Annotated in this window: 52 protein-coding genes (1 of these 52 cut by a window edge); 21 read left to right on the top strand and 31 right to left on the bottom strand. The window is 58.7% G+C overall.

What is annotated here, in order from left to right:
- The 3 genes in view from ACQR35_RS13350 to ACQR35_RS13340 are tightly spaced (at most 10 nt apart) and all read right to left on the bottom strand, a layout consistent with a single transcriptional unit that may run on beyond the window.
- A protein-coding gene (locus ACQR35_RS13350) for a FecCD family ABC transporter permease (RefSeq protein WP_430270332.1) crosses the window boundary here: on the bottom strand, positions 1–567 show its 5' portion. 471 nt of this gene lie to the left of the window's left edge; 567 of the gene's 1038 nt are visible here — the first part of the coding sequence; the start codon lies at positions 565–567; the stop codon falls past the left edge of the window.
- Positions 564–1649: a FecCD family ABC transporter permease gene (locus ACQR35_RS13345; RefSeq protein ID WP_430270331.1), complete on the bottom strand. Its 1086-nt coding sequence runs from the start codon at positions 1647–1649 to the stop codon at positions 564–566. Before ACQR35_RS13345 ends, ACQR35_RS13350 begins: the two co-directional genes overlap by 4 nt.
- Positions 1650–1659: 10 nt before the next feature.
- Positions 1660–2736 carry an iron-siderophore ABC transporter substrate-binding protein gene (locus ACQR35_RS13340; protein WP_430270330.1) on the bottom strand — a complete coding sequence of 359 codons (1077 nt, stop codon included), beginning with the start codon at positions 2734–2736 and terminating at the stop codon, positions 1660–1662.
- A gap of 379 nt (positions 2737–3115) precedes the next feature.
- Here ACQR35_RS13340 and ACQR35_RS13335 point away from each other — a divergent pair, with 379 nt between their 5' ends.
- Entirely contained in the window at positions 3116–3610 is a 495-nt protein-coding gene (locus ACQR35_RS13335) for an FBP domain-containing protein (protein WP_430268649.1), read from the top strand.
- A 9-nt stretch (positions 3611–3619) separates the two neighbouring features.
- On the opposite strand, the gene ACQR35_RS13330 is transcribed toward ACQR35_RS13335, so the two are convergent.
- From ACQR35_RS13330 to ACQR35_RS13320, 3 genes are read right to left on the bottom strand one after another with little or no spacing between them, the layout of a single operon-like run.
- Positions 3620–7057, bottom strand: a complete 3438-nt coding sequence (locus tag ACQR35_RS13330) for an ATP-binding protein (RefSeq protein ID WP_430270329.1) — start codon at positions 7055–7057, stop codon at positions 3620–3622.
- Positions 7054–7935, bottom strand: coding sequence for a DUF4194 domain-containing protein (locus tag ACQR35_RS13325; protein WP_430268651.1), 882 nt, complete (start codon positions 7933–7935; stop codon positions 7054–7056). Before ACQR35_RS13325 ends, ACQR35_RS13330 begins: the two co-directional genes overlap by 4 nt.
- The gene (locus tag ACQR35_RS13320) at positions 7928–9412 is read right to left on the bottom strand and encodes a DUF3375 family protein (protein WP_430268652.1); all 1485 of its coding nucleotides are present in this window, start codon (positions 9410–9412) and stop codon (positions 7928–7930) included. The genes ACQR35_RS13325 and ACQR35_RS13320 overlap by 8 nt, the downstream gene beginning before the upstream one ends.
- Before the next feature lie 256 nt (positions 9413–9668).
- Between ACQR35_RS13320 and ACQR35_RS13315 the strand changes: the two genes are divergently transcribed.
- A complete protein-coding gene (locus ACQR35_RS13315; protein ID WP_430270328.1) occupies positions 9669–10361 on the top strand; it encodes a hypothetical protein in 693 nt (230 codons plus the stop codon).
- A complete protein-coding gene (locus ACQR35_RS13310; RefSeq protein ID WP_430268654.1) occupies positions 10358–10735 on the top strand; it encodes an RNA-binding S4 domain-containing protein in 378 nt (125 codons plus the stop codon). The genes ACQR35_RS13315 and ACQR35_RS13310 overlap by 4 nt, the downstream gene beginning before the upstream one ends.
- Before the next feature lie 259 nt (positions 10736–10994).
- On the opposite strand, the gene ACQR35_RS13305 is transcribed toward ACQR35_RS13310, so the two are convergent.
- Genes ACQR35_RS13305 through ACQR35_RS13295 form a run of 3 tightly spaced genes read right to left on the bottom strand, consistent with a single transcriptional unit; the run spans position 10995 to position 13778 of the window.
- Positions 10995–11942 (bottom strand): hypothetical protein, encoded by a 948-nt coding sequence (locus ACQR35_RS13305; RefSeq protein ID WP_430270327.1) that lies wholly within the window; start codon positions 11940–11942, stop codon positions 10995–10997.
- 42 nt (positions 11943–11984) lie between these two features.
- Positions 11985–12485 carry a DUF456 domain-containing protein gene (locus ACQR35_RS13300; RefSeq protein WP_430270326.1) on the bottom strand — a complete coding sequence of 167 codons (501 nt, stop codon included), beginning with the start codon at positions 12483–12485 and terminating at the stop codon, positions 11985–11987.
- Between the two features lie 24 nt (positions 12486–12509).
- On the bottom strand, positions 12510–13778 hold the full coding sequence (locus tag ACQR35_RS13295) for an MFS transporter (RefSeq protein WP_430270325.1): 1269 nt from the start codon (positions 13776–13778) through the stop codon (positions 12510–12512).
- 167 nt (positions 13779–13945) lie between these two features.
- On the opposite strand from ACQR35_RS13295, the gene rraA reads away from it, so the two are divergent.
- The 3 genes from rraA (at position 13946) to ACQR35_RS13280 (ending at position 17952) form a co-directional block, all read left to right on the top strand.
- Complete coding sequence (gene rraA / locus ACQR35_RS13290) at positions 13946–14434, top strand: ribonuclease E activity regulator RraA (protein WP_430268658.1); 489 nt, start codon at positions 13946–13948, stop codon at positions 14432–14434.
- Between the two features lie 169 nt (positions 14435–14603).
- Positions 14604–16280, top strand: a complete 1677-nt coding sequence (locus tag ACQR35_RS13285; RefSeq protein WP_430270324.1) for an MDR family MFS transporter — start codon at positions 14604–14606, stop codon at positions 16278–16280.
- 205 nt (positions 16281–16485) lie between these two features.
- Complete coding sequence (locus ACQR35_RS13280; protein ID WP_430268660.1) at positions 16486–17952, top strand: sugar porter family MFS transporter; 1467 nt, start codon at positions 16486–16488, stop codon at positions 17950–17952.
- Between the two features lie 67 nt (positions 17953–18019).
- On the opposite strand, the gene ACQR35_RS13275 is transcribed toward ACQR35_RS13280, so the two are convergent.
- The 5 genes from ACQR35_RS13275 to ACQR35_RS13255 all read right to left on the bottom strand — a co-directional run bounded on the left by ACQR35_RS13275 (position 18020) and on the right by ACQR35_RS13255 (position 23877).
- Positions 18020–19246 carry an MFS transporter gene (locus tag ACQR35_RS13275; RefSeq protein WP_430268661.1) on the bottom strand — a complete coding sequence of 409 codons (1227 nt, stop codon included), beginning with the start codon at positions 19244–19246 and terminating at the stop codon, positions 18020–18022.
- A 42-nt stretch (positions 19247–19288) separates the two neighbouring features.
- Entirely contained in the window at positions 19289–19741 is a 453-nt protein-coding gene (locus tag ACQR35_RS13270; protein WP_430268662.1) for a MarR family winged helix-turn-helix transcriptional regulator, read from the bottom strand.
- Between the two features lie 130 nt (positions 19742–19871).
- Positions 19872–21035 carry a mannitol-1-phosphate 5-dehydrogenase gene (locus ACQR35_RS13265; protein ID WP_430270323.1) on the bottom strand — a complete coding sequence of 388 codons (1164 nt, stop codon included), beginning with the start codon at positions 21033–21035 and terminating at the stop codon, positions 19872–19874.
- A complete protein-coding gene (locus tag ACQR35_RS13260; protein ID WP_430270322.1) occupies positions 21035–23092 on the bottom strand; it encodes a PTS mannitol transporter subunit IICBA in 2058 nt (685 codons plus the stop codon). The genes ACQR35_RS13265 and ACQR35_RS13260 overlap by 1 nt, the downstream gene beginning before the upstream one ends.
- A gap of 62 nt (positions 23093–23154) precedes the next feature.
- On the bottom strand, positions 23155–23877 hold the full coding sequence (locus tag ACQR35_RS13255) for a TetR family transcriptional regulator (RefSeq protein WP_430270321.1): 723 nt from the start codon (positions 23875–23877) through the stop codon (positions 23155–23157).
- A gap of 114 nt (positions 23878–23991) precedes the next feature.
- Between ACQR35_RS13255 and ptsP the strand changes: the two genes are divergently transcribed.
- The 4 genes from ptsP to ACQR35_RS13235 all read left to right on the top strand — a co-directional run bounded on the left by ptsP (position 23992) and on the right by ACQR35_RS13235 (position 26707).
- Entirely contained in the window at positions 23992–25677 is a 1686-nt protein-coding gene (gene ptsP / locus ACQR35_RS13250) for a phosphoenolpyruvate--protein phosphotransferase (RefSeq protein WP_430270334.1), read from the top strand.
- A 63-nt stretch (positions 25678–25740) separates the two neighbouring features.
- Positions 25741–26019 (top strand): HPr family phosphocarrier protein, encoded by a 279-nt coding sequence (locus tag ACQR35_RS13245; protein ID WP_430268666.1) that lies wholly within the window; start codon positions 25741–25743, stop codon positions 26017–26019.
- Between the two features lie 4 nt (positions 26020–26023).
- Complete coding sequence (locus ACQR35_RS13240) at positions 26024–26422, top strand: helix-turn-helix domain-containing protein (protein WP_430270320.1); 399 nt, start codon at positions 26024–26026, stop codon at positions 26420–26422.
- 9 nt (positions 26423–26431) lie between these two features.
- Positions 26432–26707, top strand: a complete 276-nt coding sequence (locus ACQR35_RS13235) for a hypothetical protein (RefSeq protein WP_430270319.1) — start codon at positions 26432–26434, stop codon at positions 26705–26707.
- A 14-nt stretch (positions 26708–26721) separates the two neighbouring features.
- Here the strand turns inward: ACQR35_RS13235 and ACQR35_RS13230 are convergent, their stop codons facing one another.
- The gene (locus tag ACQR35_RS13230) at positions 26722–27969 is read right to left on the bottom strand and encodes a PucR family transcriptional regulator (protein WP_430268699.1); all 1248 of its coding nucleotides are present in this window, start codon (positions 27967–27969) and stop codon (positions 26722–26724) included.
- Between the two features lie 205 nt (positions 27970–28174).
- Between ACQR35_RS13230 and ald the strand changes: the two genes are divergently transcribed.
- On the top strand, positions 28175–29293 hold the full coding sequence (gene ald / locus ACQR35_RS13225) for an alanine dehydrogenase (RefSeq protein WP_430268669.1): 1119 nt from the start codon (positions 28175–28177) through the stop codon (positions 29291–29293).
- Between the two features lie 57 nt (positions 29294–29350).
- Here the strand turns inward: ald and ACQR35_RS13220 are convergent, their stop codons facing one another.
- From ACQR35_RS13220 to ACQR35_RS13195, 6 genes are all read right to left on the bottom strand, one after another.
- The gene (locus ACQR35_RS13220) at positions 29351–30451 is read right to left on the bottom strand and encodes a Gfo/Idh/MocA family oxidoreductase (RefSeq protein WP_430268670.1); all 1101 of its coding nucleotides are present in this window, start codon (positions 30449–30451) and stop codon (positions 29351–29353) included.
- 138 nt (positions 30452–30589) lie between these two features.
- Complete coding sequence (locus ACQR35_RS13215) at positions 30590–32302, bottom strand: ABC transporter family substrate-binding protein (protein WP_430268671.1); 1713 nt, start codon at positions 32300–32302, stop codon at positions 30590–30592.
- A 42-nt stretch (positions 32303–32344) separates the two neighbouring features.
- A complete protein-coding gene (locus tag ACQR35_RS13210) occupies positions 32345–34534 on the bottom strand; it encodes a dipeptide ABC transporter ATP-binding protein (RefSeq protein ID WP_430270318.1) in 2190 nt (729 codons plus the stop codon).
- Positions 34531–35490 carry an ABC transporter permease gene (locus tag ACQR35_RS13205; RefSeq protein WP_430270317.1) on the bottom strand — a complete coding sequence of 320 codons (960 nt, stop codon included), beginning with the start codon at positions 35488–35490 and terminating at the stop codon, positions 34531–34533. The genes ACQR35_RS13210 and ACQR35_RS13205 overlap by 4 nt, the downstream gene beginning before the upstream one ends.
- A 2-nt stretch (positions 35491–35492) precedes the next feature.
- Positions 35493–36476, bottom strand: a complete 984-nt coding sequence (locus ACQR35_RS13200) for an ABC transporter permease (protein ID WP_430268674.1) — start codon at positions 36474–36476, stop codon at positions 35493–35495.
- Between the two features lie 288 nt (positions 36477–36764).
- On the bottom strand, positions 36765–37373 hold the full coding sequence (locus ACQR35_RS13195; RefSeq protein ID WP_430268675.1) for a TetR/AcrR family transcriptional regulator: 609 nt from the start codon (positions 37371–37373) through the stop codon (positions 36765–36767).
- A gap of 113 nt (positions 37374–37486) precedes the next feature.
- Here ACQR35_RS13195 and ACQR35_RS13190 point away from each other — a divergent pair, with 113 nt between their 5' ends.
- From ACQR35_RS13190 to ACQR35_RS13180, 3 genes are all read left to right on the top strand, one after another.
- Positions 37487–38059, top strand: coding sequence for an NAD(P)H-dependent oxidoreductase (locus tag ACQR35_RS13190; protein WP_430268676.1), 573 nt, complete (start codon positions 37487–37489; stop codon positions 38057–38059).
- Between the two features lie 148 nt (positions 38060–38207).
- Positions 38208–39500, top strand: a complete 1293-nt coding sequence (locus ACQR35_RS13185) for a PLP-dependent aminotransferase family protein (protein ID WP_430270316.1) — start codon at positions 38208–38210, stop codon at positions 39498–39500.
- A 75-nt stretch (positions 39501–39575) separates the two neighbouring features.
- Positions 39576–40004 (top strand): universal stress protein, encoded by a 429-nt coding sequence (locus tag ACQR35_RS13180; RefSeq protein ID WP_430268678.1) that lies wholly within the window; start codon positions 39576–39578, stop codon positions 40002–40004.
- Positions 40005–40113: 109 nt separating this feature from the next.
- On the opposite strand, the gene ACQR35_RS13175 is transcribed toward ACQR35_RS13180, so the two are convergent.
- From ACQR35_RS13175 to hisC, 4 genes are all read right to left on the bottom strand, one after another.
- Positions 40114–41622, bottom strand: a complete 1509-nt coding sequence (locus ACQR35_RS13175) for a dihydrolipoamide acetyltransferase family protein (protein WP_430268679.1) — start codon at positions 41620–41622, stop codon at positions 40114–40116.
- A gap of 67 nt (positions 41623–41689) precedes the next feature.
- The gene (locus ACQR35_RS13170; RefSeq protein ID WP_430268680.1) at positions 41690–42670 is read right to left on the bottom strand and encodes an alpha-ketoacid dehydrogenase subunit beta; all 981 of its coding nucleotides are present in this window, start codon (positions 42668–42670) and stop codon (positions 41690–41692) included.
- The gene (gene pdhA, locus ACQR35_RS13165; RefSeq protein WP_430268681.1) at positions 42667–43896 is read right to left on the bottom strand and encodes a pyruvate dehydrogenase (acetyl-transferring) E1 component subunit alpha; all 1230 of its coding nucleotides are present in this window, start codon (positions 43894–43896) and stop codon (positions 42667–42669) included. Before pdhA ends, ACQR35_RS13170 begins: the two co-directional genes overlap by 4 nt.
- A 141-nt stretch (positions 43897–44037) precedes the next feature.
- Entirely contained in the window at positions 44038–45174 is a 1137-nt protein-coding gene (hisC, locus tag ACQR35_RS13160) for a histidinol-phosphate transaminase (RefSeq protein ID WP_430270315.1), read from the bottom strand.
- Positions 45175–45246: 72 nt separating this feature from the next.
- On the opposite strand from hisC, the gene ACQR35_RS13155 reads away from it, so the two are divergent.
- Positions 45247–45681 (top strand): phage holin family protein, encoded by a 435-nt coding sequence (locus ACQR35_RS13155; protein WP_430268683.1) that lies wholly within the window; start codon positions 45247–45249, stop codon positions 45679–45681.
- Between the two features lie 3 nt (positions 45682–45684).
- Here ACQR35_RS13155 and map read toward each other — a convergent pair whose 3' ends face one another.
- From map to ACQR35_RS13140, 3 genes are all read right to left on the bottom strand, one after another.
- Complete coding sequence (gene map / locus ACQR35_RS13150; protein WP_430270314.1) at positions 45685–46455, bottom strand: type I methionyl aminopeptidase; 771 nt, start codon at positions 46453–46455, stop codon at positions 45685–45687.
- A gap of 73 nt (positions 46456–46528) precedes the next feature.
- Entirely contained in the window at positions 46529–48094 is a 1566-nt protein-coding gene (locus ACQR35_RS13145; RefSeq protein WP_430270313.1) for a hypothetical protein, read from the bottom strand.
- Complete coding sequence (locus ACQR35_RS13140) at positions 48091–48423, bottom strand: hypothetical protein (RefSeq protein ID WP_430270312.1); 333 nt, start codon at positions 48421–48423, stop codon at positions 48091–48093. The genes ACQR35_RS13145 and ACQR35_RS13140 overlap by 4 nt, the downstream gene beginning before the upstream one ends.
- A gap of 190 nt (positions 48424–48613) precedes the next feature.
- On the opposite strand from ACQR35_RS13140, the gene purB reads away from it, so the two are divergent.
- Together purB and ACQR35_RS13130 are read left to right on the top strand one after the other, a co-directional pair.
- Complete coding sequence (gene purB, locus ACQR35_RS13135) at positions 48614–50056, top strand: adenylosuccinate lyase (protein ID WP_430270311.1); 1443 nt, start codon at positions 48614–48616, stop codon at positions 50054–50056.
- Between the two features lie 99 nt (positions 50057–50155).
- Positions 50156–50977, top strand: a complete 822-nt coding sequence (locus ACQR35_RS13130) for an amino acid-binding protein (RefSeq protein WP_430270310.1) — start codon at positions 50156–50158, stop codon at positions 50975–50977.
- A gap of 60 nt (positions 50978–51037) precedes the next feature.
- Here the strand turns inward: ACQR35_RS13130 and ACQR35_RS13125 are convergent, their stop codons facing one another.
- A complete protein-coding gene (locus ACQR35_RS13125; protein WP_430270309.1) occupies positions 51038–51958 on the bottom strand; it encodes a diacylglycerol/lipid kinase family protein in 921 nt (306 codons plus the stop codon).
- Positions 51959–52153: 195 nt separating this feature from the next.
- Between ACQR35_RS13125 and ACQR35_RS13120 the strand changes: the two genes are divergently transcribed.
- Positions 52154–52390 (top strand): hypothetical protein, encoded by a 237-nt coding sequence (locus ACQR35_RS13120; protein ID WP_430268689.1) that lies wholly within the window; start codon positions 52154–52156, stop codon positions 52388–52390.
- 20 nt (positions 52391–52410) lie between these two features.
- Here the strand turns inward: ACQR35_RS13120 and ACQR35_RS13115 are convergent, their stop codons facing one another.
- Positions 52411–52725, bottom strand: coding sequence for a MoaD/ThiS family protein (locus ACQR35_RS13115; protein ID WP_430268690.1), 315 nt, complete (start codon positions 52723–52725; stop codon positions 52411–52413).
- Positions 52722–53876 (bottom strand): WD40/YVTN/BNR-like repeat-containing protein, encoded by a 1155-nt coding sequence (locus ACQR35_RS13110; protein WP_430270308.1) that lies wholly within the window; start codon positions 53874–53876, stop codon positions 52722–52724. Before ACQR35_RS13110 ends, ACQR35_RS13115 begins: the two co-directional genes overlap by 4 nt.
- Before the next feature lie 262 nt (positions 53877–54138).
- On the opposite strand from ACQR35_RS13110, the gene ACQR35_RS13105 reads away from it, so the two are divergent.
- The 3 genes from ACQR35_RS13105 to ACQR35_RS13095 all read left to right on the top strand — a co-directional run bounded on the left by ACQR35_RS13105 (position 54139) and on the right by ACQR35_RS13095 (position 57061).
- Positions 54139–54456 (top strand): metal-sensitive transcriptional regulator, encoded by a 318-nt coding sequence (locus tag ACQR35_RS13105; RefSeq protein WP_430270307.1) that lies wholly within the window; start codon positions 54139–54141, stop codon positions 54454–54456.
- Positions 54457–54493: 37 nt separating this feature from the next.
- The gene (locus tag ACQR35_RS13100) at positions 54494–54733 is read left to right on the top strand and encodes a heavy-metal-associated domain-containing protein (RefSeq protein ID WP_430268693.1); all 240 of its coding nucleotides are present in this window, start codon (positions 54494–54496) and stop codon (positions 54731–54733) included.
- 63 nt (positions 54734–54796) lie between these two features.
- Positions 54797–57061 (top strand): heavy metal translocating P-type ATPase, encoded by a 2265-nt coding sequence (locus ACQR35_RS13095; RefSeq protein WP_430270306.1) that lies wholly within the window; start codon positions 54797–54799, stop codon positions 57059–57061.
- The last annotated feature ends 246 nt before the right edge of the window (positions 57062–57307 follow it).

Genomic DNA, 57307 nt, shown 5'->3' with positions numbered 1-57307 from the left:
AATCAGTACTTCGGAGGCGGTGCGGACGTCAGCTCTGGTCATCAGGAAATTGACCACAGCTTGCATTGCCGCCGCCACACCCACACCGCCCAGAATGAACTTGGTGCTCACGCCGCTGGCACTGCTGCTTCCACTGCGCTTGCCGCGCTTGCCGCCGGCGATCGAGTAAATCAAAACCGCGACGGCTAGGGCACCCAGCAGAGCGAAGAGAGCAACCCCGGCGCCGGAGAGCCCAAAGATCACGATTGCCACCACTGCCGCAGCGCTTGCACCGCTGCTGATGCCTATAACGTCGGGGCTCGCGAGCGGGTTGCGGAGCATGGTTTGGAAGAGCGCGCCGGAGAGTCCGAATGCCAAACCAACCATGGTGCCCAGCACGGCGCGCGGGAGTTTGTTTTCCATCACGATGAAGCTTGCGCCCGGGATGGGGTCTCCTCCGGTGAGCCGTGCTGCAACAATTTTGACGAAGTCTGGGATGGTCACGGTGTAGCTTCCCAGCAGGACGTACACGGCAAAAAGAACCAGCAACAGCCCCGCGAGAACAGCTACCGAGGCACGGGTTTTCACAGCCCGGTTCCTTTACTCCGGCGAACCAGGGCCACAAACACTGGCGCCCCGATGATCGCCGTGAGAATACCGGCCGGAACTTCTGCGGGCAATAAAACCACCCGGCCAATAATGTCCGCACCCACCAAAAGCACCGGCGCCAAAACCATAGAAAACGGCAGAATCCAGCGGTAATCCGGGCCGGTAACGCTCCGGACAGCATGCGGAATCACCAAACCCACAAAACCAATAGGGCCAGCAATCGCCGTGGCTCCACCGCACAAAAGGACAACACCCAAGGCGGCCACCCCGCGAACTAGACCAACACGCTGACCCAAACCACGGGAAACATCATCCCCGAGGGCCAGGCTGTTGAGAATCCGGCCGGTGCACAGAAGAATCACGGCACCCAAAATAAGGAAGGGGACGGCAGGCAAAATCACTGCCCAGTCACGCCCCGCAACGCTACCCACTTGCCAGAAGCGGAAGCGGTCCAAAGTGTCTTGACTTGAGACCAATATGACATTCATCAACGAATACAGCCCTGCACTGAGAGCAGCACCAGCCAGCGCGAGTTTGACCGGCGTTGGACCGTCTTGCCCGATTGATGCCACGAGATACACCACGGTGGCGGCCACTGCAGCGCCGATGAACGCGAACCAGATGTACCCATTCAGCGCCGTGATCCCGAACAGATAAATGCCACTCACCACGGCGATCGCAGCGCCAGCATTGACCCCCATGATGCCCGGATCAGCCAAGGGGTTCCGTGCCACACCTTGCATCGCAGCACCAGACAGGCCCAGCGCCGCACCGGCCAGCAGCCCCAGAACTGTCCGTGGAATGCGGGCAATAACCACCGCGTGATCACCATTGGAAGGGTCAAAACGCGTCAGCGCCGCAACAACTGTCTCAAAACTCAGAGCACGGGCGCCCACTGCAAGTGAGGCGAGGGAAATCAGAAAAAGCAGTACGACGGCGGTAGCCAGCCACGCGGGCCGGTTACCAAAAGCGCGAGAACCTGAAGCACGCGTCTCTGGCACCCCAATGGCGGGTGCACTGAGCTGCGTATTCGCGAGTACCGCCGTCGTACTGTTTTTCACTGTGGCGAATCTACTTTACTGCGTCGGCTGCCTTGCCCAACTGCGGCAAGAAAGTATCCAGGGCCCACGGCAGGCTCAGAGGTGAGGAGGCAGAGATTGCCAAGGTGAGCGTGTTGGACGTGTCTGCAACGAGCGCGCCGCTGGCTACGGCCGGGATCTGGCTCAAAAGGGGATCTTTTGTGATGGCCTCAGCAGTGGTGGTGTCCGGAACCCAGGTCACAAAGACGTCTGAGTCGAGCTCATTGGCTTTTTCAGCGGACCAGGGGAAAAAGAACTCCTTGGAACCCTTGGATTTCTGAGCCACCACGGGGGCGAGCGTCATTCCGATTGAACTGAGGAAGCGCGGGCGGTTGTCATTAGCGCTGTAGACGTTGACGCCGTCGCCCTTGGCTGGCTCGAGGTTGCCGTAGATGAAGGTTTTGTCCTTGATCTGGGGGTACTTGGCGGCCTTTTCAGCCACAAGTGCTTCGGTTTCTTTGACCAGTTGGGTGGCTTCAGCGTCCTTACCAAGGGCCTTGCCGATCATGGCCGTAGCGTCTTGCCACGGGGTGCCGTAGGCGATCTCCGGGTAAGCAACTACGGGGGCGATCTGGCTGAGCTTGGTGTAGTCCTCTTTGCTCAGGCCCGAGTAGGCGGCGAGGATAACGTCCGGGGTGAGCTTGGCAATCTCGGTGAAGTTGATGCCGTCCGCTTCGGAGTACTGAACGGGCGCCTTGTCAGTGCCAAGGGCCGCGCCGGCTTTTTCGAGGGCAGCGTCCTTCCACGGGGTGGAGCCCTTGGCATTGTTGCCCCACTCGTTTTTGGGCATACCCACGGGGATCACACCGAGCGCTATGGCGATGTCGTCATTAACCCAGGACACCGTGGCGACGCGTGTGGGCTGAGCTTTGATGGTGGTCTCGCCAAAAGCGTGCTTGATGGTCACCGGGAAGGCAGCTGATTTTTCGGTTGTTCCGGCAGTGGCTGAGGCTGCGGGTCCGGTTGAGCAGGCGCTCAGAGAAAGGACGACGGCGGCAAGGGCTGCGGTTGCTCCGCCAGCGGATTTGAGGACTGACCTGCGAGAAGGCTCTGAAATGCGGGAAGCCACGGGACTCCTTGAGAGTGATCGATGGGAACTTAGGTAAGGCTACGCTATGTTCCCATAAATTACGCAATGTTTTACTTGCGTAATGCATTTGGGGCGGGTGAGAGGAGTGTCACCCGGGTGAGAATGCCTGCAGAGGTAGACACTTGAAGAAGATCTTTGACACCATAGAGGGTGGCCTGACTTCAACAGGACCATCAACAAACAGGCTTTGGATAAGACGGAAGAAACGAGGCGAGCATGACGCGCAAGGCGCAGCTCTTGGCCTCCGCAGGAAGCGGGGCGGCCATTGCGGCCTGCCCGGCGAACGGCTGAAACACCGTTCCATCGCACTAAAAGCCTCCGGCAACAGTGCATTTTCTTCTGTCAAAGGTCCATTGTTATGCAGCCACTAACGGCACCCCAAATACGCTCATCCCTGCTCAACGCGAGCCGCTCAGAAGCGAGCAAACTCAACCTGCCCAAGAATCTGGAAACCCTCGACTGGGAAAACATGGACTTCCTGGGCTGGCGCGATCCAAAAATGCCCCTGCGAGGGTACTTGATCCTGCCAAGCCCCAAAGGCCTACACGGAATTATGCTCCGTGCCCCCGAAGGTGGAGCCAAGAAAAACCGGCGCGTGCTGTGCGAACTCTGCCGCGACGTTGCCTCCAAGGAAGAAGTCCTTCTCTGGGTAGCCAAGCGTGCAGGTCAATCCGGGCGCAACGGTAATACGATCGGCACACTCATTTGCGCCGACTTCCAGTGCAGCTCAAACGTCCGCAAACCACCGGCCGTGAGCGCGATCAATCCGGACCCGGACGCTGTGGTACTGGAAAGAACCGCTGCGCTGATCCAACGCACCGAACTGTTTTTGGAACGCGTCCAAAACCGGTAACTTGGACCGCTAGCGCAGCACAATGTCCACCGGGTTGGCCTCACTTTGAGGCTGACCCGGTGCGGCACGGCCGCCAGCAGGCAAGGTCAAGACGCCTGAACGGTTGGTGCGCTTATCCCGCAAAATCTCCGTCACCGAACCCAAATGGCGGGACAAATCGATCACGTTCTCCGGGGCGGCTAGCAACAGCTGGAACCCAAACTCGTGCAGGGCCTTGATACCGGCGCCGGCGAATTCCTCCGAGGCCAACACAAACGCCTCATCCATCATCACAGTGCCGTAGCTAGTGAATCCTTGATCGGCAATGCCCAATTGGTAGCTCAGAGCCGCGGCCATAATAAAAGCCGTGAACCGTTGACGCTCACCACCTGACATGGAGCCGGTGTCAGCGTGAACGTAGACTTCATCTCGCACACCACCATCCGGGCCGGTGACACTACGGTGTTCTTTGCACTGAATAAACAAGTGCCCGCGGACATCTAGCACTTCGGCCCGCCAGCGCCGGTCCTCGGGGGCAGCAGAACCCAGACGCTTAACAATCGCCTCAAGGGACTTGTACCGCGCAGTTAGTTCCGCTTCTTCAGGCTCCGCATTTTCAGTACTAGCGGCCCGCGCATGGCGAGGCTTCAGCGCATTGGTGATGGCTTCTTTAAACTGCCGTGCAGCTACCGGCAGGGTTGGTTTAATGTCCAGCTCAAGATGGCTTCCCTCATGGAAATTCACTTCGGAGAGGATGCCGTTGAGCGGCAAAATGCGGCTGCTGATACTGCGTCGTTCCTCATCTAGAAGGTGCAACAGGGTGCTGAAAGACTCGTGAGTGCGCTGATTAAAGAATTCGCGGAACTCGGCCTCTTGCGCTGGCAGCCCATCCCGAACAATCGAGTGGTAGCGGGCCTCAAAATCCGCTGCCGCCCCAATCGAGGTACCGTAGTCCGCCGAGATTCCACTGCCCCACTCGCGGACAAAAGACTCAAAAATGCGGGTCAGCGAGTCAGCCGTGGCTTGGGCGCGCGCTTGCACTTCGTAAAGTTCGTTGAGCAGCCGGGTTTTGACCTTGTTAGCCAAGTTATCCAGTTCGTGAATCTCGGTGACGTCGCCGAAGTCGGTGAAGTACGGTTCCAAGGCGGCAACCGTAACTTCCGACGGCGGAGCTTGGTTCAGGCGCTGACGTGCAGCTTCCAGGAGGGAATCGGTTGCGCTGAGCTGGTGGTCCAGCGTTTTGTACTCGCTCTGCAGAACTGCCGCAGCCTCGGTGCTGGCCTGGTGCTTGGTGCGGAATTGTTCGATGGCCGTCCGCAATGGTTCAAGGTTTTCTTGGGCAGCCAGAGCGTCCGTGAGCCGTTGTTGAATCCTGGCGAGTTCGCTTTGGGCAGCCTCTGTGGAAACTTGTTCCCAGGGCCGGGAGTCTTGCGCGATCTTTTTGAGCGCATCGAGCTGACGGGCCATACCTTGATGCGAATCTTCGCGGCTTTGGGCCAGTGTTGCTGCAGCGGCGAGCTCGGTTTCAAGTTCCTTGACCCGTTCTTCAAGTAGTTGCACCTTAATGCTGTTATCAAAGCCCAGAACGTAGTCCTGGCGGGAGGCGAAACGGTCGTCTTTCTCTACAGTGTGGCGGTTGCGTTTGACCACACCTCCTAGGGAAAGTCCCTTGTCCAGCTGCGCTAGTTCTTTAGGGTCCTCCACGCAGGGGTAGGCGAAGTCCACAGCAATACGTTCCCGCAGCCACCTTCCGGCCTCCTCCGGGTGCACGCCGCCTTCAACAATGTCCAGCTTCGCCAGCAGATCATTCTCGCGGACGTCCTCCAATGCCAAGGCAGCGCCGGCGAGTGGCTTTGAGGTGTCAACCGCGCGGAGAGCCCCACGAATGGTGTGGTTGTTCAGGAAGGTGGTAACGGCGTCAAACTTGTCACCGGGCACCAGCAAGGTGGTGGCGAGCGAACGCAAGGCCCGCTCCGCGGCGGGGCGCCATTTCTCCTCCCCAGGCGCCAAGTCCATCAGCTCACCGCCAAAGGGCAAGTCATTGGCGTCAATGTCTAGGGCTTCGGCTAGTGCTGCACGGTTTTGCAGGCTGGCCGTGGGGAGCAGTGATTTGGCCCCACGGAGGGTGGCAAGTTCTTGTTGCGCCTCAGCGAGTTCACGCTTTTTGGTGGCGTGCGAATCGAAGGCCTCAAAACGCAGCTCGCGCAACGACTCCGAGTTGCCTTCAAGCTGGGCAGCCGTCTCCGCAGCCTCGCGGTGAGCCTGTGCCCAAGCTTCGGCGTTCCACTCCAGCTCAAGGCCAGCGTCGCGCAAGGATTGCTGTGCGGACTGCTCCACTTGCTCGCGAAGGCGCAGACCAACGCGAGCATTTTCTACCGATGCTTCAATTGCCGAGATCGCGTTACCGCCCCGGTTGTTGTAGTCCGATTCCTGTTCGCGCAACTCCTTGGCGAGGGCGTCGCGGCGCTGACGCTCCGCGCTCAACTCCTTGGCCTTGGCTGCAGCCAGGTCCTTGAACTTTGCGAGGGTACCTTCGTGGACTTTCACCGCAAGAGACTGCTTATAAGCATCAAATTCGGTGTCTGAAAGTTCACGGAGCCGGTGAGCATCCAGCAAAAGTTTGGCGTATTCAACGTTCAGCTCAGGCACCGGAGCCAACTGATCGCGCTGCTGACGTACGTCCTCAAGCCGTTGCCGGATGGACATCAAGTTGCTGAACTCTTCCACCACGTCATCGGCAGCTGTCAGTGTGGCCGGGGCGTCCAGCACCTGATCGCGGAAAAAGGTATTAACGCTTCCACCCAAGCCCTTTCCGGCCTGGATCACCCGCAGCAAAGGCAAAGCTTGATCTGAGCTGATACCCAAGAGGCGCCGGAAGCGCTCCGCGAAGGTTTTGTGGACGTCAAAAACCTGCGCGTTGGGGAAAATCTGCTCCAATGCAGAGCGGGTAAAGCGCTTCTCGGCGATGGATTCGATCGCGTCCAGATCCAGCGGGTGGTTATCAATCAGATAAAAACGTCCGACGGCGGATTCAGTACCGTTTTTGGGTAGGTCAAAGAGTGCCGAGATGGTCACACTCGTTCCCGCGGCGTTGTCGAAACTCAGCCCGATCGCAGACCATGTGGCCCCCGGCCGCTGATAAGCACTCGCCGAGCCCTCCCCCACAGCACGGTCGCCCACCTTGCCACGCATGTACGTGAATGTGGTGCGCTTGTCTTCAACCACGCCGCCGGAGCGTTGCGCTGCCGCCTCGTTTGAGCGGGGACGGGCATCAAAAACGCGGAGCATAGCGTCAAAAAGCGTGGACTTACCCACACCGGAGTTGCCGGTCAGCAGGGTTCCGTTGCGGTCCACGTGCATGGTGTGGGCACCGTGGAACGTGCCCCAGTTGACCACCTGAACCAGAGCCAAACGCATCTGGCCGGGATTCGTCAGGTCGCCGAGGGGCAACATGGTGGCGATGCTCATGACTCGTCCTCTGCTGTCGCGTCTTCGGTTACTGCGGTACCGGCCACATGCTCTGCATGCTCGCTCGTTTCTCGCTTAGACGCAGGCTGTCGCATGTCCCCGGTTCCGCTTCTCGGTTCCGCTTCGCCGTCGTCAGAGTCGTCGTCGCTGGCCCCTTCCCCGTCGAGGTCCAGGAGCGGTTCGGTGCCGGTGGGGTCGGCGGTGGCGTTGGCCAGGGATTGGATTTGTGCGGGGATGTCGCCGATGTTCTCGAAAGGCAGGGCCAGCGGGAGCGCGTTGCTGATGGCGTAGACGCCGTCGATCGCCGTGGGAAGCAGTAGCTGACGGGCTTGCAATTTGGTGATGGCGCGGTTCACAGCATCGTGATCGCGGAGTGCGTCTTGTTGGCCGGCAGGTTGGAAGTGCGCCACGATCTCAGCAATTTCCTCGAGCGTGATGGTGGGTTCCGTCTGGGCCTGAACATGCCGGTCCAACAGGAGACGAAGGCGCAAAAGCACAATGGTTTCCACTCGGCTAAGGGCACGTTGTTGGCGCAGAATACTTGACCGACTGCTGCCACCAATGAGTTCCGGATCAACCGGGCGCAGCACTGCAATCTTGCGCTCATGGTCTAACTGCAGGGTCAAGAACAGCTCCGAGAGGCGGCTACGCAAGATGATCTGGTTGTCCAAGAGCGTGGTCCACAGCTTCTCGTCCCGGCCACCGTCAATGTACGGGCCTTTGAGTAGACGGACCAGAGCTTGGCGCACCTTCATTGGCAGAACACCCGTGTCCGCCGGGAACAGGGCAGCCCCGTCCACAAACGTGTCCCGTGGCCGCACCGCAAACGGATCCCGCTGGGTGTGCCCACTGGGGGATGGTGCGTTTTCCTCAGTCATCAACGTCCTCACTCAGGGATACCAGGGGCAAATATGCTTCACGCGTGCTGCCGTCAATCTGTTCAAATTCAATGCGCTCCCATTGACTCCTATCAAAGCCAGCCCCGGAGTGCAGTGCCGCGGACAACAGGGCACGAATCGTGTTGATGTGGCGCTCCCCCGCAGGAAGTTCGGCCCACGCGCCACCAAGTGTCTGCGCCCCCGCCAAAACTGAACGGACGACGTCGTCCTTTGCCTTGGCGGTTCTCGGCGAGCGGGTGCGGTCCCCCTCGCTAAACGAAATCGGCTCAGCGAGGCGTGGCGGCGGAACAAAGTCGTCCGGATCAAAGAGTTTAACCATGGCCAAGGACTCAAAGTCGGGGGTAAAAAGCTCAGGTGCGCGGGTAAAAGCTGGGCTCTCGCGCTCGTAGGGCACCGAACGGATGGCACGCTCGGCTTCACGCAACACTTCACGCAAGCGCACGGACTGCCGGAAGTCCTCGCTCTGCACATAGGTGTTCAGGCTCTCGGAAAGTTTGCCGTAGATCCGCTGGATTTGCCGGTGTTGGTGACGCAGTTCTGCCACAAGGTTTTTGAGAGTCTCGCGGTCTTCAATACTGAGGTCATCGGCAAATTCTCGGCTGAGGACTTCGCCAATGGCTGAGCGGAATCGCAGTTGCTGGTTGGGGTCCTCGAGGAAGGCTGCGAAGGAGCGGAAGGTGCGGCCTTCGGGGCTTTGCCGCAGCCGTTTGTCTGCCTCAAGGACTTGGGCCATGGTGGCGCCCTTGCTCAATGATTCTTCGATGATTTGGTTGCGCAAATCCCCAACGAGCTTTTCGATCCGGTCACGCATTTTTTTGAAGTCGGCGGGCAGACTTGCGGCTAGGTCCAGAATGTTTCCGGCAGCCTCAACTGCCTCGTCCTCATCGAGGAGGCCGTCGAACTCGCCGGAGGTGATGTCGTCGATCAGTTGGCGGCGCTCAAGAATTTCTTCCTCGAGTGCTTCTAGACGCGCGCTTTGATCGGGGTTGGTCTCGTTCGCGAGCTTTTCAACGTCGCCTAGGAGCGTGCCCAAGCGGGAACCGTTGAGGGTGGAGCGCTCGGAGGAGAGGCTGTCCAAAAATGCCAACACACGCGCCGCCGATTCGGTTGCCTCGTAAACAATCTGCCCGGAATGGTTCCGGCGGGTCAGGAAGCGTTTGCGAGTCCACTCATCAGCGAAGGTTTTGCCGGTAGCCGAGCCGCCTAGGCTGGGGTCATCGCGGCGAAGCTGTTCCAAAAACGCGTCAACGTCTGCGTGAAATTGCTCCAGGGGCAGTTGCGGCCGGGTGCGAGTAAATGAAGCTTGAAGCACGGCGATCACCCAGGGCGCCGAACGGGTCAATGCCCAGGCTGGGCCCTTTGTAAGAACTTCAAGCTCGCGCAGCCGGGCACCAATAGCTTCGGACGAAGATTGCGCGGAGGCAAAAACTGGACGCGGGCGTACTGACTCGCTCATCCGGCCCTCCTGTTGTGCCTCGCTATTGTGCCTCGGCGCGGCCGGATACGTATCCGCACCACAATTTCGTCTCAACCAAGGTTAACGCAGTGCCACAAACCAGTTCTGTGGCCGCCGAGTTCTCCCAGCAATTGACAAGGTAATAACGGCTCAGCCACGGTTTCCCACTCGAACGCCGTGGCTGACATTCTTCCATGGCTCATTCGCTAGGGTGGATGGAGATATTGGACTGGCAATGGCGGACAGGAGGCATCGCGTGACGGACGTAACGGCGATACTCAATCTGACCTTTTTTGGGACTCTCGGCGTCGCTCTCCTTCTCTTACTTGGCATCGCTTTGTTCGGATTCTTGGCCATGGTGGTGGTAGGGCTGGGGCGCGGACTTTACAGCGTGGCTACGCTCGGGAAACGTCGCAGAATGCACCGTGACGAATCTTTCACCGAGCCCGCCGAGGCGCCGGACGCTGGCGAAGCCGCACCGTCCACTCTCTGGGTTGAGGAAGAGCCTCCCCGGTTGCATATGCCGGCCATTAGTCTTCCCAAAGCCCTCAAGCTGCCGGCTCGAAAGCCCAAAGAGCCAAAAGAACCCAGAGCTCCAAAGTCGGCATCTGAAAAACCCCAGCTCAACCCGCGTTGGTCCAAAGCCGTGTGGGAAGCTGACGCTCGTGCACTGGCCAAAGCTGTAGATTCAGGTGTAATTCCCCGCTTGGCCCGAGTTGAGAATCCGCGCGCCAAGCTGGGCCCCGAGCCCACCGATGCAATCCAAAAGATTGTTAAGGGAACCGGTACCGCAGCGGCTAAAAATATCTCAGCTTTGGAGACCGGCTCCCGCGTTTCCATTGCCGATTCTTTGCCTAACCTGCCTAACCGGGCCAACAAGCCAGGGATCGCACGCCGTGCAGTGGCCGGATACGTCACGCCAGCCGCAGAACAGGACTCGAAGCCGTGAGTGCTAGCCAGTCAGCGGCGGTCCGAATTGATGCTTGGTTGTGGGGAGTCCGTGCCTATAAAACCCGATCGGCAGCAACCACAGCATGCCGTGCCGGGCACGTGCGTATTAACAACAACCCTGTCAAAGCCTCACAAATTGTGATTGTTGGGGACACTGTGCGAATTCGTCAGTCTGGATTCGAACGCATTTTGGAGGTCCGTCAGCTTATTTCCAAACGCGTAGGTGCTGAGGCGGCTTCGCATTGCTTCACAGATCACACTCCGGCACGTCCGGCTATACCGTCTCTGGGTATCCCCCAGCGCGATCGCGGCACAGGCAGGCCCACAAAGAAGGACCGCCGCGACATGGAACGAGCTCTGCGAAGGGACTAAGAGTTCTTAGACAAACGACGGCGGTCACCTCCACTCCCAAGGGGTGACCGCCGTCGTTTTTCGGATCTGTAGTTCTGGTGGCCGTTCGCACCCCCACACCACAGTGGCTCTGGTCTCTACACCGGAACTAATGCCCCACACTTCACCGTGCATGACATTTGATTCAACCATGTGACAACCTGTGTAAAACTTTAGCGTCCTGCAATGAACCCCGCTAGCGTTTTGTTAATTATTCTTTCGCGCCGCACCAGCCGGGGCTTCACTTGCCGGATTTGTTCCGGTACGCGCGCATCCACTCTTGCTGCTCAGCTTTACCGCCAGGCCGCAGTTTTCGGTCAATGGGACGGGGACGACGGCGGGGCAACGCCTTCCAGCCAGCGTCCAGCACCAGTAGGGCCCGCTCCGTCATGGCAGCGTTCCGAAGCAACAAAGAGGTGCGCTTGCGGCGAAGGATCTCGGCAATTGCGGCTTCAGTGTCCTTCAAACGACCCACTGCGCGCAGGGAACGTGCCCGTAACAACAAGATGGCCGCAGCAAGATCGTCCACATTGCGTAGACCGTCGCTGAGGCCAATCACTAAATCATGCCGTTCTAGGCTCGCAGCGATTTGGCTTATGGCGAGAACCTTCGCTAAGGATGCGGGCAGAGGTTCAAGCACCTCTAGCGCCGCTTCGGGTTCACCAATTTCGTCCAAGCTGTGCGCCAAGGCAAGCATCACGGCTTCTTCGGAGAACAAGACCCGCACACTCACGCCATCGCCTAATTCAACCTGGGTGAGCAGCTGCATCAGGTTCTCTGCGATGTAACGGCCCGCGTCGTCGTCGTTCACCGTATTAATGCCCCGGCGCAATAGCTCCGCTGCCTGCGGAAATTGCCGCATTTGGTAGGCCTGCAGGCCTGCCATCACGTAGCAAAGGCCCGCCCAGCCGGGGTAGGTGCGCGCCAAAGTGATAAGCCGTTCGGGCTCGGCGCCGGAGAAGATTGCGGCATGGATATGTTTCACCGGCCGGGGCGTTAGCGGTTTCAGGCGCGGTGCAACTCCGGGCGATAGCGGACGGATCCGGTAGCGGCGTGAAGCGTTGGCAATCCGCTCGCCCAAGGCGCCCGGCACACTCAGTAAGGGGACATGGATCTGGACTCCACGGAAAGGGGTCAGATCGCGGGGATCGTGGAATGCCGAGGCTTCCCGGCTCTGATCTGAACTCATCTCACGATGCTATCTGGGACGCGGCCGGGCTGAGCAAACACTTCAGTTCAGTGCGTGAATCCACACACCAACCACCCAAGTGCTGGCCGCGAGGGAAGCGCACGCAAACTCCACCAACATGCCTACGCCGGTGGCCTTCAGCGCCGCCCAGCTGGAGCGCCAGGCCACTGCAAAGTCGCGTGTTCTGGCAAGCTCACTCAACAACAACCCCGCCGCGAACCCCACAAAGAGGCCCACCACAGGGATCACAAACATGCCAATAATTCCGGCGACAAGCCCAGCGACTATCGAACGGCTGGGCACTGAGTGTTGTTTGAGTTTCCGCCCTGTGAGCACCGCGCTTGCAGTCATTCCGGCAATCACAAAAAACAGTCCGATCCCAAAAATCACCCAACCCAGGGTTCCTGCCCCGGCGAAGAGTGCCCAAGCCAGCAAGCTCAAACCGATCAGAATGCTTCCCGGCAACACGGGGATAATTACCCCCGCCACTCCAACCAGAATGGCCGCGCCGCACAGGATGGTGGTGATGAGATAAGCGTCCATTTCGTCAGTCTAATCTGGCCGGCGCTACCGGACGCCCTTGATTTTGACCACAAACACGGCGCCCAACAGCCCAATCACTGCGGCGGCAATGTACAGGGAAACGTACCCACCCCAGAAAGTCACAAAGGGCCATGCGAGTGCCGGGGCAATAACCTGCGGCAAGGAGTTGGCAATGTTGATAACGCCTAGGTCCTTTCCCCGAGCTGAAGCGTCCGGGAGGATCTGGGTGATCAGGGCAAAATCCACCGCCAAGTACGCACCGAATCCGATCCCCAAAACGCTCGCACCAATAATCGCGCCAATCCAGGTTGGTGCAAACGCCAAGATCAACGAGGCCAAAGCAATAATGGCCGACGACGCGATTACCAAAGGCTTCCGGCGGCCAAGCCTGTCACTGATCGGCCCGGCAAGCACGCTAGTGATGATCACAAACACCGCGTACAGGCCGGTCAGAACCAGCACCCCAAATTCCGGGGTGAGGCCTGTGTGATCCTGGACTTTGACCCCGTCCTTGAGGAAAAACAGCAAGTATAGGGTGATCATGTGGTTACCGACGTTTACCAGGAGCCGGGTAATCCACGCCCAGGTGAAATCCGCGTGGCGGAATGGCCGCACAAATCCCGCAAAAAAAGCACCCCAATCCTGCGGTTCCAGAGCAGCGGGATCTAGAGCGGCGTCGTCGCTCTTAAAGAGGTAAAGAACCACGCCGGCGAGCAGCGCAATGGCACAGAAAATGTAACCCATAGCGATGTTTCCACTAACGACGGCGGCAATCACCGCGCCGAGCAGGATACCTACCGTCTGACCCATCGCCGCAAGACCGCCGACTTTGCCTCGTTGCGGCACGGGGACGCGATCCGGGATGGCGGCGGTGATGGCCGCATACATTGCGTTGCACCCGGCTTGGACCAGGCACCACAGGATGGTCATCACTGCAACATTGGGAGCTCCGGCGAGCGCAAACAACGCGGCAGCTCCAAGAACAGCACCGAGCACAACCCACGGGACTCGCCTGCCAAACCGGGATGTAGTGCGGTCAGAAAAGGCACCAAAAATGGGGTTTGCCACCAGTGAAACCGCTGCACCACAACCGGTGACCAGGGCGAGGATGGCTTCCTTCTGGCCGGGGTCAAAATGCTCAGCCTGAAGGCCCATGAGGACCTGAAGCGGCCCATAGAACGCTGCATTAATTCCAAGATTGACTAGGATCACGCCAGTGATCCACGCCGGGCGTACCCTGATCTGAGGCTCTTCGAAAGCGGCGCCTGCGCTGGGCAGGTTGGGCTGCATCATGGGGTCCACTGTTCCTTTGCGGCGCTACTGGCTGGTCTGGGGCACAGCATACCTTTCACCGCCGTGGATGGCTTGTCATGCGGAGCCGTGAGGCAACCGCATGCTCGCAAACAGCTATTCTGGCTCCAGGCGCACAGCCAGCCAGAAGTTCGGATCAAAGGAGACCCATGAGCGAGACCACCGCAGAGAACCGCATCAACACAGCCGACCTCTTTGACGAGCGCGGTGACGAACTGGACTCTGTTGCCTTGCAGTTCCAGTCCATCGGCGGCCATTCTCATTTCAGCGGGCCCGTTCGCACGGTTCGCTGCTTCGAGGACAACGCCTTAGTGAAGTCCGTTTTGGCTAGCCCCGGGCGCGGAGCCGTACTGGTGGTGGACGGCGGCGGTTCGCTACGCACGGCTTTGATGGGGGACATGATCGCGGCGAGCGCCGTGGAGAACGGGTGGGCCGGCGTCGTTATTAACGGTGCGGTCCGTGACCGTGAAGCGATTGGCGAGTTGCCACTGGGCGTTAAGGCGCTGGGCAGCAATCCGCGTAAGAGCAGCAAAACCGGCGCTGGCGAGGCTGATGTCGAGATAGAGATCGACGGCGTGACCTTCCGTCCCGGAGCCATGATCTTCTGCGACCCCGACGGCATCCTCACCGACCTCTAACTTCCTCCCCTTTCGCCGAGTGGGTAGATAACGTCGCTTTGAGGCCCTTCAAAGGGACGTTATCTACCCACTCGGCGAAAATATTTAACACTCCGGGAACAAAGTCCGAGATAAGATAGTTACTGAAAGCAACTATCAATGCTTAGCCCCCACTTCCTGGAGAAATTCCATGTCTACCACCCTGCCCAAACGCCGCGGCACCGTCGCGGCCGGCGAGACTCTGAGCCAGCGGCAAACCGTACTGGTCATGATCGGCCTGATGCTCGGAATGTTCTTGTCCTCCTTGGACCAGACCATCGTCTCGACCTCGATTTACACCATCGCCAACGACCTTGACGGCCTTTCATTGCAGGCATGGGCCACCACGGCGTACCTCATTACCTCCACGGTCAGCACCCCGTTGTACGGCAAGCTCAGCGACATCTTCGGACGCCGCCCGCTCTACCTGATCGCCATCATCATCTTCTTGGCCGGCTCCCTCTACGCGGGTTCTGTGCACTCGATGACGGAACTCGCTATCGCCCGCGGCATCCAAGGCCTCGGTGCAGGTGGTCTGATGGCCTTGGCCCTGACCATCATCGGCGACATCGTTGCTCTGAAGGACCGCGCCAAATTCCAGGGCTACTTTATGTCCGTCTTTGGCATCTCCTCCGTACTGGGCCCCGTGATCGGTGGCGCCTTCGCCGGAAGCTCGAACATTCTTGGCTTTGACGGCTGGCGCTGGGTGTTTTTTGTGAACCTCCCCATCGGTCTCGCAGCGCTGACTGTTGTGTTTATGTTCTTGCACTTGCCCACACGGCACGTCAAACAAAAGATCGACTACTGGGGCGCCGCGGCCATCACCTTGGCGATCGTCCCCTTGCTCCTCGTCGCCGAACAGGGCCGCTCATGGGGTTGGACTTCAGGGAACTCGTGGCTCTGCTACGGCCTCGGAGTCATCGGTATCATCGCGTTCCTATTCGCCGAACGTCGTGCCGGTGACTATGCGCTGATCCCCCTGCGACTCTTCAGCAACATCACCTTTGGCTTGTCCTCACTACTGAACTTCATCATCGGTGTGGGTATGTTCGGTGCCATCGCCATGCTGCCAATGTATCTCCAGCTGGTTAAGGGGCTCACCCCCACAGAAGCTGGCCTGATGATGATCACTTTCACCGTGGGTATCCTGTTTGGCTCGATCACGGCAGGCCGGACCATCTCCGCCTCCGGCACGTACCGCGTTTTCCCGATCGTTGGAACGGCCATTCTCACGGCCGCGGCGCTTGTGATGAGCTTCTCGCTGCACTGGGACACGGAGCTGTGGGTCCCCGGCCTCATCGCCGTATTCTTTGGTGTTGGACTGGGCTTCTGCATGCAGCCGCTGACCTTGGCTATGCAGGTATCCGTACCGGCCAAGGACATGGGCGTTGGAACCTCCACCGCCGCGTTCTTCCGTTCTATGGGTGGCGCAGTGGGCACCGCAGTGTTCATCTCAATGCTCTTTAGCCTCGCGGCAGACAAAGTTGCCAGCGGCCTCAAAAATGCCATGGCCAATCCGGATTACCTCAAGCTCCTCAAGGATCCGGCGATCGCCTCTGACCCGGCCAATGCCAAGCTCTTTGAGTTCGTCAAAAAGGGCGCTTCCAACGATTCGCTCAACGACACAAGTTGGCTGCATGGCGCTAACGCGCAGCTGACCCAGCCCATCACGGATGGCTTCGCCCAAGCGATCGACGGCGTGATGCTCACCGCAGCAATTCTCACCGGCATTGCGTTCTTGATCAGCTTCGCTTTGCCCAACCGCAAACTCACTGATCCGAGTAGCGGAGCCGCACCAGCAGACGCGGACGCCCTGCCTGTCCACTAGAAGAGCCCCCGCATAAGCGGAGCCAAGCAACCAAGCCGGGAACGCGCCGTCGTAATGTCGCCTTAAGCACATTTAGGGCCCAGAACGACGGCGCGTTCCCTGTTTAACTGGCACCGCACCGGTCCCGGTGCAAGACTGGATGGAAATGTGCCGGGAAGCCAAGGATGCCAACTCGACGCCCTTAATAATCCGAGTAGGAGCAAAGATGTCCACGGAAAAACAGCACCAAGGCCCGGGTAGCGATGCCCCGCAGGCCAACACTAAGATCCCACCGAGGGTCATTTGGCTTGCAGTAGCAGGAGCCGTGGGAGGATTCCTCTTCGGTTTCGATTCTTCCGTGGTTAATGGCGCGGTTGACGCCATCAAGGATCAGTTCGCGCTCTCCGAGGCCGTCACCGGGTTCGCTGTGGCTGTGGCTCTCTTAGGTTGCGCCGTGGGTGCGTACTTGGCCGGTCGAATCGCTGACAAGTACGGCCGAATTCCTGCGATGAAGCTTGGCGCAGCACTATTTTTGATCAGCGCCCTCGGTGCTGGTTTTGCCTTCGGTGTGTGGGATCTGATTATCTGGCGCTTGGTGGGTGGCTTGGGTATTGGCTTGGCTTCGGTGATTGCCCCCGCGTATATTTCCGAGATTTCCCCGCGCCAGGTGCGCGGCCGTTTGGCCTCCCTGCAGCAGTTGGCCATCACCACCGGTATTTTCGCAGCGCTGCTCTCCGATGCACTTTTTGCCACCTCTGCTGGTGGTGCTCACAATCCGCTCTGGTTCGGCATTGAAGCGTGGCGTTGGATGTTCATTGCTGGCGCGGTTCCCGCGGTGGTTTACGGCTGGATCGCCTTTACGCTGCCTGAATCTCCGCGTTTCCTGGTTTTCCAGGGGAAGGAAGACAAGGCCCGTGAGGTCTTTGAATCCATTGCTCCTAACGAGGATACGGACCGCCACATCCGCGAAATCAAAGCGGCCATTTCCGAGGACAAACTTTCGGAGAAGAAGGGTGCTCTGCGCGGTTCCGCATGGGGTTTGCAGCCTGTGGTGTGGATCGGCATCATCCTCTCAGTCCTCCAGCAATTTGTGGGCATCAACGTGATTTTCTACTACTCCACCACGTTGTGGAAGGCAGTTGGCTTCCAAGAAAAGGATTCGCTCACCATCTCCGTGGTCACGGCAATTGTGAACATTTTGGTGACCCTCGTGGCGATCGCCTTGGTGGACCGGGTTGGCCGCCGCCCGATTTTGCTGACCGGTTCGATTGGTATGGCAGTTTCCTTGGCAACCATGGCGATAGCTTTTTCCTCAGCCGTGGGCACGTCCCCGGACATTACTTTGCCGGGTGCGTGGGGGCCAGTAGCGTTGGTTGCCGCGAACGTTTTTGTGGTGAGTTTCGGCGCTTCGTGGGGCCCGTTGGTGTGGGTGTTGTTGGGCGAAATTTTCCCGTCCAAGATCCGTGCACGCGCTTTGGGCTTAGCCGCCGCAGCCCAGTGGGTGGCTAACTTTGCCATTACGCTCAGCTTCCCCGTGATGGCGGCAGGTTCTCTCCCGCTGACGTACGGAATGTACGCGTTGTTCGCTGCCGCGTCCTTCTTCTTTGTGATGTTCAAGGTGCCGGAGACCAACGGTATGTCTCTTGAGCAAGCCGAGACGTTGTTTGTAAAGAAGGGTTCCGCGAAGGTCTGAACGGCTCATTAAGAACGTGTGGCACCTACCTCGTTGAGGTAGGTGCCACACCTTGTTTGAAGCTGATTTACACGGCTTCTGGTTCGTGTTCTTTCAGGTAACGGCGTCCGCCAATAACTACCAAGGCTGAGATGGCCAGGGTGAGGGCAGCAACAAAGAACGGAACTTGAGCGCCAAAGTTTTCGCCCAATTTTGCGGCGAAGAACGGAGCCAGGGCACCACCTGCCCACCGAACAAAGTTGTAGCCGGCTGAGGCTACCGGGCGCGGGGAGTCAGAAACGCCCATGGCAAGCTCGGTGTAGATGGTGTTGTTGATACCCAGCAGTGCGCCAGCCACAATCACCAGTACGACGACGGCGGTCACCGAGTGCCCAGCGGCCAGTCCCAGTCCCACTAGGTCCAGCATCAGCAGTCCCAGCGTAAAGGCCAGCACCGTCACTGAGCCGAATCGACGCTGGAGGACCGGAGCTGCGAACACGGAAAACACCGCCAGGGCGACTCCCCAGCCAAAAAACACAGCTCCAATGCCGTAGGCGTCCATACCCAGGATGAAGGGGGTGAAAGCCAAAATGGTGAAGAAGCCGTAGTTGTAGAAGAGCCCGGACGCCGCAGTGGTCCGCAGTCCCTTGTGCCCCAGTGCAAGGAGGGGATCACGCAAGCGAACCTTTTTAGCTGGCAGCGCCGTTTTGGGGAGCATCACGAGGAGGGCGATAAACGCAGCGGCCATCAGTACTGCAGTCCCAAAGAATGGTGCGCGCCACTGCCAGCCGCCCAACAGTGCTCCAAGGAGTGGACCGAGCGAGATTCCTAAGCCAAGTGCGGCCTCATAAAGGATGATGGCGGTAGCTGCGCCGCCGCTTGCCACACCAACAATCACGGCGAGCGCCGTGGCCACAAACAGGGCGTTTCCTAGGCCCCAACCGGCACGGAATCCAACGAGTTCACCAACGCTTCCGGAAGTTCCAGAGAGGGATGCGAACACCACAATGATGGCTAGGCCAGTGAGCAGTGTTTTTTTGCCGCCGATCCGGGAGGAGACAAAACCGCTGATCAGCATGGCGACTGCCGTGACGGCAAAGTAGCTGGTGAAGAGCAAGGAAACCTGGCTGGGGCTGGCCTGCAGGTTTTTGGCGATTGCGGGCAGGATGGGGTCAACCAATCCGATGCCCATAAATGCAAAGACGGCTGCGAGCGCGGTGGCCCACACGGCCTTGGGTTGTTTGAGAAACGAGGCTTTTTCAGCTTCGAGCGTTTCTTCGCTTGCCTGCAGGGTTTCTGCGAGCTGGCCTTCCATCGAGGATTCTCCTAGTGCTTGGATGGCCAGGGCTGAGGCGGTTCAGTCCTGGTGGATGTTGTTATTGATTTTCGAGATCACCGGCAGTGCTTTGCTGAGCGCTTCCCGGTCTTGGGCGGTGAGGGCCGCTAAGACGCCGGCCATGGAGTGGTTGCGGCGTTCGTTGGAGCTAGCTGCTGTCTGTTTGCCGGCCTCAGTGAGCGCTACGCGCACGGCCCGGGAGTCCTCGGGATCGGGTTGGCGTAGGACGAGGCCGGCTTTTTCGAGCCGGATGATTTGCTCGGTGGCACTGGGAACTTTAACTCCGAGGTTGCGTGCAATTTCGCCCACGCGGACGGGGCCGCTGGCTACCATGTTGAGCATGCTCAGTTGTGCGACGCTGAGTTCCCCGTCGGAGTCAAAACGCCGGGCGAAAAACACACTATGCCTGAGGGCTTCCCGAAATTCCGCGCTAAGGGCGAGCAGCTCGGGGCTGTGCTTCTGTTCAACGTTCATAGTTAGGTATCCTAACAGTTAGGGCACCTAACAACAAGTATTGCTGGATCTGGTTAACACGGAACCCCCTCTCAGCCTTCTATTCAAAGGTGAGAGGGGGTTCGTTAGAAACGGTGTTTAGCTCAGGGCCTTAGGCTTTTGCCGCGTCCCGTTCCTTGATTGCAGCGTCAATGAGTTCAACCACTGCACCAAAAAGCGGGTGATCCGCCTCCAGCCCCGTGATCTTCTCGGCAGCTTCCGCCGCTGAGCTCGAAGCCAAGATTCCACCAAGCTCAACGGCTTCAGCGTCAGCTGGATCGTCAAAGCGCAGTGCCGCACCCATCGCCTCAAGCAAGGCCGACGGCGTGGTCCCACGTTCGGCTAGTTCAGCCGCCGGGGAGATAAACCGTTCGTTGCGGCTGAGTTTACGCATCGGCGCACGGCCCACACGGTTCACAGTGTCCGGCAAGTACGGGTTGGTGAAACGGCCAAGAATCTTTTGAACGTAGGCCTCTTGTGCCGCCTCATCAAAACCATGTTTTGCCACCAACAATGCCTTAGTTTCCTCAAGCACTGCCCGCACCTTGGCACCAACAGTCGGATCTGCCATGGCATCGGATATTTTCTCGATCCCAGCTGCATAACCAAAGTAGGCGGCCGAGGCGTGCCCGGTGTTCACCGTAAAGAGTTTGCGCTCGATGTACGGGCCCAGCGCGTCCACAAAAGTGGCTCCCGGAATGACCGGCGGAGCGCCCTTAAACGGGGTGGCGTCAATAACCCACTCGTAAAAGGTTTCCACCGTCACGTCCATCCCCTGCCCTGCGGCCTGGTTGGGAACAATCCGGTCCACAGCGGTATTGGCAAAGACTGCCACCGAATCCAAAGAACCGGCTGCGTCATCCCAGTTAGCCACAATGGCGTCGCGGAGGATGTCCGTTGCGTTAATGGCGTTCTCACAAGCCATCACGTGCAGCGGCGCAAGTCCGGCGGGCCGGGCTGCCAGGCCGCGGGCGATGACAGGTGCCACGAACTTGAGGATGTGCGGCCCCACAGCTGTGGTGACCACATCCGCCGTCGCAATTTCTTCCACAACGGCGGCCTCTTGGCTGCCAGAGTTCAGCGCACGAAAGCCCGTGACAGTTTTGTCTGCCGGGTTCTCCCCCACTTCGTGAACCGTGTAGGAATCAGCTGCGGCAAGTTGGCTAATCAGCGCGTCTGCAACATCAGCGAACACCACCTCGTACCCGGCTTCGTGGAGCAAGAGCCCCACAAAACCGCGTCCGATGTTTCCAGCACCAAAATGAACTGCTTTCACTATGAATTCACCTTTTCAAAGAGGTCCAAGATCTCTTCAACGCTGGTGGCTGATTCAAGCTGAGCCACCTGCGCCTTGTTAGTGAAGATCTTGGCGATGGAGGAGAGGATGTGCAGGTGCTCGTTGTTGACACCGGCAACACCCACCACAAACTTCACTTCCTTGCCGTTCCAGTCGATGCCCTCCGGGTAACGGATGAAGGACACGGCCGAGTGCAGGATGTGATCCTTGGCGTCGTTGGTGCCGTGCGGAATTGCGAGGAAACTGCCCATGTAAGTGGAGACGGATTCTTCGCGCTCATGCATGGCCTGAACGTAGCCCACATCCACAGCACCACGGTCCAGCAAGAGCTTTCCGGCCTCGTCAATGGCGCCATCACGGTCACGCGCAGCGCCATTAAGGATCACACTGGAGGACCGGAGGATGTCCTTGGACGCGGCACTTTGAGCCGCTTCCTCAGATACTGCCCCGGCAGAAGGTGCGACGTCGGCGCTAGCCACAGCGGCACCGCCACCTACCGCAGTAACCGCCGCAGCTGGTGCTGTTGTAGCCGTATCGGCGGGAGCAGTCTGGGAGCTGCGCACCAAATCAACAATCTCGTCGTAGCGCGGGCTGCCCATAAAGTTATCCACCGAGAAGTGCTGTGCGCTCTCGGTCCGGGGCCTAGCGCGTTCGGTGAGGTCCTGGTGAGTGACCACAACGTCGTACGTGTCAGTCAGGTTGGCGATCGCCGCATTGGTGACCTTGACGTCGGTCAAGCCGGCCGCCTTGATCTTGTTGCGCAGTACCGAGGCGCCCATGGCGCTCGAGCCCATACCGGCGTCGCACGCAAAAACTATGTTCTTGATAGGACCAGCCAAAACAGCCGTTCCAACACCTGCACCAGTTGCGCCACCGTTGAGAGTGGAAGCAACCGAACTCTTTTTGCCCTTCATGGCTTCCATCTTGGACGTAGCGGCACCCAAGTCGTCCTCGCCCTTGTCCTTAGAGGTACGAAGAATGACCGAAGCCACCAAGAAAGAAACGGCAGTAGCGAGGAGTACCGAGAGGATCACGCCAAAGTAACTATCGCGTGAGGTCTGCGCCAGGACCGCAATGATCGAGCCGGGTGCTGCCGGAGCCACAAGGCCCGAGTGAGTAATAGCAAGGGTTGCAATGCCCGTCATACCGCCAGCAATGGTGGCCAGGATCAGGAGCGGACGCATCAATACGTAGGGGAAGTAGATCTCGTGAATACCACCGAGGAAGTGGATGATCGCAGCGCCAGGAGCGGAAGCCTTGGCAGCTCCGCGGCCAAAGAAGCTAAACGCCAGCAGGATTCCCAAGCCCGGGCCAGGGTTGGCTTCGAGGAGGAAGAGGATCGATTTGCCCTGATCCAAGGACTGCTGGACACCCAGCGGGGTCAGTACGCCGTGGTTGATGGCGTTGTTGAGGAAGAGCACCTTGGCGGGCTCGATGAAAATGCTGGTCAGTGGCAAGAGGCCATTGTTGACCAAGAACTGCACCACCTGGCCCGCACCGGCACTGAATCCGGAGACCACCGGTGCAACACCAAAGAACCCGAGCATGGCCAGAACGGCGCCCCAGATGCCGGCTGAGAAGTTGTTGATCAGCATCTCGAAGCCGGGGCGGATTTTGCCATCCCACAAGCGGTCAAGCTGCTTCATGGTCCAGCCGCCAAGCGGGCCCATAATCATGGCACCGATGAACATCGGGATACCAGCGCCCACAATCACGCCCATGGTGCCAATGGCGCCCACCACACCACCGCGGACGTCGTAGACCATCTTGCCGCCGGTGTAAGCAATAAGGAGTGGCAACAAGTAGGTGATCATCGGGCCAACGAGACCAATGTTGGCCACGCCGGCAGAGTTTTCTCCGAATCCACCAAGGGCAGGTACCGGAATCCAGCCCTTCTCAATAAACAGGGCTGTAATTAGTCCCCAGGCTATGAACGCACCAATGTTGGGCATGATCATTCCGGAGAGGAACGTCCCAAATTTCTGTACGCCAACCCGCAGGCTGGTCCGGGGCTTATCCACGGCTTGTGTAGCCATCAGTCTTCCTCACGTCCGTCCCGCAACTCTGCGGAATCAGGTTGATAAATAACGTTGCAGTCCTAAGAACTGCCGGAAATTCGGTGCAGCCACTCTAAGAAGAGTTTTAGCTCCGAACTAGACAATTGATCCGAACGCGAAGCCTGCAGGGCCGCGTTTAGTGCTATTGCCGCAACCACCACGGGGGACTTCCCGGGATCCTCTGCTACGGCGTCACGGGCTTTCTCCGTGGAGATGGCGAAGATCATCGAATCCCGGGTCATCGTTGAGAGTTCCAGGTTTCGCTCCTCCGCCGGCTCGGCGATCAACATCAGGGTTGTCCCAACATTGGCCGCCAGCATGCTTCGAGCCGCCTCGCGTGGAGGCACGTTGATTAGTCCGGCGATTGCCGCTTTGCTGAGCATCTCTTCGAGGAGCGATTCCGCGTCTGAGACGATCGAGGGGCGGCTTTCAGGACGAATATTTCCAAACATCACCAAGTAGAGGTGTGGCTGCGTGAGCCCGAATTGAACGTGGTTGTCCCACATCCGGCGGACGTCCACAAGGGGTTCGCCGGAGGGTTCAAAGTCCCGCTCGCCCGCAACATATTCTTCAAAGCCGGCCGTAACAACTGCGTCAAAAAGGCCTTCTTTGTCCCCGAAGTGGTGGTACAGCGTGGGTGCAGTTACGCCTGCAAGTTTGGTGATTTGGCGCGTAGAAATGGATGAACCTTCCGAATTTGCCAGCAATTCGGCCGCTGCACGAAGCAGCCGAATCTTCGGCGGAAGCTGGTCATCCAAACTCATAAGCGCTACCCTATCACCTATAGCATTGCTATATGAAGTAGCTCACAAGCGATGAACCAGAGCCGTTTCCGTACCGAGCAGCACCACAAGCACCGAGCAGGAACAGAGGATTCAGTGTTGAACTTCCAAGGCGTAGGCGTCAGTCCGGGACGCATCGTGGCAGCCATTCGTCAGATGCCCAAACCCGTCAGCGAACCTCCCGTCGGCGAACAACTATCCGCCGGAACAACACCGGAAGAAGCCACTGCGGCTCTCAAGGCGGCAGCGCAAAACGTTCATGACCGGCTCAGGGATCGCTCCGAGAAAGCTACCGGAGACGGTAAGGCAGTCCTCGAAGCCACCGCCTTGATGGCCAAAGACACCATGCTCATCAAGGGTGCGGCCAAGCTCATCAACAACGGAACTTCGCCTGAACGCGCCGTGTGGGAAGCCGCCGCGTCCGTCTCCGAGATGCTCCACAACCTAGGCGGCTACATGGCCGAGCGAGCTACCGACGTGTTGGACGTTCGCGCCCGCATTGTGGCTGAACTTCGGGGAGTTCCCGCGCCTGGCATTCCCGCTTCAGATACCCCGTTTATTTTGCTCGCCGAGGATCTGGCCCCGGCGGACACGGCAACCTTGGACCCGGCGCTTGTCCTAGCGCTGGTGACTTCTGGCGGCGGCCCGCAGTCCCACACCGCCATCATCGCCCGCTCCCTAGGTCTGCCCGCTGTTGTGGCAGCACACGGTGTTGAAGCCCTCGCAGACGGCACCGAGGTTTATGTTGACGGCGCCGCGGGAACGCTCAATGACCAGCCCAGCGACGAAAACCGCGCCGCCGCTCAAGCGTGGACAACCACTGCGGCCACGCTGAGCGAATTCGATTCAAACGGAACGACGGCGGACGGCCACTTGGTCCCGCTGCTCGCCAATGTGGGTGGAGCCAAGGACGCCGTGGCCGCCGCGGCTATGGGTGCCCAAGGTGTGGGACTGTTCCGCACCGAATTCTGCTTTTTGGAACGCGATTCTGAGCCCACCGTTGAAGAGCAAGCTGCAGCCTACAAGGCCGTCTTTGATGCTTTCCCGGGCAAAAAAGTTGTTTTGCGTACCCTTGACGCTGGCGCCGATAAGCCGTTGCCGTTCCTCACGGACGCCACCGAGCCCAATCCGGCACTTGGTGTCCGCGGTTACCGCACGGACTTCACCAGCCCTGGTGTTCTAGACCGTCAGCTGCAGGCGATTGCTATTGCCGCACAGGACTCAGAAGCAGACGTGTGGGTCATGGCACCGATGATCTCAACAGCTGCTGAGGCCGCGCACTTTGCCTCCATGTGTGCCACTGCTGGCATCAAAACCCCAGGCGTGATGGTTGAGGTTCCCTCAGCTGCTCTCACCTCAGCGAGTGTTCTCAGCGAGGTCAATTTCGCTTCCCTGGGCACCAATGACCTCACCCAGTACGCCATGGCAGCAGACCGCCAGCTGGCCCCACTAGCCGAGCTCAACACACCTTGGCAACCGGCCGTTCTACGGTTGGTCAAACTGACGGTTGATGGCGCCACAGAAGAAGGCAACGGCAAAACTGTTGGAGTCTGTGGTGAGGCTGCCGCTGACCCAGCCCTCGCCGTCGTACTCACCGGGCTGGGTGTTAACACCCTGTCCATGACGGCCCGAGCATTGGCGTCCGTGGGTGCCGTACTAAAAACCGTGACGTTGGCCCAGGCGCAAGAATTGGCTCAACTGGCTTTGCAGGCGCGGACAGCCACTGAGGCTCGTGAAGCAGTCCGCGCTAAACTGCCGGTACTTGCCGAACTGGGACTCTAGGTTTTATAGCCCCGTCAAGCAACACATAAGCTGAATGCAAAAGCTGATTTCAAGGAGAACGTTATGTCCGAACGCACAGCCACCATCGCCAGCCGCTCCGGCCTCCACGCACGCCCGGCGGCCATCTTCGCCGAGGCTGCAGGTGAGCAGCCCGTTGAGGTGACCATCGCCAAGCAAGGTGACCCGGTTGAGGACGCCATGGACGCCTCGAGCATCCTGTCCTTGATGACTCTGGGCGCAGCCAACGGTGACGTTGTGGTTCTCCGTGCCGAAGGTGACGGCGCTGACGCCGCCCTCGATGCACTCGTAACCTTGCTCGAAACGGACCTCGACGCCGAGTAATTTCGTGGCATTGATCACTCCGCGCGTCAGCGCCCCACTGCCGCTCGAGGACGCAGCGAAACTTCGCCGCGTCCTCGACGGCGGCACTGACATCACTGTCTTCGTTGACGGCACTGTGCACCGCCTCCCCACAGCCGCGCGCGACTCGGTGGTGGACCTTTTAGGCCGCCTGAGCCGCGGAGAATCAGTGACTGTCAGCAGTGTTGCGGAATTACTGACCACTTCTCAGGCCGCTGAGTTGGCCGGAATTTCCCACACCTATTTGCGCAATATGACTGACCGCGGTGAGATCCCGGTGGAGTACCGCGGCACTCATCGCCGCATCCGGAGTGAGCACATTATGGCGTGGCTGGCTGCGCAAAAAACCAATGAGGCACCGGAAGCCACACCGCCCGCGGGTTAAGATAAATCCGTGGCGAATATTCTGGGATGGCATACGGTGGCGGGCATTCTTGCTGCGATCGTTGCCGCCGTTCTGGGAACGGTTATGGGATTCGAAGGTCCCGCTCAAGCCATGTTTGTGGCAGTTGCCTACGTGGGGGTCACAATGTTTGTTGACCACCGCCGCCGCAAAAACCGTGCCGCAGTGGATGCACAATTGCGCGAACTTCAGGCTAAAGCCGAAGACTCTGAGCCGCGCTTCCCCCAAATGCTAGACACGCGCCAACTTCAACGGCCCAAACTCTAAGGTTTCCCCGACTTTTATAGACGTGGCCGCCCACTCCACCGGAGTGACTTGATCCCCGCGTGAAGTTCCAGCCGTAAAGCCCCCGAGAGCGGGTCTGCACCCAGAATCTGCCGGACTCTAGATAAGCGGTTGTAGATGCTACTGCGGTGCAAGTGCAGCGCAGAGGCCACCTCCTGAACCGAGCCGTTGCTGTCATACAGAAGCTCCAAAACCGGCAGCAGCTCTTTATTCCTGTCCTCCACTTGCAGCTTGCGAAGGTTAGAGGTGCCCTCCTCGGGCCAATGAGCAGCCCCGTGCGCGTGAGCAAAAAATTGGTAAATGCCGGTGCTGCGGCTATCTACGAGCTCACCCAGTTGAGGGTCGACGGCGGCAGCTTGAGCTGCTGCTTTTGACTCCCGGTACGCTGCGGGCAACTCCCGGATAGTGCCAAAAGGTTCGCTGATTCCCAAAATCACCCGGGCCACCGGTATCCCAGCCCGCTTGGCCAGTTCAAGTTGATAGTGGACCATCACTTGAGCGTGATCGGCCCGTCCTGGGGACGCTTTAAAGAGCACTACGGCATGGCTTTGAGTTCCTGCGGAGAAGAGTGCCGCATCCACACCAATCGTCGCTTGCAGGGCCGCGTTGCGGTGGATCAGGGTTGCCGCATGTGGGTCAGCGTCGCCCGGGCTAGCTGCGCCAGAAGGATCTTGCGCGTGTTCATGGGCGCGGCCCAGTACCGTGACTATCTGCCAGGGTCCCCTGCCGTGGACTTCGCGCCAACCACTAACAGTCCCCAGAGCGTTTACGTCCCCTTCACACGAGGCGAGGAACTCTTTTTCACGTAGCCGGCGAGTCTGGGATTCTGCAGTGTTGGAGTCCAATAACAGCGTGGCCAGCAACTCTAGTTCCCGGTGAACGGCCGGTAGCTCCGTCAGGATGCCGGTGGCGCTAGCCTCTTGAACATCCTGCTGGACCCACAAGTACCCCACTCGGAAACCACGGACCAGCAGTGGCACACAAACACGGCCCAACATACCCAATTCCTCGTTGGCTGGAACCACCACGGGCCGCACGGCTGTGGCAATTCCGTGGGATAACTGCCACGCATTAACGTCCATAGGAACGCGCTTGCTCAGTAGGAAGTTCACCCGTACCCGGTCTGCGTGGGACTGGTTGGCACTGTAGGCGAGGAGCACGCCGTCGAGGTCTTCAAGGGACAGTCCGCGGCCCAAGCGGTCTGCAAGTTGTTCCACGATTTGTTCAACGTCGGGTTGGGGCATAAAAACCATAGATTCAGAGTACGTTCCACTCACAACACTAGGCGACAATTGACGCTACTCAGTTCAACAAATGTCGAGTGATTGATTTCAAAAATCCCTAGAAATCAAGGATGTTATTTCGCCTCCTTTGCGGACCCCTGTCTGGTAGCTCACAAACGGTCATAAGCTGAAACCGCAACAGTCGCACACCATAACGGAGCAAAAAATGATCATCGGTGTCCCCAAGGAAATCAAAAACAACGAATTCCGCGTCGCCATTACCGCCGCTGGTGTGCACGAGTTCCGCACTCACGGCCACAGTGTGCTGGTGGAGCGTGGCGCAGGCCTAGGCTCTGGCATCACCGATGAGGAATACTCCATTGCCGGCGCAGAGATCGTCGCCGAGGCTGATGATGTGTGGGCCCGCGCCGACATGGTTATGAAGGTCAAGGAGCCCATCAAGTCCGAGTACCACCGATTCCGCAAGGGCCTAATCCTCTTCACCTACCTGCACCTCGCAGCAGAGCCTGAGCTGACCCAGGAACTGATCAACTCCGGCGTGACGGCTATTGCCTATGAGACAGTCCAGGACGGTCGTGCCTTGCCGCTCCTGGCCCCGATGTCCGAGGTTGCTGGCCGCTTGTCCGTTCAGGTGGGCGCTACCTCTTTGATGGCTCCGGCCGGTGGCAAGGGTGTTCTGCTAGGCGGCGTTCCGGGTGTTCGCCCGGCCAAGGTGGTTGTTCTGGGTGCCGGTGTGGCCGGCACCAACGCCGCAGCCATGGCTTTGGGCCTAGGCGCCGACGTGACCATCCTGGACATCAACATCAACCGCTTGCGTGAACTGGATGCGCAGTACCAAGGCCGACTGAAGACCGTGGCATCCAACGCGTACGAGATTGAAAAGTCAGTGGTCGATGCGGACTTGGTAATCGGCTCCGTGCTAATCCCCGGGGCCAAGGCCCCCAAGCTGGTGACCAATGATCTGGTGGCCCGCATGAAGGCCGGTTCGGTCCTTGTAGACATCGCCGTGGACCAAGGCGGTTGCTTCGAGGACACCCACCCCACCACACATCAGGAACCCACCTACAAAGTGCACAACACCATCTTCTACTGCGTGGCCAACATGCCTGGTGCCGTGCCGAACACCTCCACCTACGCGCTGACCAACGTCACGCTTCGCTACGGCGTAGCCCTGGCGAACTTCGGCGTGCGGACCGCTTTTGAGAAGGACGCAGCCCTGGCTGCTGGCCTGAACATCGCCGCTGGCCGGGTGGCTCACCACTCGGTGTCCGAGGCACACAACCTCCCGCTCGCCGCCGATTGGCACGAACTGGTCACCGTATAAGCGAAACGCTCCACGTGGTTGTGGCTTAGCTGGTTTTCTGACTAGCCGGTTTCCTGACTAGCTGAGTTCCTGCTCGGCGATTCGCCGCGCAGCCTCCATGAGTCGCAGCACCTCAATGGGCCCTTCCGGATCTACCGGGACGGGCCCATTGGCGTTAATGGCCTTCGCGAGCAGGCGGTAAAACTCGGGGTAGTTCCCGCGTTCGGTTTGGACGCGGCCCAACGACCCCGGAAAACCCAACCAGCCGTGCGCTTGGGCCGGTTCAATCCCATAGCCTGGGTCGCTTGGCAGCATTCCACCCTGCAACTGGGCCTCTTGAGGGTCAATGCCACTCTTGAGATACGTGCCCTGAGTGCCCAAGACACGGAAGCCCGGGCCCGGCTGTCCGGAGAGCTGATTCATGGTCAAGTGGCTCATCACCGGGGCAGCATCCCCCACTGGGTTGTGCCGAAGAACCACAAAAACGTCATCATCGGCGTGCTCTTGTGGCCGCCGAACTTGGATCTCTGCGTGCACCACGGCGGCCGGGCCAAAGAGCTGTACGGCGATGTCTAGGAGGTGGGTGCCCAGGTCATAAAACACTCCCCCACCATCGGCCACTGTGGCTGCAGCCTTCCACGATTTTGTGATCTCCGGCTGCCAGCGTTCCATGCCCGATTCGAACCGAGTCACAGTCCCTAGCTCGCCGCGTTCAAGCAGGCCTTTGACCGTGAGGAAGCCGTTGTCCCAGCGCCGGTTTTGGTAGACGGTCAGTTTCCGGCCCAGGCGCTGGGCGAGTGCCACGAGTTCCTCACCCTGCGCACTCGTGACCACAAACGGTTTATCCACCACCACATCTAGGCCCGCCTCCAGTGCTGCTTTCGCGAGCGGATAGTGGGTGGCTGGCGGTGTGCCGAGCACCACCAAATCCAACTCGTCAGCCTTTTCCAGTACCTCAGCGGCCCCACGCACGACGACGGTGCCCGGGTAACGCCGTCGGGCATCAGCTGCGCGCTGTACGTCCGAGGTTGCGATGATGTCCAGCGAAAAGTCTGGGTTAGCAGCGATGAGTGGGGCGTGAAAAACGCTCCCGGAGAGCCCAAACCCAATCACCGCTGTCCTGATGTGGCCTGTATGAAATTGCTCTGCGGGCGTGGAAGCTTCGCTGCTGCGTGTCATGTTCCCAGCCTATTGGCACACAAAACTTGTGGGCACACAAAAGGCCGGCATATCCCCGAAGGAACATGCCGGCCTTTTAGTTCATCAAACTAGATCAGTTCAAGCTAGCGGCTCACACCTGACCAGCTCAAGGTCGATCTACTTGTGGGTAGAACCCTTTTCCCAACCAACTGTTGACCAGTCGGTGGTCTTGAAGAGGTCTGCGCCGTAGTTGGCGAGCCCCTTGTGTACAAAGAAGATCTCCGGACCGTTCATCACAACGCCCATGGAGTAGTACTTAGCCATGTGCTTCTTTTCAACCTCCATGGCTGCCTTGTTGCGCTCAGTGTTGTCAGCGATGGAAGCAACCTTTGCAATCTCGGCATCCAGCTCAGCGTCGCCAAGCTTGTTGTCGTTGATAGCAGAGGAGTAGAACTGCTTGACACCATCAGTAGCGTCAGCACCCACGGTGTAACCAGAGATGGTCAGATCGAACTCACGCTCGCCGACAACCTTGCCGAAGTCAGCGTCACCGCGCTGGTCAATTCCAACATCCATACCGGCGGCCTGGAGCTGCTTCTGCAGGGTCTGAACCGTTGCCAAACCAGTGGGGTCATCACCGAAGTTGGTGATCTTGAAGGAGACAGTCTTGCCGTCCTTAGCCATTACGCCCTTGTCGTTGGCTTTGTAGCCAGCGTCTTCAAGAACCTTCTTGGCCTGATCAGCACCGAATTCCGTTACCGGGTAGTTGTCCTGGTAGTACGGGGAGAACGGCATCAACATCATGGAGCCGGAGCTCTTCTCTTCCCAGTTCAATCCGTTGAAGCGAACCTTGCGGAGAGCTTCGCGGTCAACAGCTGTGAAGATTGCCTTGCGAACTGCAACGTCCTTGAGAGCGGGGCGGAGTGCGTTGATGTTCAAACCACCGGCGAAGAGGCGCTGACCGCGACGAATGTCAGCGTCCTTTGCACCTTCAAGAGCCTTGTACTTGGTCAACGTACGGCCATCAGCCATATCAACTTCGCCGTTCTTGAACGCAGCGGAGGTTGCAGCGGCCTCAAGCTGGCGGAAGATCACACGATCCAGTACCGGCTTGGCACCCCACCACTTGTCGTTAGGCACCATGGTGACGGTCTTTGCAGCGGAGTCGTACTTCTCGAGCTTGAACGGGCCAGCCATCCACTCGGGGTGCAGTTCACCGGTGAAGCCGTCATTGAAGACTGCCGGGGTGTTGACCTTGGGGTTAACAAAGCCGGTGAAGAGAGCGTCCAGGGGGTACACGGGCTGCGTGGTGGTGACAACAACTTCCTTGTCACTGGCTCCAGCCTTGACCGAGTCAACAAACTCGTAGGCACCCGGGGTCACAATGAGGACGTCCTTATTTTTGCCGTTGAGCATGTTCCAGGTGTTCTGGAAAGTCTTTACATCGATCGGAGTTCCGTCGTTGTAAGCGGCTTTGTCATTGATCTTGATGGTGATGGTCTGCTTGCCATCTTTGACCTCTGACTTGAAATCGGTGCAGAAGTCCTTGTTCAAGGTCACGGTGCCGTCGTAGTCCGAGGACCAGCAACCGGTGTTGCCGGCAACGTCCATCGGGCTGTGCAGCGTGGTGTTGTCTGCGTTGTTGCCTTCATCGGAGAAGCCGTTGAAAGCCGGACCGATGTTACCCAAGGGCAGAGTTACGGTGCCGCCCTGATCCAGCTTGTCAACGGGCTGCGCGTTGACGCTGACGAGTTTGCCGAGGTCGCCAGTAGCGTCGGCGCCCTTACCAGCTTCGGGGCCGGAATTGCCACCGTTGCCTCCGCCACAGCCCGTGAGGGCAAGCGCTGTGGCAATAACTACCGCACCGCCAATGCTTAGGTTCTTCTTCATGGTGTTCCCTTCAAGTGGAGCGAGTTGTAGAGCCCTTGCTCGTTAGTTGGTACTGCTTGTTTCGACGTCATGGACCACGATCATCTCGGAATCCAATTCGCCATCGGGGTAGAAGCATGCAAACTCTTGGTCCGCCCCCGCGCTTTCTAGGACCGGCTCCACCTCTAGGCACTTTTTGCGCTTAGCCTCGGGAAGTGCCGCGAAAATCGGGCATCTCGAGGAGAAGTTGCATCCCTTTGGTGCATCCAGCGGGGTGGGGAGATCTCCCTGCAGGATGATGCGTTCCCTGGTGCGCTCTACCTCGGGGTCCGGAACCGGAATGGCCGATAGTAGGGCGCGGGTGTAGGGGTGGCGTGGATTGTCGAAGACGCTGTCCACGTCACCGATTTCCACGATTTTCCCTAGATACATCACAGCTACGCGGTTGGAGATGTGACGGACCACTGATAGATCGTGAGCCACCATCAGGTAGCTCAGACCAAGTTCTGCACGCAGTTTGTCCAAGAGGTTAATAACCCCAGCTTGGACAGAGACGTCCAGTGCGGACACTGGCTCGTCGAGGACCACCAGCTTGGGGTTCACCGCGAGCGCACGGGCAATACCCACGCGCTGCCGCTGGCCGCCGGAGAACTGGTTGGGGAATCGGTTCACGTGATCAGGCTGCAACCCAACCAAGCGCATTAGTTCCATAATGCGGGTACGGATTTCAGCCTTAGGGGTTCCGAGGTTCTCCAGCGGTTCCGCGAGGACCTCGTACACGGTAAAGCGCGGGTCAAGGGCGCCGGTGGGATCCTGGAAAACCATCTGGAGTTCCTTGCGCATGGCGGTACGTGCCTTGCCGGTGGAATCTTCTTTGTTGCTGATGCCGGAGATAACTACTTCGCCGTCACCGTCCTTGTTGAACTCCATAATTTCCAGCAAGGTGGTGGTTTTTCCGCAACCGGATTCTCCAACTATGGAGAAGCACTCGCCCTCACGGATATCAAAGGTCAGCCCGTCAACGGCTTTGACGGTACCGATCCGCTTTTTGAGCAGCGCCCCTTTGAGGAGCGGGAAGTGTTTTTTGACGTCCTTGAGTTCAAGAACCTTTTTGCGTTCGGTGCGTTCGATCAAATCAAAACGTGACTCCGGCACGGGCGGTGCTTTGAAGATCTCGTGAACGTCCACACCGGCACCGAGCTTGTTGCTGCGGATGCAAGCAGCGCGGTGACCATCGCCGTCGTCCACAATCTCCAGCGGCGGTTCAGCGGTGAGGCACTCATCCGTGACCAAGGGACAGCGGGGTGCAAAGGAGCAGCCCATAGGGGCGTTTAGAAGGTTTGGTGGGGTGCCGTTGATGGGCACCAGGGAGGTCTTTTGGGAGACGTCCACGCGGGGAACAGCACCCAACAACCCCATGGTGTAGGGCATCCGAGGGTTGTAGTAGATGTCATCCACGGACCCAGTTTCTACCGGCTTGCCCGCGTACATGACCATGATGTCGTCAGCCATGCCGGCCACCACACCGAGGTCGTGGGTAATCATCACCACTGCGGCCCCGGTCTCTTCTTGAGCCGTGTGGAGGATTTCAAGGACCTGCGCCTGGATGGTGACGTCCAAAGCGGTAGTGGGTTCGTCAGCGATCAAAACCCGCGGGTTGTTGGCAATAGCGATGGCAATCATCACGCGCTGGCGCATACCGCCGGAGAACTCGTGCGGGAAAGACTTGAGCCGGGCCGCCGGGCTGGGGATTCCCACCATGCCCAAAAGTTCGACGGCGCGGGCTTCTTTAGCCTTTTTGCTCACCTTGGGGTTGTGAACGGTAAGTGCCTCAATGATCTGTGTACCCACCGTGTACACCGGCGTTAAGGATGAAAGCGGGTCCTGGAAGACCATGGCAATGTCGCTTCCGCGGTACTTGCACATGGCTTTGTCGCTCAAACCGAGAAGTTCATTGCCGTGCAAGCGGACGGAGCCGGTGATCTGCGCGGTTTCCGGCAGCAGTCCCATAATCGCCATAGACGTGACGGATTTTCCTGATCCGGATTCGCCCACAATGCCCAAAGTTTTGCCAGCACGGAGGTCAAAATCAACGCCACGAACAGCGTGAACAGTTCCGTTCTCAGTGTTAAAGCGGACGTTGAGATCCCGAACCGAAAGAACCGTGTCACTCGGTGCGCTCAGGCCCGCTTGGTGCAAGCGTTCAACGGGGGTGGCCTCTTCGACGGAATTTGGCATGCTGTTGGCGCTCATTTTTTCTTCTTCTTTGCTTTGCCAATTGAGCTAGAGCTCGGGTCGAATGCGTCACGAAGGCCATCATTCATCATGGCCAAGGAACCGGTCAGCAGGAACATCACCAGCAAGGGGAACCAGAACATCCACGGGAAGGTTTGCACTTGCGAGGTGGCCTGACCAATCAGAACGCCGAGGCTGACGTCCGGAACCTTGATGCCAATGCCAATAAAGGAGTAGGCAACCTCCGCCAGAATCGCGTACGTAACACCACGAGTGATTTCTAAAACCAAGAGTGAACCAATGTTGGGAACTAGGTGGTTCCAGACAATCTTCATGGGCGGAACACCCATGAAGCGGGCTGCTTTGACGTAATCGCGTTCCATCAAGGACATGGACAGCGAGCGGATCAAACGAGCCGTTCCCATCCAGCTGAAAACAAGCAACACAATAATCAACAGCAGCCAGCTAGGAAGAGTGTCCTTGAGTGCGCCTGAACCGCCGCCGGTGGCAACAGCCACTACCAGTAGGGCCGGCATCATAATGAGCGCTTCGAGGATAAAGAGCATGACTTTGTCTACTTTGCCGCCAAAGTAGGCCATAGAGGTGCCATAAACGGCCGCGATAAGTACAGATACCAGACCGACGATCAACCCGATCAGGATCGAGATGCGGGTACCTTCTACCAACAAGGCATAGAGGTCAATACCGGCCTGTGAGGTGCCCAAGTAGTGCTCGCTGGAGGGCTCCATACCAATGTTGAACGCGTCAATGGTTTCTTTGTCCCAGCTGGTGAAGAACCCACCAATCCAGGAAAAAATGGTGAGCGCCACAAAAATGGCCAAGCCTGCTACGGCCGTTTTATTGCGCATAAAGCGCCGGAAGATGATCCGCCCTTTGGCGATGACCACTTCCTCGTTCTCAAGTTTTGTCTCTGCGTGCTCCGCAGCGGTGTTGAGCGAATCTACCGTGGACATAATTACGACACCCTTACTCGCGGGTCAACAAGGGTGGTTGCAAAGTCAGCCAATATGGCACCGATTGCGAAGATCACGGATCCGTAGGCCAAGGTAGCCGTGGCGCCGTTGACGTCTTGAAGACCAATGGCGTCAATGCTCCAAGATCCAACACCGGGCCAAGCGAAGATCTTCTCGGCGAAGAAACCGCCAGCAAAAATAGCCGGAATGGTGAACGCAATGCTCTGTGCCACGGGGATAAAGGAGACTCGCAGTGCATGCCGGGAAATGGCTTGGTTGCGGGTGAGTCCTTTAGCCCGGGCAGTGCGAACAAAGTCCGCGTTGACGTTATCGAGCAAATACTGCCGTTGAGCAATCTGGTACCCGCCCCAACCAATCACCGTGATGGCGAAGGTTGGCACAGCATAGTGGGCCATCAAATCTACAAAGCCTGCCCAGCCTCCGGGGGCGTCCGGGCTGGATATACCAGTGACAAAGAAAATTCGGTCACCCGAGTTTTCGTTGATGTTGATCGCTGCCAGCTGGACCAAGAAGTAGGCAATTGGCGCCGGGATGATGTGGACTAAGTAGCTGTAAGAGGTCACCACACGGTCTGAGATTTTGTATTGCCGCGCTGCCGAGTAAACACCCAGCGCCACACCGATGATCAGCGTCAGGATAATTGAGGCGATGAACAGGCGGGTAGAAATCCACACGCGGTCACCGAACTCGGCGTTAACAAAGGAGCCATTAGGGCTCCGGCCCCAGTCCCAGCGGGTCACGATGCCGGTGAGCCACTGAACATAGCGGTCCCATGCGCTCATGTTCGGATCAAGCCCCTTAAGCGCAAAGCTGTGCTGGACCTGCTCGGGGGTGGGCTTGGGGATCTTCTCTTGCTCCAAGAGGGCTGGCCTCATGGTGGTCACTGCAAGGAAGTATCCGGCGGTGGTGGTCAGGAAGATCATCACCACGTAGGTGGCGGAACGCTTCAGAAGGTACTTGAGCATCGTTTTACTAGAACCTCGTCGAGTCTGCGACGAAGCTAGCCGCGGAGGGCAGGAAGCTGCCTCCGGGGGTTCGCTCGCAATAGATCAGTGCGCTCAATGTATGTCCTTCCCTGGGCCGTCCACCAACTTTTGATCAGTGTGTGACGGGTCACATTCCAGAGGAAAGTATCACAGGATTCCCAGCCAATTTGAGGGCGCGCAGCGTAAACCGCGGAGTTAGCGCCCATATTGTTATGAAAATACGCTTTCACGTTATTTGACTGGACGAATTGCCGGCGGCAGGTTACCTTACCCCGCCATGACCAAACGCGTCACGAGTTCTTTCCAGCCGTCAATGAGGCGCTGAACAGGCATTTTGTGCCGCTCCACAGCATTGAGAATTCGCTCTGCTTCAAGCGTGGCGGCCAAGTTCGCTGCCATCACCCACGCATCTGCGGTGACCCCGGCTTCGGTGAGCAGCAACTCAAGGTGGCGGCGGGAAAGGATGGCCGGCGCGGCGTCGTGCCTATTTGTCACACCGTTCTCCGCTTCCACCACAATCTGTCCAAGTTTCAGGATGAGATGGATCCGCTCTACGCCGTAAGAGATCAGCCGCTCTAGAGCGGGGGCGCCAGGGCCCAGTGGCGGTGGGCCAAACATAAAGGCACGTTGGAAGTCGGCCTCGGCCTCACTGATCAACGTCATCATTAGCCCACCGCGGCTACCAAAATGCCGGAACGCCGTTCCCTTTCCAACCTTGGCCCGGGACGCCAAGTTGTCCATGGTCAGCGCGTGGGCGCCACACGATTCAATTAATTCGTGAGCGGCGTCTAAGAGTGCTTGGCGATTCCTGCTGGCATCACTGCGCGCAGAAGGCCTTGGTTGGGGCCCATGGAGTTGTAGCGGCAGTTTGCTCACAAAATAAAGTCTAAGCCCGGGAATAGAAAGCGGACTGCAGTCCGTTTAGCCCCCTGAACGACTTCTAGTCTTCACCCCAGACCGCCCTCCGGCGGCCCAATCAAGGAGTACATATGTCTAAGAGCACCGTTCTCACTCTCGTGGGAAGCCTTCGCACCGAATCCATCAACCGCAAGCTCGCCGAGACGGTCAAGGCCTTGGCCCCCGAAAACGTTGAGGTTACCATCGCCGACACCCTGGGTGACATTCCGTTCTTTAACGAAGACATCGACGTGGAAGGCAAGGTCCCCGCAGCCGCTCAGGCACTTCGCGACGCCGCTGCTGCAGCAGATTCGCTTTTGCTGATCACCCCGGAGCACAACGGAACCATGACCGCCCCGCTTAAAAACGCTATCGACTGGCTATCCCGCCCGCACGGTACTAGCGCCCTGTCCGGCAAGCCAGTTGCCGTGATCGGCACAGCTTACGGTCAGTTCGGCGGCGTGTGGGCCCACGATGACGCCCGCAAGTCCGTTGGAATCGCCGGCGCAAAGGTTCTTGAAGACGTGAAGCTCGCCATCCCGGGATCCATGATCCGCTTTGCTGAAATCCACCCCAAAGATGACGCTGAGGTTGTAGAGCAGGTCAAGGCACTATTTGCACCTATCACTGCCGCGGTTGATACCACCAAAGAGGCAGCCGCTTAGGCCCCTCCCTCCGCTCCCGCCCCGGACGCCGACCACCGAGCTCTTTTATGGTCAACGTCCGGGGCGGCGCTGTTTAAGTGCAAGCGTTCGAGAACTTTTTGGCAACAACTGTTGCCTAACTGACAACCTCGGGTTGTATCCTGAACTTGTGACCCATCAAACATTGAACGAGGACGCTCAGAAGCTGCCCGCCGAAGCCCTAGATGCCTTGGAGCGTGCCGCGGATTCCGCGAAACGCCACGAATTGCTCTTCTCTGAACGGGCCGCCAACATTAAGCAGTCCGCCGTCCGGGATGTATTTGATATCTCCATGCGCCCCGGACTGGTGTCTCTTGCTGGCGGAAACCCCTACTTGCAATCCCTCCCGCTTGAACGCCTAGGTCAGGCCGCCGCCAAGATTATTTCCGAGCAAGGCATGGAGGCCCTGCAGTACGGTGGCGGTCAGGGTACCGAAGAGCTCCGTACGCAGATCTGCGAAGTGATGGCAGCCGAAGGTATCACCGACGCTGTTCCCGAAAATGTGGTGATCACCGCCGGCTCACAGTCTGCACAAGACGTGGCCACCAAGGTCTTTTGCAACCCGGGCGATGTGGTTCTGGTGGAAAACCCCACCTACGTGGGCGCGCTGAACACCTTTGAGGCCTATGAGGTTGAAGTTGAAGCGATCGAGATGGATCAGGATGGCCTTATCCCTGAAGTCCTAGAAGAGCGCATTGCCGCATTGGTCGCCCAGGGCAAAAACATCAAGTTCCTCTACACCATCCCCAACTTCAACAACCCTTCCGGCATCACCCTGGCCGAAGAGCGCCGCCAGCGGATCGTAGATATATGCCGTGCGGCGAATATCTTGGTTTTGGAGGATAACCCTTACGGGCTTTTGCGCTTTGACGGTCACCCCTACGCCCCCATGCGAGCAGCGAACCCACACGACGTGATCTACATGGGATCCTTCTCCAAAATCTTCGCTCCGGGCTTGCGCGTTGGCTGGGCGCTGGTCCCAGCCCATCTCCAGCGCCGCTTTTACCTCGCATCCGAGGCCGTCACTCTGTGCCCACCCACACTCAACCAAATGCTGATCTCCGCCTACCTGCGTGACTTTGACTGGCGCGGGCAGATCGAAACCTACCGGGCACTTTATGAGGAACGCTGCACCGCTTTACTGGCAGCCCTCGAAGAGCACATGCCCCAAGGTGTTTCGTGGACCAAGCCAGAAGGTGGATTCTTTGTGTGGGTCACACTCCCAGAAGGGGTTGACACGTACCCCTTGTTGCAAAAGGCGATCGAAGCCGGCGTCGTATTTATTCCTGGGGCCGCATTTACGCACGGTGACGAACCGTCCAACAAGCTTCGCTTGGCATTTAGTGTGGTCCCGCCAGAGACCATCGCAGAAGGCGTCCGCAGGCTGGCACCTGTTCTTAAAGACGCCATCACTGCGCTCTGAGACGCGCCGCTGTAGTCTAAGCAATAACGTGTGCGGCTTGCGTGCCGAATTTCAGTACAACAAAGGAGTCAAACCATGTCCGGTGTAGTTCTTGTCGGTGTAGATGGCAGCGAAACTGCCAAGCGAGCTGCTCAAAAAGCATTGACCATGGCCACTGGCCTCGGTGCCACACTTCACGTTGTAAGCGCCTTTGACAGCGATCGCACTGAGGTTTTTGGCAGTGGCAGCGATACTTGGATTGTTTCTGACGCGGACGACGCCGAGAAGGTCGCCAAGTCTGTTGCGAACGACCTAGGCGGCGCACCTGCCGTGACGTATTCCTCGGCGCGGGGCAAGCCGGCAGAAGCTTTGGTCAAGGAAGCCGAGCGTCTCAACGCTCAGCTGATCGTGGTGGGAAACCGCCGTATGCAGGGACTCGGCCGAGTGCTGGGTAGCGTTGCCAACACGGTAGCTCACACCGCTCCGTGTGACGTTTTCATCGCCAAGACGGACATTGAAGAGTAATCAGCCTCACTGAACGCACAAAAGAGCCCCCTAAATCTCGGCGGATTTAGGGGGCTCTTTCTGCTTAGTTGACCAGCTACTCGAACACCTGCTTAATTGAGCACCTCCCCTAATCGAGCAACAGGGCTGGCTCTTCAAGGATGGCTGCAACGTCTGCCATAAAGCGAGCCGAGAGGTCTCCGTCCACCACACGGTGATCGAAGGAGCCGCCGAGTGTGGTGATCCAGCGCGGGATCACCTCACCGTCGAGGACCCATGGCTTTTGCTTGATGGTTCCGAAGGCCACAATCGCCACTTCACCCGGGTTGATGATGGGCGTTCCGGTGTCGATACCCAGCGCACCAATGTTGGTGATGGTCAGGGAACCTCCCTGCATATCTGCGGGTTTGGTTTTGCCGGCCCGGGCAGTGGTGGCTAGTTCATTCAGAGCAGTGGCCAGTTCCTTCAGCGAAAGGTCCTGGGCGTTTTTGATGTTGGGAACCATCAGGCCGCGCGGGGTGGCGGCTGCGATTCCCAGGTTCATAAAGTGCTTTACGTGGATCTCTGCACCGCTTCCGTCCTCGGTGTCAGACCAGGTGGCGTTCACGCTGGGGTTGCGCGCTGCCGCCCAAATGACTGCCTTCGCAAGGATCAGCAAGGGCGAAACTTTGATTCCTTCAAAATCGCGAGAGACCTTGAGGCGCTTCACAAACTCCATGGTTCGGCTGGCATCAACGTCAACAAAAATGCTCACGTGCGGGGCAGAGAAGGCCGAATTCACCATGGCCGTGGCTGTTGCCTTGCGGACACCCTTGACCGGAACGCGTTCAATTCGCTGTTCTTGAGTGCCCGTATTCGACCGCCAGAAACCTTCAGCCTGATCTACCTCGGCGTCACGTTGCGCCTGGTAGCTGACCAAGTCATCACGGGTGACTTCGCCGCGTGCACCGGTGGGAACAACGTCGGCGAGGTCGATTCCAAGATCACGAGCGATCTTACGGACTGGCGGTTTGGCCAAAACGCGGTTAACCAAACCGGAGAGTGCGACGCCGATCCCCGGCTTTTCAGCCGACCGCACCCTGGGGCTGGGGCTTGGCGCAGCTGGGGCTGCGGCTGGGGCTGCGGCGGGGGCGGGGGCGGGTGCAATAGTGCCGGGTACAGGCGGTGCTGACGCAACCGAGCCTGTCTGTGAAGCTGCTGGCGCTGCGGTTCCCGCAGCGGATGCTGCAGCTGCGCGGGGGCGGCGCTTAACGGCGTCGGCCTTGGGACCTGAACCCACCAAGGGACCCGGCGCTGCGTCCTCGGAATCTGCAGCGGGAAGTGTTCCGTACATGGGTTGCTCCACCGGCTCAGCAGCAGATCCCGTCGCTGGGGATGCAATGGCCGCGGGTGCCTCGGTGGCGTCACCCACGGAAATGATGGGCGTCCCCACCTCAATGGTTACGCCCTCCTCAGCCAGAAGCTCTAGAACGGTCCCAGCAAAGGGGGAAGGCAATTCCACAAGGGACTTAGCCGTCTCAATCTCGCACAGGACATCGTTGATCGCCACAACGTCGCCGGGCTTTACCTTCCAAGCCACAATCTCGGCTTCGGTGAGGCCTTCGCCGACGTCTGGCAGGTTGAACTTGTTCACGCTCATGGAATCCGCCCTTTAGGGAAAAGTCGAGTTCGGAAATATGGTGGGAGTAGCGGGGTGAACCGCTGGCTCAGTAGCTGAAGGACCGGTCAAGAGCTTCCAAGATCCTGTCGATGTCCGGTACGTAATGTTCTTCAACCTTGGCCACGGGATACGGCAGGTGGAATGCGCCAACGCGGATCACCGGAGCTTCGAGGTGCAAAAATGCACGCTCGCTAATGCGGGAGGCAATTTCTCCGCCAATACCACCAAAGGTGGGAGCCTCATGGGCAACCACTAGCCGGCCGGTCTTTTTGACCGAGGCTTCCACAGTGTCAAAGTCGATCGGGGAAATGGATCGCAAATCGATCACTTCCACACTGTGGCCGTCCTCCTGAGCCGCCTCGGCTGCAGCGAGCGCAACGGGAACCAGCGGACCATAGGCAACCACTGTGGCGTCGGTGCCTTCGCGCAGCACGTGGGCCTTGTGAGGATCAGCTGAAGCACCGGGGCTTTCAAGATCCACTTCCCCCTTGAGCCAATAACGGCGTTTGGGTTCAAAGACAATAACCGGATCCTGAGAGTCGATGGCTTGCTGGATCATCCAGTAGGCGTCATGCGGGTTGGAAGGGGTGATGATGCGCAGCCCTGCCGTGTGAGCGAAGAGCGCTTCTGGAGACTCTGAGTGGTGTTCTACTGAACCAATACCGCCACCGTAAGGGATACGAATCACCACGGGAACCGTGAGGTTGCCGTTGCTGCGTGCGTGCAGTTTTGCCAGCTGGGTGGTGATTTGGTTGAAGCCGGGGAATACAAAACCGTCGAACTGAATCTCGCATACGGGCCGGTAGCCGCGCAGCGCCAGCCCAATGGCCGTTCCGATGATTCCGGACTCTGCCAGCGGGGAATCCACTACACGGTCCGGGCCGAATTCTTTGAGCAGGCCTTCAGTGACGCGGTAAACACCACCAAGTGCTCCGATGTCTTCACCCATCAAGAGGGTGGTTTCGTCCTTGGTCAGGGCCTCACGCAATCCCGCGGTAATGGCCTTGGCAATGGTCATGGTGGTCACTGGGCCACTCCTTCGGCGGTGTCAGTGGCTGTTGCCTCGTCTGCGCCGGCGAACCCGGCTTCGTATTGCTGGAACCACGCGAGTTCTTCAGCCACCAGAGAGTGCTGCTCGGCATAGGCGTTGGCGAAGGACTCGCGGAAGTCCGGGCCTTCGAGGGCCAGAGTGGTTTTGCGGACATAATCGGCCAGCTCCACACCGTCTGCTGCTACGGATTCAAAGAAGGCGTCGTCTGCGAAGTCTTGAGCACGCAAATACTTTTCTAGACGCTCCAGCGGATCTTTGGCCCGCCACTGCTGCTCTTCGGAGGATTCGCGGTACTTGGTAGGGTCATCGGCCGTGGTGTGCGCGCCAACCCGGTAGGTAAAGGCTTCGATCAGTACCGGACCCTTGCCCTGGCGAGCATGCTCAAGTGCCCACTCGGTCACAGCATGCACGGCAATGACATCGTTTCCGTCCACCCGGATTCCCGGGAACCCGTAGCCATTGGCACGCTGGCTCAACGGCACCTTAGTTTGCACGGCGGTGGGAACGGAAATAGCCCAGTGGTTGTTCTGGCAGAAGAAAACCACTGGCGCGTTAAAGCTCGCTGCAAAGACCATAGATTCGTGAACGTCGCCTTCAGAGCTGGCTCCGTCACCAAAATAAGCGACGACGGCGCCTGGCCCGGTCTGGCTGGTGATCCCACGTTTCTGGTCGCGTTGGATGCCCATGGCATAACCAACTGCATGCAGGGTTTGTGCCGCGAGGACCAAAGTGTAGAGGTGGAAATTGTTTTCGCGAGGGTCCCAACCGCCATTGGAAATTCCACGGAATTGCTTGAGCAGTTCGGCCATGTCAACGTCACGCGTGAGAGCCACACCGTGTTCGCGGTACGTGGGGAACAGATAGTCCTGCGGTTGTGTGGCGCGGCCGGAACCGATTTGAGCAGCCTCTTGTCCCGTGAGCGGAACCCAGAGGGCTAACTGGCCTTGGCGCTGGAGGGCAGTGGCTTCTTGGTCGAAGCGGCGAACCTTGGCCATGTCCCGGTAGAAACCTTTAAGCTTCTCCGGATCCAGTTTTTGGGCATAGCTAGAGAAGAACGCGTCCTCTTTCAGCACACCGTCTTGATCCAAAAGCTGGATCATTCCGGCTCCCGGGCCACCCTGGACTTGCTGGGCCCACGCTTCTTGGACGTTGTCTTGCTCCACACCATCGAACTCGGTGGTGGGTAACGTAGCTTCACCCATGCCGTCTCCTTGCCTGCCGCTTCAACCAGCATTTTCACCGGATATATTCCCCAAATGGCATGCATTCCATTTGGGGAATATGTATTACTTCCGCAGTTCACTTTAGCGGGGAAAGGCCACGTTTACAGCGGTTGTTAAGCGCTAGGATCCTCGCGGCGCTTTTGTATACCCGGCACACATCGCCAAAAAGCGGGTGTTTGCTTCGGGCTCACCAATGCTCACACGCACACCTTCGCCAGCAAAGGCACGCACGCTCAGTGCGTGTTCAGCAGCGAGCGCGGCAAACTCAGCACTATTGTCCCCAACGTTGAGCCAAACGAAGTTCCCTTCGGCTTGTGGAATGTCCCAACCAAGGTCTTTGAGCCCGTCCACTACACGCTCCCGCTCGTCAACAATGCTCTGAACCCGACATTCAACGTCAGCGTAGTTTTCCAGGGAGGTAATAGCTGCCCGTTCGGCAATTTGAGACACGGCAAAAGGTGTGGCTGCCTTGCGCAATTGAGCGGTGATTCCTGCTTGGGACACCGAGTAACCCACGCGCAAACCAGCCAAGCCGTGGGCTTTGGAGAAGGTCCGCAGCACAATGACGTTGGGGTACTTCTTGTACATTTCTAGGCCATCAACGGCTTCCGGGTCACGAACGAATTCTTGGTACGCCTCATCAATCACCACAACCACGTTCGAGGGAACCCGCTTAATAAAAACTTCGGTCTCCTCGGCACGCAACACCGGGCCGGTGGGGTTATTTGGGGTGCATAGCAGAATCACGCGGGTGTGCGCGCCAATTGCCTCTGCCATTGCCTCGAGGTTGTGCCGGCCGTCTGAAGTTAGCGGCACTTGAACACTTTGGGCACCAGCAAGACTCACCGAGATGGGGTAGGCCTCGAAGGAGCGCCAAGCGTAAATCACTTCGTCTGGTTTGCCGTCGTCGTTGGAACCGGCAAAAGCCGCCAAAATCTGGTTCAACGCCCCTAGGCTTCCGGATCCGGTGACAATATCCTCGGCCGGGACCGAGGAGAAACTGCTCAGTGCTTCACGCAGCGCCGTGCTGAGCGGGTCCGGGTACCGGTTGAAGTCTTGGAAATCAGCGATTGCAGCCGATACTGCCGGGATGGGCGGTAATGGGTTCTCGTTGGAAGAGAGCTTGTAGCTGGTCAGACCGTCAACAGGTGCGGGAGGTTTTCCTGCGGCGTAGGCGGGAAGGGTTTTCAGTACTGGGCGGGGATGCGGAGCGGCGGCAGCTGCAGCGCCTTCCGTGGTGGTGTGCTCGGAAGTCATTCCCTTAGCCTAGTCCGAACGCTGGCCCGAACTCCCTGACTTATCTGCAGCTTTGTGTGCCAGCATTGAGGCATGCTCTCCTTTATCCTCAAAGTCTTGATCAATTCCTTGGCGCTGTGGGTTGCAAGTTTCCTGTTGCCAGGCCTGACAATAGCTTCCACTGCAACGGCCAACGCTGCGGCGAACGCGGGTGCCGGGGACAACTCAGCCACCGTTGGTGTAGTGCTGGCCTATTTGTTCATCGGGCTCATTTTTGCTTTGGTGAACACCCTGATTCGGCCTTTGATCAAGCTTCTGGCGTTGCCGATCACGGTCCTTACGCTGGGTTTGTTCAGCATTATTATCAACGCGGGCATGCTTTACCTGACGGCTTGGCTCAGCGGCTATACCCCTGTTCATTTGCAGATCGACGCGTTCTTTTGGACGGCAATTTTGGCTTCCCTGATCATCAGCGTGATCTCACTGGTGGTAGGGGGAATGACCAAGCCACTCACCAAACGGAGCTAGTGGCTAGTTTGCGAGCGTCATAATTTCTGCACCCGTTTCGGTGATCGCTACGGTGTGTTCACTATGGGCGGTGCGGCACCCAGTGGAGCTTCGGAGCGTCCAGCCGTCGGGGTCTGTAACGAGCTTGTCTGTGTCTACCATCACCCACGGTTCGAGGGCGATCATCAGCCCTGGGCGGAGGACGAATCCCCGGCCTGGGCGGCCCATGTTGGGAACGTGAGGATCTTGGTGCATGGTGGAGCCAATGCCGTGACCACCGAATTCAAGGTTGATCGGATAACCGGCTGCTTTCAGAACAGCGCCCATGGCGTAGGCGAGGTCGCCAATTTTGGCTCCAGGCTTGGCAGCGGCAATTCCGGCTGCGAGCGCCCGCTCGGTGGTTTCAATGAGTGCAACATCTTCTGGCTTGTGGTTGGCCCCAACCACAAAGCTGATGGCTGAATCCGCGGCGATACCGTCTTTCAGAACTGCGAGATCAAGGGTGAGGAGATCCCCGTCAGCGAGCGCGTAGTCGTGCGGTAGTCCATGAAGCACTGCATCGTTGACGGAGGTGCAGATATAGTGACCGAACGGTCCTGAACCGAAGGCCGGCGCGTAATCCACGTAGCAAGACTCAGCCCCGGCTTCGAGGATCATCTCTTTGGTCCAGCGATCGATTTCAAGGAGGTTGGTGCCTACTTGGCACTTGCTTTTAATGGTCTGCAAAATGGTGCCAACCAGAGCACCTGTGACTCGTGCCCGGCCAACTTCTTGCTCATTAAGGATCTCGATCATTGCGCGCCTTTCACGGTTCGGTTCACCGGTCAGCGTACTCGCGCCATGCGATAGTTGCCATGAGCGGGGCTGGCTACCCCATATGTCCGCGATCTCTCCCCGTGTAGATAGTTCGGGTTCGACGCCGCGCAACCGGACCTCGACCGTCCACATCGGGGCCATTACCGCGACCATACGTCCCACCCACAGTCGCACCCGCAGCCGCACCCGCAGCCGCACCCGCAATGAGTGCCCCGCCTGCCACCAACCCGCCCGCGGCCACTCCGGTCGTCTCATTTTCTGCGTCTGCATTGTCCGGGGCTGCAAGCACATCCGGGCCCAAGATTGAGTTCATCACTTTGCGGTGCTCAACGATGGCCGGATCCGTGCTGGTATCTAGCACTTCTGCACCGCTTACGTAATTATCTAGATTATGAGCATTTTGGATGGTTTTGAGCCTGGCCCCTTCGTTATCCAGGCTTCTGCCCGGGTACCTATCGGTGGTGACCGTTGTGAAATTGGGGGTAACTGGGTTTGCTAGGCCATCGGTACTGGGCACAATGTCATCGGTATTATCAATAGCCAGAACACTCACGGTCTGTGGCACATGGAATCTGGCCACCGGGCTACCGGCAACGTTGACCGCTTCAACATGAAACTTGGCCATAAATTCCGGATCTGCCGCGAGCGCCATGGCATGGATTCCACCTTGGCTGTGACCGTTGAGAATCACATGATCCTCTGGGGTTACTCCCTGTTCCTGTAGGGCTCGTTCCACAAGGACTTGGGCCATTGCACGTCCGCGCGACATTCCGACAATGTTCCCCTCCCAGTCGTGGACACCATACGTATCTGGCAACAATTCCCCTTGGGTCCCGGGGATGCTGACGATCACTGCGTACGTGCCATCCTTTCGAGGGATCTTCTCCACGATGATGGACGAATTTGGCGCCGTTGATTCGACTTTGTTCCCAACCCCTGCTTCGGGTGTGGAGGCATCTGAGAGCGGAAGGTCCCCAGCAGCGCGTTGAACACCAGCGAAAGCAGAACCCAAAGTGCCTAGACCGGTGGTGTCATCATCCACAGGCAAATCGGAACTTTTGTAGGCGAGAGCTCCGGCACGAAACGCTCCCGTGAGCAGTGCACCCAAGCTGAGCATCCACGTGAACCGTTCAACTCCGGTTAAACCACTCGCCTTACCAGCCCAGTCCCAGACATACCCACCAACTGGTCCTAAGGCAGCAACCGTTATGCTCGGCACCCCCGCCACTAACCCTTGGGCCGCTAGGCCGATTCCTGGCTGCGACACGGCCAGAGCATCAGCTTCTTGATACCTTGTGGCCGAGCTGTCAGCTTCTCGAGCCATTTCCCGCAGAGTTGAACCTAACCGAACAAGCTTTTGGCCAGCCTCATCAGCTGCAGCAAGTCCGCCCACAACACCCAACCCCAAGTCCAGCCCCACACCCATGCCCCATGCATTGGAGCTGTACCTCAGCCGGTTTCCATGCTGACGGATGGCCATGCTGCGGTAGTCCAAGAGGTCAGCGCTCTCTCGAAATGCCGCCGCGCTACGGCGCAGATCCTCAATCCGTACGTGGCTCCCACCATACCTACGCCCGTTCACCGAATAGTGCGCCCCAGGCGAGTCGTCCTCGTTCACCGGAAGCCGCTCGATAGCGCGGACCTACTCGAGCCCGCACGCCCGTTGCCTGGCTCAAAATTTTGTAGCCAGACCGCAGCCGCACGTAAGTCCTCTGCGGCGTAGCGCAGTTCCCCGGCTCGGCGGTGTACACAATCGCGAAAAGCCTCACCTGCAATGGATTTCCACTCCGCGACTCCGGCTGCGAGAACTCTGTCTCTGATGTCCTCAACGGCCACCGCATCCGCCTTAAGTAATTCAATAACTGCAGCAAGATCGGCCGCCCGCTCTTCCACACTCGCCCCGCCCACCGCACACTGCAGCGACGGGTCGAAACCATGTTCACTCATTGCCTACCGCCTCCCAACGTACAAGTACCTAATGCCCGCTTTCCACATCCTCGACGCTACTGAAACTGGGCGGCTAGCGATGGGCCCAGAACAACTATGTGGACAACTTGGCGATATTGCTTATGTGGAGGAAAAGTCACGCAATTCAGCACAACCTGCCGGTAGGCAAAGTTCGTGAAAGAATTGCCCTATGCCTGAATCTGCCGCCACAGCTGTGTCCCGTACGCCCTCCGGCCGTTTGGCCCTCGCCAACGCTTCGGAGCAAATTGCTTTGGGGCCGCTAGACGGCCGCTACCAGTCCGCCGTCGCGCCTTTGGTTGACTACCTGTCCGAGGCGGCGCTGAACCGCGACCGCGTTGCCGTTGAAGTTGAATGGCTCATTCACCTGACCAGCAACAACGTTCTGCCCGGGACCACACCACTGAGCGCCGAGCAGCAGGAAAAATTGCGCGCAATCGTCACTGAATTCGATGCCGCCTCCGTCAAAGAGCTAGCCGAGATCGAAGCCGTAACAGTTCACGACGTCAAGGCTGTTGAGTACTACATTGGCCGCCGCCTGCCGGCAATCGGCATCGAGAACCTGACAGCACTGGTGCACTTTGGATGCACCTCAGAAGACATCAACAACCTCTCCTACGCCCTGGGCATCAAGGGCGCCGTGGAGAGCGTTTGGTTGCCGGCAGCCCGCGCGCTGGTAGCCCAAATCAGCACCATGGCCCGCGACAACCGCGATGTCCCCATGCTTTCCCGCACCCACGGTCAGCCAGCCACCCCCACCACTTTGGGGAAAGAGCTCGCCGTTACTGCGCACCGTTTGACCCGCCAGCTGGAGCGCATTTCCAAGACCGAATACTTGGGCAAAATCAACGGTGCCACCGGCACCTATGCAGCCCACGTGGCTGCAGTTCCGAGCGCCGATTGGCAGAGCGTTGGCAAGGGATTTGTTGAAGGTCTGGGCCTGACGTGGAACCCGTTGACCACTCAGATTGAAAGCCATGACTGGCAGGCAGAGCTGTACGCCGATATAGCCCGTTTCAACCGCATCCTGCACAACGTGTGCACGGACATTTGGAGCTACATTTCCATCGGCTACTTCCGCCAGATTCCGGTTGCTGGTGCCACTGGGTCCTCCACCATGCCGCACAAGGTGAACCCGATCCGCTTCGAAAACGCCGAGGCAAACTTGGAGATCTCCAACGGTTTGCTGGACACTCTAGGCGCAACTTTGGTGACGTCCCGCTGGCAACGTGACCTCACTGACTCCTCGAGCCAGCGCAACATCGGTGTGGCTTTTGGTCACTCTCTCCTGGCTATTTCCAACGTTTCTAAGGGTCTGGAGCGTCTGGACGTGGCGGAGGAGGTTCTGGCCGCGGACCTGGATCAGAACTGGGAAGTTTTGGGCGAAGCCATTCAGATGGTGATGCGCGCCGAGGCTATCGCCGGTGTTGAGGGCATGGAGAACCCGTACGAGCGCCTCAAGGACCTCACTCGTGGTCAGCGCGTTGATGGCGCCCGGATGCAAGAATTTGTGTCAGGTTTGGGCTTGAGCCCGGAGGCGCAGGAGCGTTTGCTCGCATTGACGCCGGGCCTTTACACAGGTATTGCTGACGCCCTGGTGGACCACCTCAAGTAACCTCGGCTGCAAGACAACACGATTCGGTGAAACGCAGAGTTTTCCTTGTTGCACTGAGCGGGAAACTGGCCCGAAACAACAGCACGCCAGCATGGAGTGATGAATCATTCTGCAACTGGTCCAAGTCATGAGCTTGCGTGCGAGGTGTGTGGCAGGCTCCCTGAACCGCCTAAGGCACGGCTGACTGTGGCCAACATCGCCGCCATGCTGCCTATTGAGCTAGTGGTGCACGCCGTAGTGGTGGAATCCCATCTGCCGTACGTGTTGAAAGTTTTGGTTTTGACGCTCACGGCCACAGTGTTGGTGATCTGGGTGGCTGAGCCTTCGGCTGCCCGTATTCTTCAGCGCTGGTTGCACGCTCCAGCGCTGAAAAAGCGACGGCGACTGCACAGTTCTGCATCCCTGTGGCGCGCCCGCGTGGTACTGCGGGATGAGCCCGGCGCCCTCGAGTCCGTGACTCACGAGCTGGCCCGGCATGACGTTAATATTCTGAGCATCCACGTCCATCAGCTCAGCGGTGCAGTGATGGACGAGCTAGTTCTTTCGGCCCCCGCCGAGTTGTCCGAGCGGAAGATCTTGCAGTATTTGAGCGAGGGCGGCGGCACCGGTCCAGCCCTGTGGCCCACCACCGCGTTGGCTCTCGCCGACGGGCAAACAATGGCTTTGAGTCTTGCAATCAGAGTCAGTGAACGTCCGGCGGAGCTGGGCCTAGCTGTTGCGGAACTGCTCCGGGCCAAGCTGGGATTACCCGACGGCGAGCGATACCCGGGCGAGGAGGCATGTGTGATGAAATTGCCTACAGCCTTTGGGCCGCCATTGGTCCTCAGTAGGCCTGGTGAGCCGTTTACCCCTGCCGAGTCAGCTAGGGCTCACCGGCTGGCCGAACTGGCAGAACGCACCGAACTCGCCACCCTCAACTGAGGGACTCGCAGTACGATGCCTCCACCTAGGAAGCCGCTACGGAGGAGGCAGCGTGGCCTTTCAGGAGAACTCGCCGCGGATCTTGAGCGCGTTTGGTAGCAGTGTCATTTGGACGTGACTCGCCTCGCCAACGTGATCGCCGTCCAGCTGAATGTCTTGGGGCTTTTCTACCTCAATTTCCACACGGGTTCCGGTGTAGTACTCCACGGCAGGATTCGCGGCTCTACTGCGGCCAAATATTCGTCCAGCTATACCGGCCACCACCGCCACCCAGCCAAAGGCGCCGCTGGGCGCCATCACCATCAAGTCCAGTACGCCGTCGTCGATTTTTGCGCCAGGGAAAACTTCAAGTCCGCCCTGGACGCGGCCGCAGTTGCCGCCCATCACGCTGCGCACCCGGCGGCGGATGGTGTGGCCGCCGTCGATGTGGATTTTCGCTTTGACCGGTTCCCCTTGCAGGTTCCGCAGGCCGGCGTCTACATAGGCCAAGAAACCCACCTTGTCCTTGAGGTCCGAGTCGGTGTCCGCCATAATCGTTGCGTCGAAGCCCAGGCCTGCCATCACAGCGTAGATTTGTTTGTCCTGGGAGTGGTCAAGCACTATCTCAACGGCGTCGATGCTGCGCTCGGTGGATCCGAAAGCCGAACGGACTGCGCCTTCTGGGTCAGCTAGATTGATGCCCAAGTTGCGGGCGAGTAGGTTTCCCGTGCCCAGCGGTATGACTGTCATGGCTATCCCGGTGCCAGCCAATACTTCGGCCACACAGCGTACGGTGCCGTCACCGCCAGCTGCCAGTACGACGTCGGCCCCGGCCTTAAGCGCTTCACGCGCCATTCCAACACCCGGGTCATCCACGGTAGTTTCCAGCCAAAGCGGTTCGGCCCAGCCATTTTCCTTCGACTCCGTTTCAAGGACAGCGCGGAAGTCCACGTCGGTGGATTTTGACGGGTTGATAATAATGGCTGCGCGTTTGGCGGTCATGGTGTCCTCGGCGGTTGGAACGGTGCGGTGTCTTGATGTTGAGACTACCGCGCGGCTGGCTACCAATCGGCGAGGCGGCGCTACTCGGACCTCTTACACAGCAATTACCGGCGCGAAACGCAGACGCAACAATGCAGTTTCAGACTGGTTGTACCAGCAGTTTGTTCGGTAGTAACGCTTGGTCAGGAGGATCCGATGCTTAAGGAAGTCAGCCACAGTTCCACCCGGGTTCGGCGCATCGATCAATTGCGCCGAGGTGACGAGATTGAAGCGCGTGTGTTCGTTGGACCGCACTTTGATGACGTGGTGATCCGCCGAGGCCGTGTCCAAGAAACAGCACCGGGGATCGGCGTTGTGTGGATTCGGGAACAAGAAACCGGCGCACGCAAAGTCATCAATGCCGAGGAGTGCAGCCTATGGCGAGTGGCTTGAACCCAGTAGCGGCTGCCGCGTCAACCGCCAGCCACTGACTGGATTATTACAATCTCCCTGACGGCGGTCACTTCGGTGGCCAAGCCGTTGAGACGCCGGATTTCTTCGCCGTCCACGTAGATATTCACGTGGCGGCGTTGAGCTCCGGTTTCGTCCCGCAGCCGCCTCCCCAGCACAGAGTATTGCGCCGTTACAGCGTCCAGAATTCGGGCCACAGAAACGGCCTGGTTTTCCAGCTCTGGGGCTATTTCAACTGTTAGTTCGGACTGTCCTTGGGCCAGTTGGTGCAACATGCTGGGCAAGCGAACCGTGAATTCCACGTGAGTTTCTGTCATGGTTTGGTGTGCGGAACGGCCACGGGAACTTTGGCGGCGCGGACACACAAGACGTCCGGTAGGTGTGAGGCAATCTCAGTGAACGTTTCTCCTTCGTCAGCGCTTCCGTAGACCGAGCCGCCGCGTGTGCCTAGGTAGACGCCCACCTTTTCCCCGACGTTTGAACCCCCACTGTCTACCGCGGCGGCATCACGCAACACCACGTTGTATTCAAAGTCCGGCAGACCGTCGTCGAGCCTTTTCCAGGTTGCGCCAGCGTCGTCGGTGCGGTGGACGGCCAGTTTTCCCTCTGGTGGGATGCGTTCGCCGTCAGCTTTGATGGGCACTACCCACGCTGTGCCAGCGCGCGTGGGGTGGGTGAGCATAACAAATCCGAAGTCGGCGGGAAGCCCTTCGGCAATGGAGACCCAAGAATCTGCGTTGTCATCAGTACGGTAGACGCCGTGGTGATTTTGGGCGTAGAGGCGGCCTAGAACTTGTGGATCGGCGGCAATCTTGTGGACGCATTGGCCGAATTCTGGATACGGGTCCGGGTTGAAGTATGCGGAGATACCCTTGTTCTTGGCTTCCCACGTTTCCCCCGCGTCTAGGGAGCGGTACACGCCACCGGTGCTCATCGCCACGTGCACGTTTTGACCGTCCGGAGCCACCACTACTGAGTGGACGGCACCACCGCCAAAACCTTCGCCCCAGTCCGTACGATGGGGGTGGTTCCAGAGTCCGCGGTTGAGTTCAAAATGTTCGCCGCCGTCAGTCGATTTCCACACCGAGATAGGTTCGACGCCGGCCCACACCACGCCTGGCCGGGCGTCGGAGTCAGGGTACAACTGCCAGATTCGTTCCACTGCAGCTTCGGTGTCCGGTGGGAAAGTTATTGCCCCGTTTTCTGGCTCGGTCCATGTGACACCGAGGTCGTCAGAGTGGGCCACTGTGGGGCCCCAGTGTTCGGATCGGATGCCCACCATCAGGCGGGTCTTCCGCCCCCTAGCGTCGATGCCGATACTGGGGACTTCGCTCATAAAAAAGTGTGGGCCGTCAAGCGTCCACGCGCGCCGGTCCGGGCTTGTGGCAAGCCACAAGCCCTTTTTGGTGCCAATTGCTAGGAGGTATTGCTGCTGATCGCCTGTTTCCAGTTCATCCTGAATGGCCATGAGGCCATGGAACCACCTTGCGGGCGATGTAGCAATGGTTGCCGGAAACCGGCTCACTGGAGGCTCGAGAAAATAAAGTTAAAGTAGTTTCAATTCCTACTGGTGAAACGTGTCATCACACAGTAGGCTCGTTTCAGCAGGGAGACATAGGACCTGCCCCAAAAGCTGCTCCAGAGTGCGTATCCCCCAATAACGCACTCTGGAGCTTTTTTGTGCCTCGAAGACACTTGCCATATACCCCCCTGGGGTATACATTGATCTTATGGACAGCAGCACCACCACAACCACTCACGGCTACCACTCCAACAAGGACGCCTACCTCAAGCGACTCAAACGCATTGAGGGGCAGGTTCGCGGGATATCTCGCATGGTGGACGAGGACCAGTACTGCATCGACATCCTGACCCAAGTGGCAGCCGTCAATAAAGCCCTGCACGCGGTCAGCCTGGGCTTAGTTGAAGAGCACATTGGTCACTGCGTGGTGGGTGCCGCCTCCGAGCCAGACCCCGAACTTCGCGCCCAAAACATTGACGCCAAAGTCAAAGAAGCCACTGAGGCCATTGGCCGATTGTTGCGCTAACCCAGCTTTTACACACCCACCAACACAGGAGCACACCATGAGCACCGCTTTCCCCTTCACCACCACTGTTGACGTTTCCGGCATGACCTGCGGTCACTGCGTCTCTTCCGTGACCGAAGAACTCGAAGCGATTGACGGCGTCGAATCCGTTTCGGTTGACCTGAACGCCGGCGGAACATCCACAGTGACCATCGGCTCCACTCGCCAAGTCGCCACCGAAGAACTCGGAGAATCAATCGCCGAGGCCGGTTACCTCATGGTGAACAACAACGCATAACCGCACGGGCCCACATTCTCGTGGCCCGGCAATGCGCTGGAACCAGCGCACGGAGAGGCAGCAGTGACACAGCACAGCATCCATCACACCAGCGCCCCACGCATTGTGGAGCTGGATATCGAAGGTATGACCTGCGCTTCATGCGTGAACCGTGTGGAGCGAAAACTCGGCAAAATCGAGGGCGTTGAGGCCACAGTCAACCTCCCGCTGGAGTCCGCCCACGTGAGCGTTCCGGAGTCAGTCAGTGACCAAGAACTTCTCGACGTCGTTGCCGCCGCTGGGTACAAAGCCCGCCTTCGCGCCCAGCCGGAAGATCATCACGAGCACAACCACACCGACCACATGACCCACGGCCCGGCGGCAAATGTCATTAAGCCGCGGCTAATTCTGGCCATCATCCTGACCGTGCCGGTGTTCCTAATCTCCATGATTGAGCCGCTGCATTTCCCCAACTGGGGCTGGGTTGTGGCGATTCTGGCACTTCCGGTGGTGACGTGGTCCGCTTGGCCGTTCCACCGTGCCGCTGCTATCAACGCCCGCCACCTAGCTTCCACCATGGACACACTTGTTTCTATTGGTGTGATTGCTGCGTACCTATACTCTGCCGTTCAGCTCATCGCGCACCCCACCATGACTGCATCCTCCGAGATGAGTTCCATGGCCGGTGGACTGTACTTCGAAGTGGCCGCAGTGGTCACCACGTTTCTGCTGCTGGGCCGCTTCCTTGAAGCGAAAGCAAAGGCCCAGGCAGGTGATGCTCTCAAAACCCTGTTGAGCCTTGGGGCCAAGGACGCGCTGGTTCTCCGAGATGGTCAAGAGCTGAGCATTCCGGCTAGCGAGCTGATTCCCGGGGACGTTTTTGTGGTCAAACCGGGCACCAAAATCGCCACCGACGGAGTGGTGGTCGGGGGAAACTCGGCCGTTGACACCTCCTTGGTCACTGGCGAGTCACTGCCCCGCGAAACCGGCCCTGGCGATGCGGTTACGGGCGCCACCATCAACACCTCGGGCAGGCTCCTAGTCCGTGCTACTCGGGTTGGTAGCGAAACCACCTTGGCGCAGATGGGGCGGCTGGTTTCTCAAGCACAGACCGGCAAGGCCCCGATTGCCCGGCTCGCGGATAAGATTTCCGGAGTTTTTGTCCCAGTTGTTTTGGGTTTGGCCGTGTTGACGTTTGTTCTCTGGCTCACTTTTGGTGGAGGCCTCAATGCTGCGGTGACTGCCGCCGTCGCGGTTTTGGTGATTGCCTGCCCGTGCGCACTTGGTTTGGCCACACCGGTTGGTTTGCTGACCGGGACCGGCCGTGGTGCGCAATTGGGCATTCTGATCAAGGGCCCGCAAGTTCTTGAGGACACCCGCACCGTAGACACCATTGTGTTGGACAAAACCGGCACCGTGACCAGCGGACAGCTATCCGTAGAGTCAGTTCTTCCGATGACTGACCACACCTCGCGCTCAGTGTTGATGCTCGCTGGGGCCCTTGAGGCCGCCTCCGAACACCCGCTCGCGCAGGCCATAACTGCCGCAGCGCGCAGTGGTTCGGGCCTAGGAAAAACGGACGACGCCGGCGGGTTGGCTAGCGTTGAAAACTTTAATTCCGCTCCCGGCGGCGGAGTCTCTGGAAACGTCTCCGGAGCTCCAGTTTTGGCTGGGCGTTCCGGCTGGCTCCTTGAACAGGGCGTGGACGTTTCCACAGCTCAAGAGGCAGTTGCTGACGCTGAGGCCAGTGGCGGTACAGCAATTGTGGTGGCGGCTGACGGCGTTGCGGTGGGCGTGATTGTGCTTCGTGATTCGCTTAAGCCTGGTTCGGTAGCGGCGATTGCCAAGCTCAAGGAACTGGGATTGCGGCCAGTTTTGCTTACGGGTGACAACCAGGGTGCGGCCGAGCAAGTTGCCGCGGCTGTAGGCATTGACCCGCATGATGTTTTTGCTGGTGTGCAACCTGCCGGGAAAGTCGCTGCCGTACGGAAACTGCAGGAAGCCGGCGCGATTGTGGCCATGGCCGGTGACGGCGTAAATGACGCAGCAGCTTTGGCGCAAGCGGATCTGGGCATCGCCATGGGTTCAGGAACTGACGTTGCCATGGAAGCTGCCGATCTGACAGTAATGGGCAGCGACCTCAACCAAGTGGTCACAGCCATAGAGCTGTCCCGGGCAACGCTCAAGACCATCAAAACCAACCTGTTCTGGGCGTTCTTCTACAACGCGATCGGCATCCCTGTGGCCGCACTAGGTTTACTGAATCCGATGATCGCGGGCGCAGCAATGGCCGCGAGCTCTGTACTGGTGGTGGCCAACTCGCTGAGGCTGCGCAGCTTCGGAAAGTAGCCCCTGCCACACCAACTCACTAGTCACCTGGGTGATGGGTTGTTGTGTATGGGTAGTGGTTCCCATCGACAGTGTGTGGGGCTGTGGGTAGGTTTTAGGTAATGGTTCTTCCGGAAATCGCCGGGAACCGTATATGGGGGATACCGGCAGGAAAAGTTCGGTTCCGCAGATGATGAAGGAGTGAATGTTATGGCTATTTGGGGTGCAGATATTGCTCAGCTCAAGACTCTCGGTACGAAGCTGCAG

The organism is Pseudarthrobacter sp. J1738, assembly GCF_050490315.1.
GTDB lineage: Bacteria > Actinomycetota > Actinomycetes > Actinomycetales > Micrococcaceae > JBNPEO01.
Note: the sequence above shows the minus strand (reverse complement) of the source record. Positions and strands in the feature narration are given on the sequence as shown.

Bases quoted from the DNA above. Each gene is read 5' to 3' on its own strand.
- ACQR35_RS13335 (WP_430268649.1), top strand. From the start codon at position 3,116: ATGCAGCCACTAACGGCACCCCAAATACGCTCATCCCTGCTCAACGCG.
- ACQR35_RS13330 (WP_430270329.1), bottom strand. From the start codon at position 7,057: ATGAGCATCGCCACCATGTTGCCCCTCGGCGACCTGACGAATCCCGGC.
- ACQR35_RS13325 (WP_430268651.1), bottom strand. From the start codon at position 7,935: ATGACTGAGGAAAACGCACCATCCCCCAGTGGGCACACCCAGCGGGAT.
- ACQR35_RS13320 (WP_430268652.1), bottom strand. From the start codon at position 9,412: ATGAGCGAGTCAGTACGCCCGCGTCCAGTTTTTGCCTCCGCGCAATCT.
- ACQR35_RS13305 (WP_430270327.1), bottom strand. From the start codon at position 11,942: ATGAGTTCAGATCAGAGCCGGGAAGCCTCGGCATTCCACGATCCCCGC.
- ACQR35_RS13300 (WP_430270326.1), bottom strand. From the start codon at position 12,485: ATGGACGCTTATCTCATCACCACCATCCTGTGCGGCGCGGCCATTCTG.
- ACQR35_RS13295 (WP_430270325.1), bottom strand. From the start codon at position 13,778: ATGATGCAGCCCAACCTGCCCAGCGCAGGCGCCGCTTTCGAAGAGCCT.
- rraA (WP_430268658.1), top strand. From the start codon at position 13,946: ATGAGCGAGACCACCGCAGAGAACCGCATCAACACAGCCGACCTCTTT.
- ACQR35_RS13285 (WP_430270324.1), top strand. From the start codon at position 14,604: ATGTCTACCACCCTGCCCAAACGCCGCGGCACCGTCGCGGCCGGCGAG.
- ACQR35_RS13280 (WP_430268660.1), top strand. From the start codon at position 16,486: ATGTCCACGGAAAAACAGCACCAAGGCCCGGGTAGCGATGCCCCGCAG.
- ACQR35_RS13275 (WP_430268661.1), bottom strand. From the start codon at position 19,246: ATGGAAGGCCAGCTCGCAGAAACCCTGCAGGCAAGCGAAGAAACGCTC.
- ACQR35_RS13270 (WP_430268662.1), bottom strand. From the start codon at position 19,741: ATGAACGTTGAACAGAAGCACAGCCCCGAGCTGCTCGCCCTTAGCGCG.
- ACQR35_RS13260 (WP_430270322.1), bottom strand. From the start codon at position 23,092: ATGGCTACACAAGCCGTGGATAAGCCCCGGACCAGCCTGCGGGTTGGC.
- ACQR35_RS13255 (WP_430270321.1), bottom strand. From the start codon at position 23,877: ATGAGTTTGGATGACCAGCTTCCGCCGAAGATTCGGCTGCTTCGTGCA.
- ACQR35_RS13245 (WP_430268666.1), top strand. From the start codon at position 25,741: ATGTCCGAACGCACAGCCACCATCGCCAGCCGCTCCGGCCTCCACGCA.
- ACQR35_RS13230 (WP_430268699.1), bottom strand. From the start codon at position 27,969: ATGCCCCAACCCGACGTTGAACAAATCGTGGAACAACTTGCAGACCGC.
- ald (WP_430268669.1), top strand. From the start codon at position 28,175: ATGATCATCGGTGTCCCCAAGGAAATCAAAAACAACGAATTCCGCGTC.
- ACQR35_RS13220 (WP_430268670.1), bottom strand. From the start codon at position 30,451: ATGACACGCAGCAGCGAAGCTTCCACGCCCGCAGAGCAATTTCATACA.
- ACQR35_RS13215 (WP_430268671.1), bottom strand. From the start codon at position 32,302: ATGAAGAAGAACCTAAGCATTGGCGGTGCGGTAGTTATTGCCACAGCG.
- ACQR35_RS13210 (WP_430270318.1), bottom strand. From the start codon at position 34,534: ATGAGCGCCAACAGCATGCCAAATTCCGTCGAAGAGGCCACCCCCGTT.
- ACQR35_RS13205 (WP_430270317.1), bottom strand. From the start codon at position 35,490: ATGTCCACGGTAGATTCGCTCAACACCGCTGCGGAGCACGCAGAGACA.
- ACQR35_RS13200 (WP_430268674.1), bottom strand. From the start codon at position 36,476: ATGCTCAAGTACCTTCTGAAGCGTTCCGCCACCTACGTGGTGATGATC.
- ACQR35_RS13190 (WP_430268676.1), top strand. From the start codon at position 37,487: ATGTCTAAGAGCACCGTTCTCACTCTCGTGGGAAGCCTTCGCACCGAA.
- ACQR35_RS13180 (WP_430268678.1), top strand. From the start codon at position 39,576: ATGTCCGGTGTAGTTCTTGTCGGTGTAGATGGCAGCGAAACTGCCAAG.
- ACQR35_RS13175 (WP_430268679.1), bottom strand. From the start codon at position 41,622: ATGAGCGTGAACAAGTTCAACCTGCCAGACGTCGGCGAAGGCCTCACC.
- pdhA (WP_430268681.1), bottom strand. From the start codon at position 43,896: ATGGGTGAAGCTACGTTACCCACCACCGAGTTCGATGGTGTGGAGCAA.
- hisC (WP_430270315.1), bottom strand. From the start codon at position 45,174: ATGACTTCCGAGCACACCACCACGGAAGGCGCTGCAGCTGCCGCCGCT.
- ACQR35_RS13155 (WP_430268683.1), top strand. From the start codon at position 45,247: ATGCTCTCCTTTATCCTCAAAGTCTTGATCAATTCCTTGGCGCTGTGG.
- map (WP_430270314.1), bottom strand. From the start codon at position 46,455: ATGATCGAGATCCTTAATGAGCAAGAAGTTGGCCGGGCACGAGTCACA.
- ACQR35_RS13140 (WP_430270312.1), bottom strand. From the start codon at position 48,423: ATGAGTGAACATGGTTTCGACCCGTCGCTGCAGTGTGCGGTGGGCGGG.
- purB (WP_430270311.1), top strand. From the start codon at position 48,614: ATGCCTGAATCTGCCGCCACAGCTGTGTCCCGTACGCCCTCCGGCCGT.
- ACQR35_RS13130 (WP_430270310.1), top strand. From the start codon at position 50,156: ATGAATCATTCTGCAACTGGTCCAAGTCATGAGCTTGCGTGCGAGGTG.
- ACQR35_RS13125 (WP_430270309.1), bottom strand. From the start codon at position 51,958: ATGACCGCCAAACGCGCAGCCATTATTATCAACCCGTCAAAATCCACC.
- ACQR35_RS13120 (WP_430268689.1), top strand. From the start codon at position 52,154: ATGCTTAAGGAAGTCAGCCACAGTTCCACCCGGGTTCGGCGCATCGAT.
- ACQR35_RS13115 (WP_430268690.1), bottom strand. From the start codon at position 52,725: ATGACAGAAACTCACGTGGAATTCACGGTTCGCTTGCCCAGCATGTTG.
- ACQR35_RS13110 (WP_430270308.1), bottom strand. From the start codon at position 53,876: ATGGCCATTCAGGATGAACTGGAAACAGGCGATCAGCAGCAATACCTC.
- ACQR35_RS13105 (WP_430270307.1), top strand. From the start codon at position 54,139: ATGGACAGCAGCACCACCACAACCACTCACGGCTACCACTCCAACAAG.
- ACQR35_RS13100 (WP_430268693.1), top strand. From the start codon at position 54,494: ATGAGCACCGCTTTCCCCTTCACCACCACTGTTGACGTTTCCGGCATG.